This window comes from Streptomyces sp. NPDC003456 (assembly GCF_042878735.1).
Lineage (GTDB): Bacteria > Actinomycetota > Actinomycetes > Streptomycetales > Streptomycetaceae > Streptomyces.
The window spans coordinates 393,828-451,189 of sequence record NZ_JBIAOK010000006.1 but is presented as its reverse complement, the minus strand read 5'-3'; the positions used below and the strand labels follow the sequence as shown (position 1 = coordinate 451,189).

Genomic DNA, 57,362 nt, shown 5'->3' with positions numbered 1-57,362 from the left:
GTCCTCATGGGCGCCGGTGACGGCCCCTACCTGGCATGGGCCATGCTGATCACGCTGGCGGTCTTCACGCCGGCCGCCCTGCTGGTGCCGGTCCTCGGCGGTGGGCTCACCGCCCTGTGGGCCACGATGACGCTGATGATGACCGTCCGGATGCTCACTCTGTGGCTGCGGAGCCGGTCGGGCCGCTGGATCGTGACCGGCGCGACGCGCTGACGCTGCCGCAGCCGCAGCCGCAGCCGCAGGAGAGCGTTTCACGTGAAACAAACGCTGCCCTGCCGATGGTCACGTTTCACGTGAAACGTACCCGCAGCAAATACGACGAGGGGGCCGCATCCCGAAGGATGCGGCCCCCTCGCTCACTTCGTCAGTGAGGACGGCACTCAGGCCGCGACGACCTCGATGCTGACCTTGGCGTCAACCTCGGGGTGCAGGCGCACGGACGTCTCGTGGGCGCCCAGCGTCTTGATCGGCGAGCCGAGCTCGATGCGGCGCTTGTCGACCTCGGGGCCACCGGAAGCCTTGATCGCCGAAGCGATGTCGGCCGGGGTGACGGAGCCGAAGAGACGACCGGCGTCGCCGGAGCGGACGGCCAGGCGGACCTTGACACCCTCGAGCTGGGCCTTCACAGCGTTGGCCTGCTCGATGGTCTGGATCTCGTGGATCTTGCGAGCACGACGGATCTGCGCGACGTCCTTCTCGCCACCCTTGGTCCAGCGGATAGCGAACTTCCGCGGAATCAGGTAGTTGCGAGCGTAACCGTCCTTGACGTCGACGACGTCGCCGGCGGCACCGAGGCCGGACACCTCGTGGGTGAGGATGATCTTCATGTGTCGGTCACCCTTCCCTTATCGCGCGGTGGACGTGTAGGGCAGCAGCGCCATCTCACGGCTGTTCTTCACGGCCGTGGCGACGTCACGCTGGTGCTGCGTGCAGTTGCCGGTCACGCGGCGGGCACGGATCTTGCCGCGGTCGGAAATGAACTTCCGCAGCATGTTCGTGTCCTTGTAGTCCACGTACGTGACCTTGTCCTTGCAGAAAGCGCAGACCTTCTTCTTCGGCTTGCGCACAGGCGGCTTCGCCATGGTGATTCTCCTGTGTGATCAAGAAGTGTGGGTACGAGCCGACCCTCAGAAGGGAGGCTCGTCCGAGTAGCCGCCGCCACCGCCGCCGGAGTTTCCACCCCAGCCGCCGCCACCGCCCTGGTTGCCACCGGCGGGAGCACCGGTCGCCCAGGGGTCGTCGGCGGGAGCGCCGCCGCCCTGCTGACCGCCGCCGGGGCCGCCGCCCCAGCCGCCGCCACCCTGGCCGCCGCCACCGCCACCGCTGTAGCCGCCCTGGCCACCCCGGCCGCTGGTCTTGGTGACCTTGGCCGTGGCGTTGCGCAGGCTGGCGCCGACTTCCTCGACGTCCAGCTCGTAGACCGTGCGCTTGACGCCCTCACGGTCCTCGTAGGACCGCTGCTTCAGCCGGCCCTGCACGATGACGCGCATGCCTCGCTGGAGCGACTCCGCGACGTTCTCCGCCGCCTGACGCCAGACCGAGCAGGTCAGGAACAGGCTCTCGCCGTCCTTCCACTCGTTCGTCTGGCGGTCGAAGGTGCGGGGAGTGGACGCGACACGGAACTTCGCGACCGCCGCACCGGAGGGGGTGAAGCGCAGCTCGGGGTCGTCGACAAGATTGCCGACCACCGTGATGACGGTCTCGCCTGCCATGGGGGAACCTCTCGGCGGGTTTGCTCTGGCTGCTTGCTACTCGAATCCCGGGATCAGCTGAGCGGGGAAGCTCAGTGGGTCTCGGGACGGAGGACCTTGGTCCGGAGGACCGACTCGTTCAGGTTCATCTGGCGGTCGAGCTCCTTGACGACCGCAGGCTCGGCCTGCAGGTCGATGACCGAGTAGATGCCCTCGGGCTTCTTCTTGATCTCGTACGCGAGACGACGACGACCCCAGGTGTCGACCTTCTCGACCTTTCCGCCGCCGTCACGGACGACAGAGAGGAAGTTCTCGATCAGCGGAGAGACAGCGCGCTCCTCGACGTCGGGGTCGAGGATGACCATCACCTCGTAGTGACGCATGTGGAACCCACCTCCTTCGGACTCAGCGGCCACGGTCGTTCCGTGGCAGGAGGGTTGTGATGCGTAGGCAACGGTATCGGCCACCACTGACAATCAGGGGTTCTGTGGAGAAGCCCTCGCCATGGCATGGGCAGACACCGGTGCGGACGGTACACAGTACCCGCCCGGTGGCTTCCGGTTGAAATCCGGCCGCCAGGGCGGCCAATCTGTACACATCGGGTGTGTATGGCGCTACGATGCGCCGACTTTCGCAGGAGGTGCCCTATGGCACAGGCATTGCGATCCAACACCGGCGGCGGCCTCTTCGCCACGGACGGAAGACCCCATCCCCTCCAGGACGCCCTTCTCGTGGTGTCCCTGGTCCTGGGCCTCACCGCTTTCCTCACGGCGATCATCAGCGACGACCTGCACGTTCTCAGCTCCTGGGCCGGCCTGGTGGGCATCCTCACGGGTGCGTACGGCCAGTGGATCTCGGAGACGACCCGGGAACGCTTCGGCCTGATCCTGGGACTCGGCGCATCCGGCGTCGGGTTCTTCCTCGGCATGGCGCACGGCGGCCTCATCGGCTGACGCCGGACACTCCCTTCCGCACACCGGATCCCGCCCCGGCCGGCCTCGCGCCGGGGCGGAGATTCGTACGCCCAGACGAGGCGCTCCCACGGCGCAGTAGGCTTCGCGCGAGAGCCGGAGCCCCTGAACCCATGGGGACACACCAGCCCGAGGAGCGCCCCGAATGAGCCTGACCCTGAGGACCATCAGTCGAGAGCAGCATCTGGCGTACATCCAGAGCCTGCCGTCGGCGAGCCACATGCAGGTCCCGGCCTGGGCTGACGTGAAGGCCGAGTGGCGCTCGGAGAACCTCGGCTGGTTCGACGACCGCACCGGTGAACTGGTCGGTGTGGGTCTGGTCCTCTACCGCCAGCTGCCGAAGATCAAGCGCTACCTCGCCTACCTGCCCGAGGGCCCGGTCATCAACTGGTTCGCGCCGAACCTGCAGGAGTGGATCGAGCCGATGCTGGCGCACCTGAAGCAGCAGGGCGCCTTCTCGGTGAAGATGGGCCCGCCGGTGATCATCCGGCGCTGGGAGGCCGCGTCCATCAAGCAGGGCATCCAGAACCCCGACGTCAAGCGTCTGCGCGACATCGAGGCCGACCACATCGAGCCGCGGGCCTTCGAGGTGGCCGACAAGCTGCGCCGCATGGGCTGGCAGCAGGGCGAGGACGGCGGCGCCGGCTTCGGCGACGTCCAGCCGCGCTACGTCTACCAGGTGCCGCTCGCGAACCGGTCCCTGGAAGAGGTCCACAAGAACTTCAACCAGCTGTGGCGCCGCAACATCAAGAAGGCCGAGAAGGCCGGTGTCGAGGTCGTCCAGGGCGGCTACCAGGACCTCGAGGAATGGCAGCGCCTGTACGAGATCACGGCCGTGCGCGACCACTTCCGCCCGCGCCCGCTGTCGTACTTCCAGCGCATGTGGACGGCCCTCAACACCGAGGACCCCAACCGCATGCGGCTGTACTTCGCCCGCCACAACGGGGTGAACCTGTCGGCGGCGACCATGCTCATCGTCGGCGGCCACGTCTGGTACTCCTACGGCGCCTCCGACAACATCGGCCGCGAGGTCCGTCCCTCCAACGCCATGCAGTGGCGGATGCTGCGCGACGCCTACGCGCTCGGCGCCACCGTCTACGACCTGCGCGGCATCTCCGACTCGCTGGACGAGACCGACCACCTCTTCGGCCTGATCCAGTTCAAGGTGGGTACGGGCGGCCAGGCCGCCGAGTACCTCGGCGAATGGGACTTCCCGCTGAACAAGCTGCTGCACAAGGCGCTCGACATGTATATGTCCCGTCGGTGACCTCTGTTCGGTGCTTCCCCACCTGCTCCACGGCGACCGCCGTCCGACGGCACCGCTGATCCACCGCAATCGCTGATTCACGGCAACCACGAGAAAGGTTCCAGGTCCGGCCATGGCGCTCACGCTCTACGTCGACACCGCGCGCTGGCGGGCGCACCACAAGCACGTGCAGGAGCAGTTCCCCGGTCTCGTGCCGGTCTGCAAGGGCAACGGCTACGGCTTCGGGCACGAGCGGCTGGCGGAGGAGGCCACCCGCCTGGGTTCGGACGTCCTGGCCGTCGGCACGACCTACGAGGCCGCCCGGATCAAGGACTGGTTCGGCGGCGACCTGCTGGTGCTGACGCCCTACCGGCGCGGCGAGGAGCCGGTGCCGCTGCCCGACCGCGTGATCCGCTCCGTCTCCTCGATAGACGGTGTGTACGGTCTCGTCGGTGCCCGTGTGGTGATCGAGGTGATGTCCTCGATGAAGCGGCACGGCATCAGCGAGGAGGACCTCGCCCAGCTCCACGCCGCCATCGAGAACGTCCGCCTGGAGGGCTTCGCCATCCATCTGCCGCTGGACCGCACGGACGGCTCGGACGCCGTCGAGGAGGTCATCGGCTGGATGGACCGGCTGCGGGCCGCACGCCTGCCGCTGCACACCATGTTCGTCAGCCACCTCAAGGCCGAGGACCTCGCCCGGCTGCAGCAGCAGTTCCCGCAGACCCGTTTCCGGGCCCGCATCGGCACGCGGCTGTGGCTGGGGGACCACGACGCGACCGAGTACCGCGGCGCGGTGCTGGATGTCACGCGCGTCGCCAAGGGCGACCGCTTCGGCTACCGGCAGCAGAAGGCGGCCTCCGACGGCTTCCTGGTGGTCGTGGCGGGCGGAACGTCGCACGGAGTGGGTCTGGAGGCCCCGAAGGCCCTGCACGGCGTCATGCCGCGCGCCAAGGGCGTCGCCCGGGCCGGCCTGGCGACGGTGAACCGGAACCTCTCCCCGTTCGTGTGGGGCGGCAAGCAGCGGTGGTTCGCCGAACCGCCGCACATGCAGGTGTCGATCCTGTTCGTGCCCGCGGACGCGCCGGAGCCGAAGGTCGGCGAGGAGCTGGTGGCCCATCTGCGGCACACCACCACCCAGTTCGACCGGATCGTGGACCGCTGACCGAGCCGGCAGGTACGACAGAGGCCGGACACGACTCCCGTGTCCGGCCTCTCCGCTTGTCGCGCGCCCTCTGAGGGTGTTCGCTCAGAGCGAACCGCCCGTGGCTCCCTGTCGTCCCCACTCGACCGCGGGTCCGTCGAACCGGGCCGCCGCCTCCTCCCGCTCGGGCTTGGCAGCACGACCGAGGACGAAGACGTCCTTCGCCCCGTCCAGCACACCGCCCGAGGGATCGTCGTCGCCGGACCTGCGCACCGGGTCCCGGTCCGGCCGCAGGATGTCGCGCACGACCATGACGCACAGGTAGAGCGTCCCGAGCAGATGCAGGCCGATGGCCCAGTGGTACCCGTCGGTGGGCAGGCCCTTGTGGGCATCTCCGCTGGTCGTGTACGCGAGGTACAGCCAGATCCCCAGGAAGTACGCCACCTCGCAGGCCTGCCAGATCAAGAAGTCCCGCCACTTGGGCCGGGCGAGAGCAGCCAGCGGCACCAGCCACAGGACGTACTGCGGTGAGTAGACCTTGTTGGTGAGGATGAACGCCGCGACGATGAGGAACGCGAGCTGAGCGAAGCGTGGGCGGCGCCGAGCCATCAGGGCCAGGGCCGCCACGCCCGCACAGCACACCAGCATCAGCACTGTGGCGAGCGTGTTCACGGTCTCGGTGCCGAGCGGGTCGTCCGAGTTCTGCGCCATGATCAGCCAGAACGAACCGAAGTCGACGCCCCGCTCCTGGCTGAAGGTGTAGAACTTCGACCAGCCCTCGAACGCGAACAGCATGACCGGGCCGTTCACCACGACCCAGGCGGCGACCGCTCCGCCGAGGGCCGTCCCGAACTCCCGCCATCTGCCCGCGCGCCAGCACAGCACCAGCAGCGGCCCGAGGAGCAGGAACGGATAGAGCTTGGCGGCCGTCGCCAGCCCCAGCAGGACACCGAAGGCGAGCGCCCGGCCGCGGGACCACATCAGCATGGCCGCGGCCGTCAGAGCGACCGCCAGCAAGTCCCAGTTGATGGTCGCCGTGAGCGCGAAGGCGGGCGCCAGAGCGACCAGCAGACCGTCCCAGGGCCGCCGGGCGTGCGTACGGGTCACGCTTACGGCGATGACCGCCGCGCAGACCATGAGCATCCCGGCGTTGACCATCCAGTACCACTGCTCCTGGTCCTGGATCGTGCCGCTGCCGGGCGTGAGCCAGGAGGCGACCTCCATGAAGACACCGGTCAGCACCGGGTACTCCAGGTACTGCATGTCACCGGGAAGCCGATCGAAGTACGGCACCAGGCCGTCGGCGAAGCCGCGCCCCTGGTACAGGTGCGGAATGTCCGAGTAGCAGGCGTGTGTGTACTGGGAGCTGGCCCCGTAGAACCAGGCGCCGTTGTAGCAGGGTGCCTTCTGGACCAGGCCGAGGGCGAACACGCCGATCGCCACCAGGGCGATCACGCGTACCGGGGTCCACCACGACGTCCCGAGCAGGGCACGCCGCCCGAGCGGGCCACCGATCAGCTCGCTGCCGGCCGCGGCGACCGCGTCCTCCTTGGTCGGCAGCACCGGCTCCGGCTTCTGGACGCCTGCTCGCGTCGATTCTGCACTGGGCATGCCGCACATCCTGCCGTACGAGTCCGGCCATACGCCGAGGGCCGCCGCACCCAGGTGGGTGCGGCGGCCCTCGTTTCACGTGAAACACCTTCGCGTTTCACGTGAAACACCCAAGCCGGGCGGTTGGCCGGCTAGCCGTTGGGGCCTCCGAAGATGCCTCCGTTGCCGTTGCCTCTGCTGGTACCACCGTCGTCGGCCGTCTCGGTGGGTTCTGTCGGCTGAGTGGTGATGCCTCCGTCCGTGCCGCCGTTGTTCTGGCCTCCGTTGTTCTGGCCGCCGTCTTCCTGGCAGCCGAAGAAGCCGCAGGTGTCACTCGGCGTGGGCGACGGAGACGTCGGGGTCTCGCTGGGCGTGGCGCTCGGCGTCTCGCTCGGCGTCTCGGACGGCGGCGTCTCACTGGGCGTCGGCTTGGGCGTGGGTGCGCCGAGGGCGTCCTGGACGGTGCCGATCTTCTCGGGCTCCGGGAAGCCGGGGTCGGCCTCCCCCTTCAGAGCGGCCTTCATGTACTCGGTCCACACGAGAGTGGGGATGTCACCGCCGTGGATGGACTCGACACCGGCGGTGCCGTTCATGGACAGCAGCTTGGCGCTCTTGGGGTCCTCGCGGAACATCGCGACGGATGTCGACAGCTGCTTGGTGTAGCCGACGAACCAGGCGGACTTGTTCTCGTCCGTCGTACCGGTCTTGCCGGCCGCCGTGCGCCCCAGGCTCAGGGCGTTCTTGCCCGTGCCGTTCTGGATCACGTTCTCCAGAACGTCGGTGACGTTGTTGGCGACGTTCTCCGGCATGGCCTGCGTCACGCGCGGCTTGTCGAAGCCGGGGACGTCCTGTCCCTCGTACTTGACGCTGGTCACCGAGTAAGGGGCCGCCTGCTTGCCTGCGGCCGCGAACGTCGCGTAGGCGTCCGCCATGCGGATGGCGCTGGGAGTCGAGGTACCGAGGGCGAACGAGGGGTCCAGTGTCGCGAAGCTGGCGTCCAGGATGCCGGACTTCTCGGCCACGTCTCGCACGTTCTTCATCCCCACGTCCATGCCGAGCTGCACGAAGGGAGTGTTGACCGACTGCTCCATCGCCTTGCGCAGGGTGATGTAGCCCCAGGGACGGTCGCTCTCGTTCTCCTGGAAGAACGGCGTGTTGTCCTTCTTCAGGACGTAGGTGCCGTCGTTGTTCCGGACCTTGAGGTGGTCGTTGCCGTTGTACTTGCTGAGCGGCGAGAGAGGGCCGTCGCTGCGGTACGTTCCGTGCTCCATTGCGGCGGCGAGCACAAACGGCTTCCAGGTGGAGCCGACGGGAACGCCCGAGGTGTCGGCGTTGTTGTTGAAGTGACCCTTTTCGTAGCCCGCCCCGCCGTAGAGGGCGACGATCGCACCGTCCCTGGGCTTCACCGAGGCCGCACCGAACTGCACGTGCTTGTCGAGGTCGCGCTTCTTCGGATCGATGTGCTGCTTCTCGACCTTCTTCACGGCCGCGGTCAGAGCGTCGACCTTGTCCTTCTCGAAGGTCGTCTTGATCTGGTAGCCGCCCTGGTCGAACTGCTTCTCCGAGATGTTGGAGTGGTTCAGGACGTACTTCTTGGCCGTGTCTGCCAGATAGCCGATCTGGCCGCTCATGCCCTTGGTCGCCTTGCGGCCCTGGGGCTCGGGGTACTTGCTGATCGCCTTCTGGTACTGCTCGTCCGTCAGCTTGTCGTCGTTGTGCATCTGCTCGAGGATCCAGCCCCAGCGCTCCTCCGACCGCTTGCGGTTGGCCTCCTTGGTGGCGGTCGGATCGATACCGTCGTTGCCCGCGGGGTCGTAGTACGTCGGGCCCTTGAGCAGGGCGGCGAGGAAGGCGCACTGACTGTCCGAGAGCCGGTCCGCGTCCTTGCCGTAGTACGTCTGCGCGGCCGCCTGGATGCCGTAGGCGCCACGGCCGTAGTACGAGGTGTTCAGGTAGCCCTGGAGGATCTGGTCCTTGTTGAGCTTGGTGCCCACCTTGATGGAGATGAACATCTCCTTGAACTTGCGGGAGAGCGTCTGCTCCTGGCTCAGGTAGGTGTTCTTGACGAACTGCTGGGTGATCGTCGAACCACCTTGCGTGTCACCGCCGCGGGCCATGTTCGCCAGGGCGCGGGCGATACCCATGGGGTCGACGCCCGAGTCCTCGTAGAAGGTCTTGTTCTCAGCCGAGATCACCGCATCCCGCATGGCCTTCGGAATGCGCTCGATCGTGACGTTCTGCCGGTTGGTGCCACTGCCGGCCGCGACCATCTGACTGCCGTCGGCCCAGAAGTAGACGTTGTTCTGCGAAAGGGCCGCCGCGTTCTCCTCGTTGGGGACGCTCACCATGGCGTACCCGATGCCCGCCACGGCCACCAGGCTGCCCAGGAAGCCGATGCAGAGACCGGAGACGAGCTTCCAGGAGGGCATCCAGCGCTGCCAGCCGTACTTCCCCGCACGCGGGTAGTCGATCAGCCGTTTCCTGTCGGGAACGGCTGCGGCGCGGCGGCCGCCCCGGGGCGGTTCCGCACCTCGGCGGCGGCTGCCGCCGGTGCTTCTCTGCGCAGCACGCCGGGCCTCGGCACGGCCGCCGTACTGACGCTCCTCACCCCCTGAGCCGAGAGGACCCGACCCATAGGAGTCGGACGGAGACCCGGTTGCGCCTCGCGGTGCCGCGCGGCGGCCGGAGGACGAGCCGGACTGGCCGCGTCGGGCCGCGGCACGTCCGCCTCCCTGCGGCTGCGGCGGTTTGCGACGGTGCTCGCTCATCGAACGACTACTCCTCGGGCAGGCGCACCCCTGCGCGCCTGGAAACGGCGGCTTGTTTCCGGTCCCCCCGAAATACGGATGCGGTGGGCTCGGCATTCATCGGTCCCGCATGCACCCGTACTACACCGATGACCCTGACGCTCACAGGCGTCTCTTGGTTCCCGGTGTTGTGCATGGCGCACAGACTACGCACCGCCAAAACCTCCCGAGTCCCCAAGTTCACCTCAAATCAGGCAAGTAGCGTGCGACGAATCGGTGATGTGATCCCGTTCACCACACCCCCCCTTGTCGCAGCCGGAACGCCGTTCTATCGTGCTGATGTATCGAGTCGATACATCAGCACGACACATCGGCCCGAGGCATCGGACCGATACATGCGCGCCGCGGCAGAGAGGAGGCGACGATGAGCCGGCGTTCCGGGATCCTCGAGTTCGCCGTACTCGGCCTGCTCCGCGAGTCTCCGATGCACGGCTACGAGCTGCGCAAACGCCTGAACACGTCACTGGGGGTCTTCCGGGCGTTCAGCTACGGGACCCTCTACCCCTGCCTCAAGACGCTGGTCGCCAACGGCTGGTTGATCGAGGAGCCGGGCAACACCGCCGAGGACGCCCTCGCCGCACCCCTCGCCGGGCGCCGGGCCAAGATCGTCTACCGGCTGACCGCGGAGGGCAAGGAGCACTTCGAGCAGCTCCTCTCGCAGACGGGGCCCGACGCGTACGAGGACGAGACCTTCGCGGCCCGTTTCGCCTTCTTCGGGCAGACGTCACGCGACGTGCGCATGCGCGTGCTGGAGGGACGCCGCAGCCGGCTGGAGGAGCGCCTCGAGAAGATGAGCGCCTCCCTGGCCCGGACCCGGGAGCGTCTCGACGACTACACGCTCGAGCTCCAGCGCCACGGGATGGAGTCCGTGGAGCGCGAAGTGCGCTGGCTGAACGAGCTCATCGAGAGCGAGCGGGCGGGACGGGACCTGAAGGGTTCCGCCACCGGGGAGCCCGCCTCGCGCGACACCACATCTGGAGCGTCGGGCGGCCTGCCCCGGCCGGGGGACGACCCCCGTCCGGATACGCCCGGCGACACCGCCACGTGAGAGCCCGCTGATGGGCCTCACTCGTACACACAGGGAGCAACCGGAATGGGTTCGGTCCGCGTAGCCATCGTCGGTGTGGGCAACTGCGCCGCATCGCTGGTGCAGGGAGTCGAGTACTACAAGGACGCCGACCCGGCGTCCAAGGTGCCGGGCCTGATGCACGTCCAGTTCGGCGACTACCACGTCCGCGACGTCGAGTTCGTCGCCGCGTTCGACGTGGACGCCAAGAAGGTCGGTCTCGACCTGGCGGACGCCATCGGCGCCTCCGAGAACAACACCATCAAGATCTGCGACGTTCCCCACTCCGGTGTGACGGTCCAGCGCGGCCACACCCTCGACGGTCTCGGCAAGTACTACCGCGAGACGATCGAGGAGTCCGCCGAGGAGCCGGTCGACGTCGTCCAGGTCCTCAAGGACAAGCAGGTCGACGTCCTCGTCTGCTACCTGCCCGTGGGTTCCGAGGACGCGGCGAAGTTCTACGCCCAGTGCGCCATCGACGCCAAGGTCGCCTTCGTCAACGCCCTCCCGGTCTTCATCGCCGGCACCAAGGAGTGGGCCGACAAGTTCACCGAGGCGGGCGTCCCGATCGTCGGTGACGACATCAAGTCGCAGGTCGGCGCCACCATCACGCACCGCGTCATGGCGAAGCTGTTCGAGGACCGGGGCGTCGTCCTGGACCGCACGATGCAGCTGAACGTCGGCGGCAACATGGACTTCAAGAACATGCTCGAGCGCGACCGCCTCGAGTCGAAGAAGATCTCCAAGACGCAGGCCGTCACCTCCCAGATCCGCGACCGCGAGCTGGGCGAGGGCAACGTCCACATCGGCCCGTCCGACTACGTCGCCTGGCTGGACGACCGCAAGTGGGCCTACGTCCGCCTCGAGGGCCGTGCCTTCGGTGACGTCCCGCTGAACCTGGAGTACAAGCTCGAGGTCTGGGACTCCCCGAACTCGGCCGGCGTCATCATCGACGCGCTGCGCGCCGCGAAGATCGCCAAGGACCGCGGCATCGGCGGCCCGATCCTGTCGGCGTCGAGCTACTTCATGAAGTCCCCGCCGGTGCAGTACTTCGACGACGAGGCCCGCGAGAACGTCGAGAAGTTCATCAAGGGTGAGGTCGAGCGCTGAGGCGCCACAACTGATCGCTCCTGCCAGGGCTGTGAGGGTCCCCGGGTCGCATGACCCGGGGACCCTCCCCGTATGTGAGGCTGGGGCCCATGGCCGTCGTCCGTGACCTGCGCGTCCTGCTGCGCTTCCAGGGGTTCAGGCGCCTGCTCGCCGTGCGCCTGCTGTCCCAGGGGGCCGACGGTGTGTACCAGGTGGCACTCGCCGCCTATGTCGTCTTCTCCCCCGAGAAGCAGACCTCGGCTGCCGCGATCGCCTCCGCCATGGCGGTGCTGCTGCTCCCGTACTCGCTCGTCGGGCCCTTCGCCGGTGTCCTGCTGGACCGCTGGAGGCGCCGTCAGGTCCTGCTCTTCGGCAGCCTGTTGCGAGCCGTGTTGGCCATGGCGACGGCCCTGCTCATGCTCAGCCCGGCTCCCGACTGGCTCTTCTACGTCTCGGCCCTGTGCGTCACGGCCGTCAACCGCTTCGTCCTGTCCGGCCTCTCGGCCGCCCTGCCGCGCGTGGTCGACGCCGACCGGCTCGTCATCGCCAACTCCCTGTCCCCGACGGCCGGAACCCTGGCCGCGACCGCCGGCGGCGGGATCGCCTTCGTGGTCCGCCTCGCGACGGTGGACTCGGACGCCGTCGTGGTGCTCGTGGCGGCGGGGCTGTACCTGTGCGCCGCCGTCGCCTCGTTGAGCATGGCGCGCGGACTCCTCGGACCCGACCGGGGGGAGGAGCCACAGCGGATCCGGACGGCCCTCAGCGGCACCGCCCGGGAGTTGGCGGCCGGCGTGCGTCACCTGGCCGCCCCGGGCCGGAGGGAGGCCGCCTGGGCGCTGGCGGCGATGTCGCTCATACGGTTCTGCTACGGCGCCCTGCTGGTCATGCTGCTGATGCTGTGCCGGTACGCCCTGACCTCGACGACCGACGACGGACTGGCCCTGCTGGGGCTGGCGTTGGGTGTCTCCGGCGCCGGGTTCTTCGCGGCGGCCGTGCTCACGCCCTGGACCGCGGGGCGCCTCGGCCCGGGCCGCTGGATCGTGGTGTGCGCGGGGACGGCGGCGCTGCTGGAGCCCGCACTGGGACTGCCCTTCGCCACCGCTCCGCTCCTGGCGGCCGCCTTCGTGCTGGGGCTGACGACACAGGGCGCGAAGATCGCCACGGACACGATCGTCCAGTCGTCCGTCGAGGACGGGTTCCGTGGCCGGATCTTCTCCGTGTACGACGTGCTGTTCAACGTGTTCTTCGTCGGAGCAGCCGCCGTGGCCGCCCTGATGCTGCCGCCGGACGGCCGGTCCGTTCCCCTGGTGATCACGATCGCCGTTATCTACGCGGCAGTAGCTGCCGCTATGGCCCGGATTGTCCGCCGATAAGTGTCACATCAATGCCACAGAGCCATTCCTGGCTACTGCGCTGTCAGTGCGGACCGATAACTTACGTGCGTCTTATCTCGCGACATGTTCGCGTCAGTCATCGTGTTTCTAGGGGGACCCCCGTATGTCCACTCCGCCGCCCCAGGGCAACCCGTTCGCACAGGGCCAGCCGCAGGCTCCGTACCCGCCGCAGGGCGGCGTCCCTCAGCAGCCCGGCCAGCCCGGCTTCCCGCCCCCGGGCGGCGCTCCGCTTCCGCCTCAGCCGGCCGGCCGCAAGCTCAGCTTCAAGACCGTCAAGAACATCGTCCTGGTTCTCGTCGTCGCCGGTGTGGCCATCGGCGGCTACATAGCCAGCCGCGACGACGCCAACACGGCAGCCGTCGGCGACTGCATGCACCGTGGCAGCACCAACGACAACGACCCGGACCTCGAGGTTGTCGACTGCAAGGACTCGGGTGCCCAGTACAAGGTGCTGGCCAAGATCGAGGGCAAGTTCCTCACGGACACGCTGGCTTCCAGCAAGTGCGAGTCCGAGGCCAAGGACTTCCAGTACGTCTACACCCAGAGCGGTGACGGCAAGGACTTCCTGCTCTGCCTGAAGGACTACAAGAAGTAGGGCAGACATCCGGAGGGGCGGTGTTTCACGTGAAACACCGCCCCTCCGTTCGTTGCGCCCTGTCTCACCCAAGGGTCATGTTTCACGTGAAACATGGGCCCCGCGCCACGGACTCAGTCCTGCTGGTCCGCCCACCACTCCTTGAGCGCGGTCACCGCGGCATCGCTCTCCATCGGCCCGTTCTCCAGCCTGAGCTCCAGCATGTGCTGGTACGCACGACCGACGACCGGCCCCGGGCCCACACCCAGGATTTCCATGATCTGGTTGCCGTCGAGGTCCGGGCGGATGGAGTCGAGCTCCTCCTGCTCCTGAAGCTGGGCGATCCGCTCCTCCAGCCCGTCGTAGGCACGGGAGAGAGCCGCCGCCTTGCGCTTGTTGCGCGTGGTGCAGTCCGAGCGGGTCAGCTTGTGCAGGCGGTCGAGGAGCGGACCGGCGTCACGGACGTAGCGGCGCACCGCCGAGTCGGTCCACTCCCCGGTGCCGTAGCCGTGGAACCGCAGGTGCAGCTCGACCAGTCGGGAGACGTCCCGTACCAGCTCGTTGGAGTACTTGAGGGCCGTCATGCGCTTCTTGGTCATCTTCGCTCCGACCACCTCGTGGTGGTGGAACGAGACCCGGCCGTCCTTCTCGAAACGGCGCGTACGCGGCTTGCCGATGTCGTGCAGCAGGGCGGCCAGGCGCAGGATCAGGTCGGGGCCGTCGCTCTCCAGGGCCATCGCCTGCTCGAGCACGATCAGCGTGTGGTCGTAGACGTCCTTGTGGCGGTGGTGCTCGTCACGCTCCAGCCGCAGGGCCGGCAGCTCGGGCAGCACGCGATCGGCGAGGCCGGTGTCCACGAGCAGGGTGAGGCCCTTGCGGGGGTGAGCGGAGAGGATGAGCTTGTTCAGCTCGTCGCGCACGCGCTCGGCCGAGACGATCTCGATGCGTCCTGCCATGTCCGTCATGGCCGTGACGACCTCGGGAGCCACCTCGAAGTCGAGCTGCGCCGCGAACCGCGCCGCCCGCATCATCCGCAGCGGGTCGTCCGAGAAGGACTCCTCCGGAGTGCCGGGGGTCCGCAGGACGCGCGCCGCCAGGTCCTCCAGCCCGCCGTGCGGGTCGATGAACTCCTTCTCCGGCAGCGCGACAGCCATCGCGTTCACGGTGAAGTCACGGCGTACGAGGTCTTGCTCGATGGAGTCGCCGTAGGAGACCTCGGGCTTGCGCGAGGTCCGGTCGTAGGCCTCGGACCGGTAGGTCGTCACCTCGATCTGGTAGCCGCCCTTGTGCGCACCGACCGTGCCGAAGGCGATTCCGACCTCCCAGACGGCGTCCGCCCAGGGGCGCACGATCTTCAGCACGTCCTGCGGCCGGGCGTCGGTCGTGAAGTCCAGGTCGTTGCCGAGCCGGCCCAGCAGCGCGTCCCTCACCGAGCCGCCGACCAGGGCGAGCGAGAACCCTGCCTCCTGGAAGCGGCGGGCGAGGTCATCGGCGACAGGAGCGACCCGCAGCAGCTCACTCACGGCTCGCTGCTGCACCTGGCTCAGGGCACTGGAGGTGTCTTCATTGGCGTTCGGCACAACAGAAGAGGGTACGTGGCCCGGTGCTGTCGCCTCCCCCGGTTATCCCTGCGGACACGTCACGCCATACCGGCACAAGGCGGGGCTCGGGCGGGTACGCACCCGCTCGCTCCCCGGAGCGGCGCATACCGGGCCGACGGACCCGCCGTGGGCGATCTTGTGGTGCGGACCGCGGCACTTCCCCTCAGCGAGCATCGTTACCATGCGTGGACGCACATTCCGACGACCACTGACGACGACGAGGGACGGACGAGCGCGTGGCCGAGGCGGCAGACTTCCAGGGGACCAGTGCCTCACCTGCCCGCCGGTGGCTGCGGCGCACCGGGGCACTGCTCGCGGGTGCGCCCCTGCTGGCCGGCCTCCTCCAGCTGCCCGTCGCGAGCCCCGTGGCCGCGGCCGGACAGGAGTCTGCGCGCGCCACCGCCGGTTCCGGCTCGGTGGCCGTCGCCGTCGACTCGCTCACACCCAGCGCGCCCACCGAGGGCGACACGGTGACCGTGTCGGGCACCCTGACCAACAAGGGCAGGCAGGCCGTCACCGACGCCCACCTGGATCTGCAGGTCGGGCCACCGCTGGAAACCCGTTCGTCCATCGACGCCCTTGCCAGGAAGAGCGACGACGTCCAGGGACCCGCAGGTGAGACGGTCGGCGGCAAGTACGCGGAGAAGTTCCCCGAACTCACTCCGGGAGTCTCCCAGCCCTTCAGCATCTCGGTCCCGGTCGACGAACTGGACCTGGGCGGGGACGGCGTCTACCAGCTCGCCGTCGCGCTGTCCGGGGAGACCGCGGCGCAACCCTGGGACCAGGTGCTCGGCATCCAGCGGACGTTCCTGCCGTGGCAGCCGGAGGAAGCCGGCACCAAGACGAAGACGACGTTCCTGTGGCCCCTCATCTCCAGCTCCCACATGGTCGCCGAGACGGGCTCGAACGAGCAGCAGACCTCGGTCTTCCGGGACGACGAGCTGGCCGAGGAGATCGCCCCGGGCGGCCGCCTCGAGCAGATGGTGTCGCTGGGCAAGGGGCTCGACGTCACCTGGGTGATCGACCCGGACCTGCTGGCCTCCGTCGACGCGATGACCAAGAGCTACGAGGTCCGCGGCGCCGACGGCAGCACCACCGACGGCACCCACAAGGCGGACGCCAACCGCTGGCTCGCCGAGCTGCAGAAGGCGGTGGCGGGCAAGGAGGTCGTCGCCCTGCCCTACGGCGACCCCGACCTGGCGTCCATCGCCCACAAGGGCACGAGCGTCACCGGCACCCTGAACCACGTGAAGGAAGCCACCGACGCGATCGATCCCACGATCACGACGATCCTCCACATGAAACCGTCCAAGGACTTCGCCTGGCCCGTGGAGGGCGCCGTCGACCCGTCGATCGTGAAAGTCGCGACCTCCGCGGGTGCCGACAAGGTGATCGCCCGCAGCGACAGCCTGCAGGACGACCTCTCCTACACCCCCTCCGCCGCCCGCCCCATCGGCGCGGGCACCACGGCGGTCGTGACCGACGCCCGGATGTCCTCGGCGTTCCAGGGCGACCTGACGCGTGCCTCGGCGTCCACGCTCGCGGTGCAGCGGTTCCTGGCCCAGAGCCTCGCCTTCGGCCTGCAGACGGGCAAGGAGCGCAGCGTCGTCGTCGCCCCGCAGCGCATGCCGTCCGTCAGCCAGGCCCAGGCCATGGCCGAGGCCCTGGGCACCCTGCAGGACGGCACCTGGTCCGAGTCCCAGGACCTCACCGCCGCCGCCAAGGCCAAGCCCGACCCGGCGGCCAACACCCGGGTGCCGTCGGCGTCGGCGTACCCCTCCTCGCTGCGCAAGCAGGAGCTGCCGCGGGCCGCCTTCGAGCAGATCGCCCGGACCCAGGGCAAGCTCGACAAGTTCAAGGTGATCCTCACCCGCCAGGACCGCGTCGTGACGCCCTTCGGGCGCGCCATGGAGCGCGAGATGTCCACGACGTGGCGGGGCCGCGGCGTCGCGGCGGTGGGGTACCGGGACGGCATCGAGGGCTACCTCGACGGTCTCATCGACGGGGTCAAGCTGATCGAGAAGTCGGAGACGAAGCTCTCCGGCCGCAGCGCCACCATCCCGGTGACCGTCCAGAACAACCTGGTGCAGGGCGTCGAGAACCTGGAACTGCGGCTCACGTCGAAGAACCCGACGCGCCTCAAGATCGGCGGAGACGCGTACGAGGAACAGCCGGTCACCGTGAACGGCGGCCATGCCCAGTCGGTGAAGTTCACCACGTCGGCCAATGCCAACGGCCGGGCGGAGGTCGTCGCCCAGCTGTACACGCAGGACGGTCAGAAGTACGGTGCGCCGGTGACCTTCGACGTGCGCGTCACCGAGGTCACGCCCACGGTCATGCTGGTCATCGGCGGTGGCGTACTGCTCCTGGTCCTGGCCGGCTTCCGGATGTACACCCAGCGCAAGCGGGCCGCCGCCCGCGAGGCGGCCGAGGACGAGGCCGCCGAGACGGACGGCCAAGCCGGCGGCCCGGCGGACGCCAAGCGGAACCCGCAGGCCCCCGGCGATCGTCAGGAAGAGGAGTCCGGCTCGCGGGCGGACGCCCCCGGGCAGCCGAGTGACCCGGCCCCGGACACCGCAGCGGAAAGCGCCGACCCGTCCGGCACGGGTGAGAGAGTGGACCGTTGAGATGTCGTGGCCGGTGGGCCCGGGACGATGAGGTGGGGTAACCATGAACGCGCCGTACGACGGTGACCGCGGCCGTGCCGCGGGCAGCCCGGGCCGTCCCGAGACGGGAGGGCCCGAGGGCGCGCCGGACGAGCACGGCCAGGTGCCGCCCCACCCGGCGGACGCCTACCTCCAGGACGCCTACCCCCAGGACGCCTACTCCCAGGACCCGTACCGGGCACAGGACCTCACCGCCCAGGACCCCGCCGCCGACGCGTTCTACGACCACGCCGCGCACCAGCCGCCGGCCCCGGGCAGCCGCCAGGCGCAGCAGCAGCTGTACGCGCAGCCGCCGCAGTCGCCCTACGCGCCCGACCCGCGGGTCTGGGCGCAGACGCCCGCACCGGAGCCCGACGGCCCGACGCGGCACCTGCCCTACGGCGACGACCCCCGCACCACCCAGTTCGTGGGCGTGGACGATCTCGTCTCCCGGGCGGGGGAGCCGCGCCAGGAGGCCGACGCCTTCGCGCACCTCTTCCGCGACCAGCAGCAGGGCAGCGGGCACCCCTCGTACCAGTCGTCTTCGGTCCCCGGTCCGTCGCCGGCCCCCGGACAGGCCCCGCAGGGGCCGTCCGCGGCGTACGCGCAGACGGCACCGGCCCCGCCGGCGGAGGAGGCCCCCGAGCCCGAGCCCGCGCCCGCCCCCGCCGGCAAGAAGGGCGGGCGCGCCGCGGGCCTGCTGAAGTCCAGCGCCGTGATGGCGGCGGGCACGATGGTCTCCCGCCTGACCGGCTTCGTCCGCTCCGCACTGATCGTGTCGGCCCTGGGCGTCGGCCTCCTCGGCGACACCTTCCAGGTCGCCTACCAGCTGCCGACGATGATCTACATCCTCACCGTCGGCGGCGGGCTCAACTCCGTCTTCGTCCCGCAGCTCGTGCGGGCCATGAAGAACGACGAGGACGGCGGCGAGGCGTACGCGAACCGGCTGCTGACCCTGGTCATCGTGACGCTCGGCGGGCTCACCGCGCTCTCGGTCATCGGAGCGCCGCTGCTGATCCGGGTGCTGTCCAACGGGGTCGCCAGCGACCCGGCCGCGAACCAGGTCGCCATCACCTTCGCCCAGTTCTTCCTGCCCACCATCTTCTTCATGGGCATCCATGTGGTGATGGGCCAGATCCTCAACGCCCGCGGCAAGTTCGGCGCGATGATGTGGACCCCGGTCCTGAACAACATCGTCATCATCGTGACGCTGGGCATGTTCATCTACGTCTACGGCACCGCGGCCGATTCCGGGATGAAGGCCACCACCATCCCGCCGGAGGGTCAGCACCTGCTCGGCGTCGGCGTCCTGCTCGGCCTCGTGGTGCAGGCACTGGCGATGATCCCCTACCTGCGCGAGACCGGCTTCCGGCTGCGGCTGCGCTTCGACTGGAAGGGCCAGGGCCTCGGCAAGGCGATCACGCTGGCCAAGTGGACGGTCCTGTTCGTCCTCGCCAACCAGGCGGGCGCCATGATCGTCATCCAGCTGTCCACCGCGGCCGGCAAGGCCTCGCCCGTCGACGGCACCGGTTTCGCCGCCTACGCCAACGCCCAGCTGATCTGGGGCCTGCCCCAGGCGATCATCACCGTCTCCCTGATGGCCGCGCTGCTGCCGCGCCTGTCGCGCTCGGCGGCCGAGGGCGACGGCGGGGCCGTCCGCGACGACATCTCGCAGGGCCTGCGCACCACCGCCGTCGCGATCGTGCCGATCGCCTTCGGGTTCCTCTCCCTCGGCATCCCGATGTGCACGCTGATGTTCGGCTCCTCCGGCACCAGCGAGGCCACGAACATGGGCTACATGCTGATGGCGTTCGGCCTCGGCCTCATCCCGTATTCGGTGCAGTACGTCGTGCTGCGCGCCTTCTACGCCTACGAGGACACGCGCACCCCCTTCTACAACACGGTCATCGTGGCCGCGGTCAACGCGGGCGCCTCGGCGATCTGTTACTTCGTCATCCCGTCGCGCTGGGCCGTCGTCGGCATGGCCGCTTCCTACGGTCTGGCCTACGCGATCGGTGTGGGTGTGGCCTGGCGCCGGCTGCGCAAGCGGCTGGGCGGAGACCTCGACGGCGCCCGGGTGCTGCGGACTTACGCCCGGCTGTGCATCGCGTCGGTTCCCGCCGCCCTGCTCAGCGGCGCGGCCTGCTACGGCATCGGCCGCACGCTCGGCCAGGGCGTCGCCGGCTCGCTCGTCGCGGTGTTCGCGGGCGCCGCGGTGCTGCTCGCCGTCTTCTTCGTCGCCGCCCGCCGCATGCGCATCGAGGAGCTCAACTCCCTGGTGGGCATGGTCCGCGGGCGCCTGGGACGCTGAGGCGGGAGGCAGGCGCACAACCATCGTCCGCCACCGCGTGTCGTGCATAGGGGCGGACTGTGGGCACAATTGGTTTCGGCGTCGGACGGCACGCAACGGATGCCGGCCGGCGCTCAATGGATGGGGAGGCAGGAACGACGGTGGCAGAACGGAGTACGGCTGCCGTCGACGTGGCAGACAACAGCGACGAGACGTCGCTGACCGCAGAGGCGGACCAGTCCACGGCCGACGGGGTGGCCAAGAACCGGGAGCGGGACACGGACAGCGACGAGGTACAGGAGAGCCCCCGGGCCGACGGTTCCGGAAAGACCTCGCCGCCCGAACTGCACAGTGGTCACAAACTCGCCAGACGCTACCGCCTGGAGGAGTGCGTCACCCGCCTCGACGGCTTCAGCAGCTGGCGTGCCGTGGACGAGAAGCTCCGCCGTGCCGTCGGTGTGCACATCCTGCCCGCGGACCACGCGCGTGCCCGCTCCGTCCTGGCCGCCGCCCGCTCCTCCGCCCTCCTCGGCGACCCCCGCTTCGTCCAGGTCCTGGACGCGGTGGAGGAGAACGACGTCGTCTACGTCGTCCACGAGTGGCTCCCCGACGCCACCGAACTGACCACGCTGCTCGCCTCCGGACCGCTGGAGCCGTACGACGCCTACCAGCTGGTGAGCCAGGTCGCCTCCGCCATGGCCGCCGCCCACCGTGAGGGCCTGGCCCATCTGCGCCTCAACCCCAACGCCGTGCTGCGGGCCTCGACCGGTCAGTGGCGCATCCGCGGTCTCGCCGTGAACGCCGCCCTGCGCGGCGTCACCTCCGACACCCCGCAGCGCACGGACACGGAGGCCATCGGAGCCCTGCTGTACGCGGCGCTCACCCAGCGCTGGCCGTACGAGAGCGACGCCTACGGGCTGTCCGGCCTGCCGAAGGACGTCGGCCTGATCGCGCCGGACCAGGTCCGTGCCGGTGTACACCGCGGCCTGTCCGAACTCTCCATGCGCGCACTGGCCAACGACGGTGCCACCGCCTCCCGGCACGAATCGCCCTGCACCACGCCCGAGGAGCTGGTGAAGGCGATCGGCGACATGCCGCGCATCCGCCCGCCGGAGCCCGCGTTCACCGCCCCGCCCGAGTACCAGCGCACCACCTACCAGCAGGGCAGCTACGGACGGCAGGGCGCGCACGCGGGAGGTGCCCAGCCGGTGACCCCTCCGCCGCCCCCGCTGCAGAGCCGCACGGGCAAGGCCCTGAAGTGGGCCGTGTCCGCCCTGCTCATCGCCGCCCTGGGCCTCGGCAGCTGGCAGCTGGCCGACGCCCTCATGGACCACGGCGGCAAGGACGACGACCCGGGCCGGACCCAGACGAACGACGGGAACGACAAGAGCCCGAAGAAGCCCATCAGCAAGCCCCTCACGATCGAAGGCGCCAAGGATTTCGACCCGTTGGGCAGTGACGGCGTCGAGAACCCGGACGAGACCAGCCTCGTCCACGACGGCGCTCCCGGCACCTACTGGGAGACCAGCTTCTACACCAGCGCCGACTTCGGCCGGCTGAAGTCCGGCGTGGGCGTCATCCTCGACCTCGGCAAGAGCCGGGACGTCGGGCAGGTGACGGTCTCGTTCCAGGGCGCCACCGCCGTGGAACTGCGCGCCGCCGAAGACGCCGCCACCCAGCCCCAGTCCCTCAACGCCTTCGCCAAGGTCGCCCAGGGGTCCGGTACGACCGTGGCGCTCAAGCCCGGCGAGTCGGTCAAGAGCCGATACCTCCTGGTGTGGCTGACCAAGCTGCCACTGACCGCCGAAGGCAACTACCGCGGACGCGTGGTGGACATCAAGGTGACCAGCTGACGGCATCTGCCTCGAGGAAGGAGGCCGATGGCAGACGGCACCGCGTACGACGGAGTGAGCGACCAGGATCTCCTCGGCCGGCACGTCCAAGGCGACCCCGACGCCTTCGGTGAGATCGTGCGGCGGCACCGGGACCGGCTCTGGGCGGTCGCCCTGCGGACACTGGGGGACCGCGAGGAGGCCGCTGACGCGGTGCAGGACGCCCTCGTCTCCGCCTACCGGGCCGCCCATACCTTCCGGGGCCAGTCGGCCGTCACGACGTGGCTGCACCGCATCACGGTCAACGCCTGCCTGGACCGCGCCCGTAAGGCTGCCTCTCGAAAGACCTCCCCCGTCGACGACACCGAGCGGCTGGAGCAACTGCTCGAGCCGCACGAGTCGGCTTCGGCGCCGGCCGAGCGCAACGACCTGCACCGGCAGCTGATCCAGGCCCTCGGCACCCTGCCGGCGGATCAGCGCGCCGCGCTCGTCCTGGTCGACATGCAGGGCTACCCGGTCGCCGAGGCGGCCCGGATCCTGGAAGTGCCGACCGGCACGGTGAAGAGCCGCTGCGCCCGCGGCCGCGCCAGACTCCAGCCGCTGCTGACCCATCTCCGGCCCGACGCCGACGGCCGGGGCAAGAATCCAGGCGAGGAACGGAACCGGACGCAGGAGCCGACCGTCCCACCCGCAGCGGGACCGCATCGCACGGAACCGCCGGACACGGACCCGAGTGACTCAGCCGCAGTGAAGGGCGGAGGTGGACGAGCGTGACGTCGACGACAGAGATGGCCGGGCACCCGGACGTCACGGAGATCTCCGACCTTGCCGAGGGCCTTTTGCCACCGTCGCGCGCCGCCGCCGTGCGCCGTCATCTCGACGCGTGCGAGCTGTGCGCGGACGTCCATGCCTCCTTGGCGGAGATCCGCGGGCTGCTCGGCACGCTGCCGGGCCCACCGCGCATGCCCGCCGACGTCGCGCAGCGCATCGACGCCGCGCTGGCCGCCGAAGCGCTGCTGAACACCAAGGTGTCGGAATCCCCAGAGGAACCCACCGTCGGTTCCGGGCTCACGTCCGAGGGCGCTGGGTCGTCCGGGGACGCTGAGTCGTCCGAGGACGCGGAGACGGATGTTTCACGTGAAACATCGACGCCTGCCGGTCGCCCGGCGGGCCGTCCTCGCGCCGCCACCGGCCCCGGCCGCAAGGGCCGGACACGCTCCGGGCGCCGCAGGGTCGCCGTCCTCAGCGCCGCCTTCACCGTCGCCGCACTCGGTATCGGTTCGGTCATGCTGGCATCACTCGGCGATGACCAGCCGACCCGTGACACAGCGGGGGAACGGGCTGACGCCCCCGCGGACACCTTCTCCGAGGGAAAGCTGCAGAAGCAGGTCGCCGGTCTCCTCGCCGAGGAGAAGTCGGAGGGCGGAGGCGGCTCTCGCACTCCCCTCGGTGCCGCGACCGCACCCGACGGCAACAGCCCCCGGGTCCTCAAGGAGCCCGTCGTGCCGGGCTGTGTCCGCGAGGGCATCGGCCGGGAGGACATCGCCCTGGCTGTCGAGAACGGCAGGTATCAGGGGAAGAAGGCTCTGCTCGTGCTGCTCCCCGCAGCCGCCGACCCGACTCGGGTCACCGCGTACATCGTCGATGCCACGTGTGTGGATCATCGAGCGTCCGGTGGTCCCGGCAAGATCCTTCTGGAGCGTACCTACCCGTCCGTGTGACGCAGCGCTTCGTCTTCGCCCTGCGTGGTAACCGGCATGGTGGGGGCGTCGTCGTGTGCCCGGACACAGCGGGAATGCCAGCCCCTTAGGATCCGTTGGGTGGGGTGAGAGCTCCGAGACAAGCTCCCACCGGTCGAACGACGCAGTCCAGAGACGAGGAATCTAGCCGTGAGCGACGTCCGTAACGTGATCATCATCGGCTCCGGGCCCGCCGGCTACACGGCGGCGCTCTACACCGCGCGCGCGTCGCTGAAGCCGCTGGTCTTCGAGGGCGCCGTCACCGCCGGTGGCGCGCTCATGAACACCACCGACGTCGAGAACTTCCCGGGCTTCCAGGACGGCATCATGGGCCCCGAGCTCATGGACAACATGCGTGCTCAGGCCGAGCGGTTCGGCGCCGAGCTCGTCCCGGACGATGTCGTCGCCGTCGACCTCACCGGTGAGATCAAGACCGTCACGGACACGGCCGGCACCGTCCACCGGGCCAAGGCCGTCATCGTCACCACCGGTTCGCAGCACCGGAAGCTCGGCCTGCCGAACGAGGACGCTCTCTCCGGGCGCGGCGTGTCCTGGTGCGCGACCTGTGACGGGTTCTTCTTCAAGGACCAGGACATCGCCGTGATCGGTGGCGGTGACACCGCGATGGAGGAGGCGACCTTCCTCTCTCGCTTCGCCAAGTCCGTGACCGTCGTCCACCGTCGCGACACCCTGCGCGCCTCCAAGGCCATGCAGGAGCGTGCCTTCGCCGACCCGAAGATCTCGTTCGTCTGGGACAGCGAGGTCGCCGAGATTCAGGGCGACCCGAAGCTGTCCGGTCTGAAGCTGCGCAACCTCAAGACCGGCGAGCTGTCGGACCTGGCGGTGACGGGCCTGTTCATCGCGATCGGCCACGACCCGCGCACCGAGCTCTTCAAGGGCCAGCTCGACCTGGACGCTGAGGGCTACTTGAAGGTGGACGCCCCGTCGACCCGGACGAACGTGACCGGTGTCTTCGCCGCCGGTGATGTGGTGGACCACACCTACCGGCAGGCGATCACCGCGGCCGGCACCGGCTGTTCCGCCGCTCTCGACGCCGAGCGCTACCTCGCCGCCCTGGCGGACGAGGAGCAGGCCGAGCCCGAGAAGACCTCCGTCTGACTTTCCTCCCTACCCGCCCCACGCACCACACAGTTAAGGAGCCCGCCGTGGCCGGCACCCTGAAGAACGTGACCGACGACTCCTTCGAGCAGGACGTCCTCAAGAGCGACAAGCCCGTCCTGGTGGACTTCTGGGCCGCCTGGTGCGGTCCGTGCCGCCAGATCGCTCCGTCCCTCGAGGCGATCGCCTCCGAGTACGGCGACAAGATCGAGATCGTCAAGCTCAACATCGACGAGAACCCGGGCACGGCCGCCAAGTACGGCGTCATGTCCATCCCGACCCTGAACGTCTACCAGGGTGGCGAGGTCGCCAAGACCATCGTGGGTGCCAAGCCGAAGGCCGCGATCGTGCGCGACCTGGAGGAGTTCATCGCCGAGTAAGGCGATGGTGTCGCCGCGCCAGCGGTGCATGTTTCACGTGAAACACGAATGGGCCAGTCCGGGAGGGCTGGCCCATTCGTTTGCCCGCAGCGTCTACAAGGGCCTCAGCGCCGGTTCCTTCTGCACAGCGCCCAGCAGCCGGTCCAGAGCCATCTCGACGTCCTCCTTCCACGAGAGCGTCGACCGGAGTTCCAGCCGCAGTCGGGGATACGTGGGGTGCTGCCGCACGGTCTTGAAGCCGACTGCCAGCAGGTGCTCGGCGGGCAGCAGGCAGGCTGGTTCCTTCCAGCGGGCGTCACCGAACGCCTCGATCGCCTTGAACCCACGACGGAGAAGATCCTTGGCGACCGTCTGGACCATGACACGGCCCAGACCCTGCCCCTGGTATTCCGGCAGGATGAACGCCGTCATCAACTGCACGGCGTCCGGCGACACAGGGCTCGTGGGGAAGGCCGTGGAGCGGGGGACGTACGCGGGCGGGGCGTAGAGCACGAAGCCGACCGGGACGTCGTCCACGTAGACGACACGGCCACATGATCCCCAGTCCAGCAGGACGGCCGAGATCCAGGATTCCTTCTCCAGGGCCGCTGTGCCCGCCTTTATCGCGGCCTCACCACTGACCGGGTCGAGCTCCCAGAAGACACACGAGCGGCAGCGCTGGGGGAGATCCTGAAGGTTGTCCAGCGTGAGCGGTGCGAGCCGGCGCCCCATGAAGGCTGATCCTCACTTCCTTCGCCCGCCGCGTCGCGGGCTGCTGTCAGAGCGCTCCGTTCCCTGAGAAGGCTGCCGATGAACCCACCGACCGCCCCCAGCCCCAAACCGGCGCCCACCAGTCCGGTGCGGCTCAAGGTTCGCATGGGCCCCTGCCTCCCTTTCAGAGGTGCTGCCGAGTGGTCGCGCCGTACTCGATCGCATCGTATCCACCATGCCATTCCGTCGATACCGCCAAAAAGGAAAGAGCGGGCCACCTTCCGGCACACACCGGACACGGCCCGCTCTGTCACCTGCGCGGCAGAAAGCTCCTGTGAGGGGTCAGGACTCACTGTCCTCGGAGTCGCCCTCCAGAAGGCTCCTCTGCAGGACCGGTCCCTCACCAGGGGCGAGCGAGCCCAGGATCCGCTCGAGGTCCTCCATGGAGGCGAACTCGACCGTGATCTTGCCCTTCTTCTGCCCCAGGTCGACCTTCACCCGTGTCTCGAAGCGGTCCGAGAGCCGGGTGGCGAGGTCGGAGAGCGCCGGAGAGACCCGTGCACCGGCGCGCGGCCCCTTGGGCTTCTGCGCCTTCTGCGGACGCGACCCCATCAGGGTCACGATCTCTTCCACCGCGCGCACCGAGAGTCCTTCGGCCACGATGCGGTGGGCGAGCCGGTCCTGCTCCTCGGAGTCCTCCACGGAGAGCAGCGCCCGGGCGTGCCCGGCCGAGAGGACTCCGGCGGCGACCCGGCGCTGCACGGCCGGCGAGAGCTTCAGCAGACGCAGGGTGTTGGAGACCTGCGGCCGGGAGCGGCCGATGCGGTCCGCCAGCTGGTCGTGCGTGCAGTTGAAATCCCTCAACAACTGGTCGTAGGCAGCGGCCTCTTCCAGCGGGTTGAGCTGAGCTCGGTGCAGGTTCTCCAGAAGCGCGTCCAGGAGGAGCTTCTCGTCGTCCGTGGCCCGCACGATGGCCGGGATCGCCTCCAGCCCCGCCTCGCGGCAGGCACGCCAGCGGCGCTCACCCATGATGAGCTCGTAGCGCGCGGGACCGACCTGTCGCACGACGACCGGCTGAAGAAGCCCGACCTCCTTGATGGAGGTGATGAGCTCCGACAGCGCGTCCTCGTCGAAGACCTCACGGGGCTGCCGGGGGTTCGGCGTGATGGCGTCGAGGGGGATCTCCGCGAAGTGCGCACCGATGGGCGCGGCATGTGCGGGAGCACTCGGCTCCTTCGGCTCCTCTGTTTCACGTGAAACAGAAGGCAGAGTCGCCACCTTGGCCGCGGCCACGCCACGATCGTTCGGCAGCGTGGGCACTGCCGCCGGGGACGCCGAAGCAGCACTCCCCATCGCGGCCTGGGCCACCGACTTCTCTGTCGGGGCGGCAGGGATCAGTGCGCCGAGACCACGGCCCAGCCCCCTCCGTCGCTCGCTCACTGGATGCCCTCCACCATGCTCGGGTCGTTCTGCTGTGCACCGATGTGGGCGTGGGTCGCGTCATAGCTGATGCCGACGCCCTTCAGTGCGATCTCGCGTGCCGCCTCCAGGTAGGAGAGAGCACCACTCGATCCAGGATCGTAAGTCAGTACGGTCTGCCCGTAACTCGGCGCCTCGGAGATACGGACGGACCGGGGGATGCTCGTCCGCAGTACTTCGTCGCCGAAGTGGGTACGGACCTCCTCCGCCACCTGGGAGGCGAGTCGGGTCCGGCCGTCGTACATGGTGAGCAGGATGGTCGACACGTGCAGGGTGGGGTTGAGGTGCCCTCGCACCAGGTCGACATTGCGCAGGAGCTGCCCCAGGCCTTCGAGTGCGTAGTACTCGCACTGGATCGGGATCAGCACCTCCTGCCCCGCCACCAACGCGTTGACCGTCAGCAGGCCCAGCGAGGGTGGGCAGTCGATCAGGATGTAGTCCAGAGGCTGCTCGTACGCCTGGATGGCGCGCTGCAGCCGACTCTCCCGTGCTACCAGGGACACCAGCTCGATCTCCGCACCGGCGAGATCGATGGTGGCGGGTGCGCAGAAGAGTCCCTCGACGTCAGGGACCGGCTGGACCACTTCGGAGAGGGGCCTGCTGTCCACCAACACGTCGTAGATGGACGGGACTTCGGCGTGGTGGTCGATGCCCAGAGCAGTGGACGCGTTGCCCTGAGGGTCGAGGTCGACCACGAGTACCCGGCCACCGTGCAGAGCGAGGGATGCGGCAAGGTTGACGGTCGTCGTCGTCTTGCCCACACCGCCCTTCTGGTTGGCGACCACGATGATGCGGGTCTGCTCGGGCCGCGGCAGGCCCTCGCCGGCGCGGCCCAGAGCCTCCACTGCCAGTTGGGCAGCACGACCGATGGGAGTGTCGTCCATCGGAGGCGGTGTTTCACGTGAAACATCCGCCCCCATCGACTCGGTACGGGGACCGGGGACCGGATCGGTCATCGGTCCCGCGATGTTGGCGTCGGACCGCAAGGATTCACTCTCCTCGACTTCAGGCTCGCAATGAACAGAGCCTCCCATGTCTTCGGGGTCGTGAACCAGTGAGGCCTGGCGTTCTGTGGAGAAATCCACCTCTGTGGACATCTCTGGTGCCTCATCGAGTGAACCAAGGGGCTTGCGGTCGCGGGGTTCGGCCGCAGCGCGGCCACGACTGATGATGCCGTGCAGCAGTGAGCGACGTTTCACGTGAAACACGATGCACAGCAGCCGAGGCCGTTCTGCCGCGACACTCCGGCACGCGTCGGCGGGGCAGCTTGTGTGGAGTACGTCTCACCGCCAGGACGGCTCAGCCTCTTCGGTGACGGACATCACCGCGATCGCTCCACCGAACCGAGCAGTCGACGCCGGCTCAGCGCCTGCGACGCGTGCGCCCCGTGCGAGCCGCCTTGGCCCGCTTGGCCGCGAACCGGACACCGCCGGGGCTCTCCCCGACCTCGACCCGCACGACTGTGGACAAGGGATCGACCACGCCCTCACCCACATGCAGGATCGACGTCCCCACCGCGCCCAGCTTGCTCAGAGCCGTCGACGCGCTCTTCAGCTCCTCTTCGGCTGTGTCGCCCTTCAACGCGAGCATCTCCCCGTAGGGCCGCAGAAGGGGGATGCCCCAGGTGGCGAGACGGTCCAGCGGAGCGACGGCCCTGGCGGTCACCACATGGACGGGCTGGATCTTCCCCATGACCTCCTCCGCCCGCCCCCGCATGACGGTCACGTGATCAAGGCCGAGCAGCTCCACCACCTCGGTGAGGAAGTTCGTCCGCCGCAGCAGGGGCTCCAACAGCGTGATCTTCAGGTCGTCCCTCACCAGGGCCAGTGGAATGCCCGGCAGGCCGGCACCCGAGCCCACATCGCACACCGTCACGCCCTCCGGCACGACCTCGGAGAGCACGGCGCAGTTCAGCAGATGCCGCTCCCACAGGCGGGGAACCTCACGCGGGCCGATGAGACCGCGCTGCACGCCCGCCTCGGCGAGCAGCTCGGCGTACCGCACCGCATCCGCGAAGCGATCGCCGAACACCTCACGCGCCTGCTCGGGCGCGGGGGGAAGCTCCGCTGCCTCCGTCACGGGGACCGTCCTTCCGTACCGCGTCAGCGCACCCGGCGCCGACACCGAAACCACCAGAACTATCAGGCTGACAAAGTTCGGCCCCGTCTGCGCAACAGACGGGGCCGGTGAACAGGAGAAGCCGATCAGGCGGGCAGCACGACGACGAACCGCTGCGGCTCCTCGCCCTCGGACTCGCTGCGCAGCCCCGCGGCCTTGACCGCGTCGTGGACGACCTTGCGCTCGAACGGCGTCATCGGCTGGAGCTTCACGGCCTCACCGCTGCTCTTCGCCTCGGCAGCGGCCTTGGCGCCGATCTCGGACAGCTCCGAACGCTTCTGGGCCCGGTATCCCGCGATGTCGAGCATCAGCCGGCTGCGGTCACCGGTCTCCCGGTGCACGGCCAGACGGGTGAGCTCCTGGAGAGCCTCCAGCACCTCGCCGTCACGGCCGACCAGCTTCTGCAGGTCGCGGCCGCCCGCGTCGCTGATGATCGACACGGAGGCACGGTCGGCCTCGACGTCCATGTCGATGTCGCCGTCGAGGTCGGCGATGTCGAGCAGACCCTCCAGGTAGTCCGCGGCGATCTCGCCTTCCTGCTCCAGGCGGGTCAGGGTGTCTGCGCCCTCGGCAGCGGCGGAGGTGGTGCCTTCCGTCACGGGATGGACTCCTTCTTACTTCTTGGACGGGGACTTGGGCCGCTGCGGGCCCTTGCGCTGGCCGGACTGGGCCTTGCTGCGGGTGCCGCCGGCCGGCTTGGCGCCGCCCTTGGTGGCAGCGCCGGCGGGCTTGGCGTCCTCCGGGGCCTCGGACTTGGTCAGCGACGTCTTCGGCTCGTGCTCACCGGCCGCCTTGCCGCCGATGGCCGTGCCGGACTGGCGCTGGGACTTGCTCTGGCGCTTGGGCTGCTGGCGCTTCGGCGTGCCGGTTACCGCGGACGTACCGTCCTCGGCCACGGCGACAGCGGCGGCGTCGCTCTTGACCACGGTGCCGTCGGGCTGGGCCGCGAGTCCGGCCTTGCTGAGGCCGTTGATGAACTTGCGCTCGAACTCGTTGCGATCGCGGCCCTTGGCGACGATCGCCTTCACGATGGCGCGGTCGCGGCGACGGCTGACCTTGTTGCGCTGCGTGACGTGCTTGTGCAGGCGCTCGAGGTACGAGGCCTGGGCCTTGGAACCCGGGGTCGGGTTGTTGTGGATCACGTACATCTGCTGGCCCATGGTCCACACGTTGGTGGTCAGCCAGTAGACGAGGACGCCGACGGGGAAGTTGATACCGAAGACGGCGAACATGATGGGGAAGACGTACATCAGCATCTTCTGCTGCTGCATGAACGGCGTCTTCACCGTGGTGTCGATGTTCTTCGTCATCAGCTGGCGCTGGGTGAAGAACTGGGACGCCGACATCAGGACGATCATGATCGCGGTGACGACCCGGACGTCCGTGATGGACGAGCCGAGGGCCTCGACCTTCGCGGAGCTGTCGGTGAACTTCGCGGCGAGCGGCGCACCGAAGATGTGGGCCTTCTGGGCGCTCTCCAGCAGGCGTTCGTTGATCACGCCGATGGTGTCGTTCGACGCGATGCTGTTGAGCACGTGGTACAGGGCGAAGAAGAACGGGGACTGCGCCAGGATGGGAAGGCACGAGGAGAGCGGGTTGGTGCCCGTCTCCTTGTACAGCTTCATCATCTCTTCGGACTGGCGCTGCTTGTCGTTCTTGTAGCGCTCCTGGATCTTCTTCATCTCGGGCTGCAGCGTCTGCATCGCCCGGGTCGCCTTGATCTGCTTCACGAAGAGCGGGATCAGGCAGATACGGATCAGGATCACCAGGGACACGATCGACAGGCCCCAGGCCCAGCCGGTGTCAGGGCCGAAAAGGGCGCCGTACACCGAGTGGAACTGGACGATGACCCAGGAGACGGGTGTGGTGATGAAGCTGAAGAGGCTGGCAATCGTGTCCACTAATCATGCTCCTTGGGCATGGGACGGTGTCTCTGCGGCCGGGCTCGAAGGACTCGGCGGACTTGTGGGAGAAGTCTGTCCCTCGGTGGCCGGGTCGGCGGCGGAGGGCCCGCCCTTGCGTGCGCGCCACGCGTTACGCAGCATTTCGTGCCACCGCGGACGCTTGCGCGGGGGGACATGGTCCACACCGCCCAGCGACCACGGATTGCATCGCAGGATGCGCCAGGCCGTGAGCGCCGTGCCCTTGACGGCACCATGCCGGTCGATGGCCGTGTAGCCGTAGTGGGAGCACGACGGGTAGTACTTGCAGACCGGCCCGAGCAGCGGACTGATCGTCCACTGGTAGAGCTTGATCAGAGCCAGCAGCGGGTACTTCATCGCGCGCCCCCTCCCAGCAGCCGCTGGAGAGCGGCGTCCAGGTCTTGGGCCAGCTGTGCATGGTCGGCGTCGCCCGCTCCGGGCAGCGCTCGTACGACTACCAGGCTACCGGGGGGCAGCAGGGCGACTCGCTCGCGCATCAGGTGGCGAAGCCTGCGTTTGACCTTGTTGCGGACGACCGCGCCGCCCACCGCCTTGCTCACGACGAAACCCGCACGCGTCGGGGGAGCGCTCTCCCCAGGCGCATGCGGGTCCGTGGCACCGCTTCGAAGGTGGACGACGAGGTGCGGGCGTCCTGCCCTGCGGCCTCGCCGTACCGCGGTCGCGAAGTCCTCGCGCCGCCTCAGCCGGTTCTCGGTGGGCAGCACGACGTCATGACCTGATCGGGATCAGGCGGACAGGCGGGCGCGACCCTTGCTACGGCGGGACGCGAGAATCGCGCGGCCGGCACGGGTGCGCATACGCAGCCGGAAGCCGTGGGTCTTCGCGCGACGACGGTTGTTCGGCTGGAAGGTGCGCTTGCTCACTCGGGGGCTCCAGAAAGATTCGGTAGTTGCGGGGTGCCGTCCTGGCTGTCACCGTGCGCCCACGAGTAGCTCGCAGTTACGCCCGAGTGCACCGCTGACCGATCACCCAAGTGACCTGTGCCCATCGGAGGCAGGCGGCAGCAGCCATCGACAACTCGACCTGGTTACGGTACGCGCGGCTACGCCATCCGGTCAAACCGGGAGCCGCCGGGGGACACTTGTCCACAGCCTGGGGACAACAACTTGAACCGTACCGGCCGCCCTGACTACCGTGGCGGACTCCGATTCGTTCCCTTGTCCCTGCCCCGGTGGGTTTGCCCCCGTGGCACCCACCCGGATGACAATCCCGACCCGTCCCAGAACCACACGTTCGTGGGACCTGCGAGAGAGCGTGCCCTGTGGCTGACGTACCTGCCGATCTTGCCGCAGTGTGGCCACGCGTATTGGAGCAGCTCCTCGGGGAGGGCCGCGGCCAGGGCGTCGAAGCCAAGGACGAGCACTGGATCCGCCGCTGCCAGCCGCTCGCGCTGGTCGCGGACACGGCCCTGCTCGCCGTACCGAACGAGTTTGCGAAGGGCGTGCTCGAGGGCCGGCTGGCGCCGGTCGTCAGCGAGACGCTGAGCCGTGAGTGCGGCCGGCCGATCCGCATCGCGATCACCGTGGACGACTCCGCGGGCGAACCCCCCGCTCCGGCGGCGCCCCCGTCGCGTCCCCAGCCGCGCTACGAGGAGCCCGAGCTCCCGGCCGCGCGCCAGGACAGCGACCGCTACGACCGCCAGGACGCCGACCGGTACGACCGCCAGGACCGGGACGCGTACGACCGCCAGGACCGGGACGGCTACGACGCCCGCCCCGACGGTGACCGGTACGAGTCGCGGCAGGACCGCCACGACCGTCAGGAGCGCCAGGACCGGCCGGAACGAGACGGGTACGAGGGGTACGGCCGCCACCGCGCCGAGCCACTGCCCGGCACCGCCTCCGACCAGCTCCCGCCTACGCGCGGAGATCAGATCCCCAAGGCCCGCCCCGCCTACCCCTCCGAGTACCAGCGTCCGGAGCCGGGCGCCTGGCCGCGGCCGTCGCAGGACGAGTACGGCTGGCAGCAGCAGCGCCTCGGCTTCCCCGAGCGTGACCCCTACGCGTCACCGGGCCAGGACGGCTACGGCTCACAGGACCCCTACGGCTCCGGAGCCGGCGGCCAGGACACCTACGGCTCGCAGGACTCGTACGGTCCGAAGGACTCCTACGGCCCTCCCTCCCAGGACTACCGCCCGCAGTCCGTGGAGCGTCCGCCCTACGAGCAGCCGCGTTCCGACTACGACGCGTCCCACGGCCCGCGCGCTCCGCGCCCCGAGTACGACCAGCGCGACGCGGTGCGCCGGGAGCTGCCCGAGCCGCCGGCCGGTTCCGGGCACGTGCACCGGGGCGGTCCCGTCGGCCCGAACCTGCCCACGACCGGCGCGCCCGGCCCGCTGGCCGCTCAGCCCGCGCCGGCGACCGGCCCGGGCGAGCCGACCGCGCGGCTGAACCCGAAGTACCTGTTCGACACGTTCGTCATCGGTGCCTCCAACCGCTTCGCGCACGCGGCCGCGGTCGCCGTCGCCGAGGCACCGGCGAAGGCCTACAACCCCCTGTTCATCTACGGGGAGTCCGGGCTCGGCAAGACGCACCTGCTGCACGCGATCGGGCACTACGCCCGCAGCCTCTACCCGGGCACGCGCGTGCGCTACGTGAGCTCCGAGGAGTTCACCAACGAGTTCATCAACTCCATCCGGGACGGCAAGGGCGACAGCTTCCGCAAGCGGTACCGGGAGATGGACATCCTGCTCGTCGACGACATCCAGTTCCTCGCGGACAAGGAGTCGACGCAGGAGGAGTTCTTCCACACCTTCAACACCCTGCACAACGCGAACAAGCAGATCGTGCTGTCCTCGGACCGGCCGCCGAAGCAGCTGGTCACGCTGGAGGACCGGCTGCGCAACCGCTTCGAGTGGGGACTGATCACCGACGTCCAGCCCCCCGAGCTGGAGACGCGGATCGCGATCCTGCGCAAAAAGGCGGTGCAGGAGCAGCTGAACGCGCCGCCGGAGGTGCTGGAGTTCATCGCGTCCCGGATCTCTCGGAACATCCGTGAGCTGGAGGGCGCGCTGATCCGCGTCACGGCGTTCGCCTCGCTCAACCGGCAGCCCGTGGACCTGGGCCTGACGGAGATCGTCCTCAAGGACCTGATCCCCGGCGGTGAGGACTCGGCCCCCGAGATCACGTCCACCGCCATCATGGGCGCGACGGCGGACTACTTCGGGCTGACCGTCGAGGACCTGTGCGGCACCTCCCGCGGCCGCGCCCTCGTCACGGCCCGGCAGATCGCGATGTACCTGTGCCGTGAGCTGACGGACCTGTCGCTGCCCAAGATCGGAGCGCTGTTCGGCGGCCGCGACCACACCACGGTCATGCACGCCGACCGCAAGATCCGCAATCTGATGGCCGAGCGCCGGTCCATCTACAACCAGGTCACCGAGCTGACGAACCGCATCAAGAACGGCTGACGACGTCGGCCCCGGACGCCGGAGGGCGTCCCCGGAGCTCTCCGGGGACGCCCTTCTTCGTCTCCCCGCCTGCTCCACCCCCGCCTGCGGGATGTCCCGCGAGATGAGGCTCCTGTTCTCCCGTCGACCGTGGGTCAGCGAGCAGGAGACGGCCCCCGCGTCGGCGGAGAACCGGCTCCGGAGGCTCTCGGAGCGGGCTCACGAGCCTTCGCCGGCGGGCGACAGGACGCCTGACCGCCGGTCGCCGGCCCGGTCGGCAGCTACCCGATCGCAACCCTCTGTTCGAATAGCTGCCGGGTTACGGCTCCCCTCCACAGATTCGGTGACTTTCTGCCGTCCACATCCTGGGGACCGGGAAGTTGTCCAGACCGTGTCCACAGCACCCCCTGCGGATGGGCCATCAAGCCAGCTCAGCAGCTTGTGGATTCGTGGACGAACGATCTCCACAGACTGTGGACGACGGATTGATCCACAGGCTGTGCATCGAGTTGTCCACCGTCGGCCCACAGGCTGGGGGCGGTTGTCCCCAGTGTGGAGCCGCTTCTCCACATGGCTGTCCACTGTTCGGCAACGTGGCGCGGCTCCTCACCGGGTCGAGTGAAAGGCGTCACACGAAGGTGCCGGGTTGCACTGTGGGAAAGGTGGGTAAACCTGGGGACGGCGCTGGGGAGAACTCGCCCCTCCCTGTGCACGGTGTGTGCAGAACTTTCCGTTCTCCACAGAGACCCCGGGTTGTCCACCGTCGCCACCCACAGGCCCCGTGGACAAAATTCCGGCCCTGAGCAGGGAAAACGTGGTTATCCACGGTATCCACAGGCCCTACTACTACTCCCGACTAGAGAGAGCTGGGAATCCGATTCGAAGCGGGTCCTGTGCACAACTCGCTCTCCGGTGCCCGGCTGCCCCTCGTCACGACTTGACCCCGAGAGGCACCTACTGTCAGTGGGGTGCGTCAGACTGGTCCCCGGTGTCCTCCCCGTCACAGGGACCGTCGACACCGAGACAGACGACGAGGGCCAGGCAGAGCGAGAAGCGCCGGCAACAGCAGGAGGCGGCAACAGTGAAGATCCGGGTGGAACGCGACGTACTCGCGGAGGCAGTGGCCTGGGCGGCACGCAGCCTCCCGGCCCGTCCGCCGGCGCCTGTCCTCGCCGGCCTGCTGCTGAAGGCCGAGGAGGGCCAGCTGAGCCTGTCCGGCTTCGACTACGAGGTCTCCGCCCGGGTGGGCGTCGAGGCCGAGGTCGAGGAGGAGGGCACGGTCCTGGTCTCCGGCCGCCTGCTCGCGGACATCTGCCGCGCGCTGCCCAACCGTCCGGTGGAGATCTCCACAGACGGTGTACGGGCGACGGTGGTCTGCGGCTCCTCGCGGTTCACCCTCCACACCCTGCCTGTGGAGGAGTACCCGGCCCTGCCGCAGATGCCGAACGCCACGGGCACCGTCCCCGGCGAGGTCTTCGCCTCCGCGGCCGCCCAGGTCGCCATCGCGGCCGGCCGCGACGACACGCTGCCCGTCCTCACGGGCGTCCGCATCGAGATCGAGGGCGACACGGTCACCCTGGCCTCCACCGACCGCTACCGCTTCGCGGTCCGCGAGTTCCTGTGGAAGCCCGAGAACCCGGACGCCTCCGCGGTCGCCCTGGTGCCCGCCAAGACGCTCCTGGACACCGCCAAGGCCCTCACCAGCGGTGACCAGGTGACCCTGGCGCTGTCCGGCTCGGGCTCCGGCGAGGGCCTGATCGGCTTCGAGGGCGCGGGCCGCCGCACGACGACCCGCCTGCTGGAGGGCGACCTCCCGAAGTACCGCACGCTGTTCCCGACGGAGTTCAACAGCGTCGCCGTGATCGAGACCGCCCCCTTCGTGGAGGCCGTCAAGCGCGTCGCCCTGGTCGCCGAGCGCAACACCCCGGTGCGGCTGAGCTTCGAGCAGGGCGTGCTCATCCTGGAGGCCGGTTCCAGCGACGACGCACAGGCTGTGGAAAGGGTCGACGCCCAGCTGGAGGGTGACGACATCTCGATCGCCTTCAACCCGACGTTCCTGCTGGACGGCCTGAGCGCGATCGACTCCCCGGTGGCCCAGCTGTCGTTCACGACGTCCACCAAGCCGGCCCTGCTCAGCGGCAGGCCCGCGCTGGACGCCGAGGCGGACGACGCCTACAAGTACCTGATCATGCCGGTGCGCCTGAGCGGCTGAGCCGGCGCGCATCCGGCGGTCGCTGTCCACAGGCTGAGGACAAACCCGCAGGTGAGGGCGTACGAGTGAGCGCGTATGCCCACAGATGTGCGTGAGCGTCCGGGTCTAGGCTCGGACGTGGGTACTCCCGTACCGCAACGCCAGTCGGACACCTGCGAACCAAAGGAAAACAACTGATGGAGCTCGGTCTCGTCGGCCTCGGCAAGATGGGCGGCAACATGCGCGAGCGGATCCGCCGCGCCGGCCACACCGTCTACGGATACGACCGCAACGCGGACCTCGCCGATGTCCACAGCCTGCGCGAGCTTGTGGGCAAGCTCAGCGGACCGCGCGTGGTGTGGGTCATGGTCCCGGCGGGCGAGGCCACGCAGTCGACCATCGACGAGCTCGGCGAGCTGCTGGAGCCCGGCGACGTCGTCGTGGACGGCGGCAACTCCCGCTGGACGGACGACGAGAAGCACGCCGAGCAGCTGGCGGCCAAGGGCATAGGTTTCGTCGACTGCGGCGTCTCCGGCGGCGTCTGGGGCCTGGAGAACGGCTACGCGCTGATGTACGGCGGCGACCCGGAGGACGTCGCCAAGGTGCAGCCGGTCTTCGACGCCCTCAAGCCGGAGGGCGACTTCGGCTCCGTGCACGCCGGCAAGGTCGGCGCGGGCCACTTCGCGAAGATGGTCCACAACGGCATCGAGTACGCGATGATGCAGGCCTACGCCGAAGGCTGGGAGCTGCTGGAGAAGGTCGACTCCGTGACCGACGTCCGGGAGGTCTTCCGCTCCTGGCAGGAGGGCACGGTCATCCGCTCCTGGCTGCTCGACCTCGCGGTGAACGCGCTCGACGAGGACGAGCACCTGGACGGGCTCCGGGGTTATGCACAGGACTCCGGAGAGGGACGCTGGACTGTGGAAGCCGCGATCGACAACGCGGTGCCGCTGCCGGCGATCACCGCGTCGCTGTTCGCGCGGTTCGCCTCCCGCCAGGAGGACTCGCCCCAGATGAAGATGATCGCGGCGCTGCGGAACCAGTTCGGCGGCCACGCGGTCGAGAAGAAGTAACCGAGCACCGAGGGAGGTCGGCGGAACGACCATGCACGTCACGCATCTGTCGCTGGCCGACTTCCGCTCCTATCCCCGGGTCGAGGTCCCGCTCGACCCGGGGGTGACGGCCTTCGTCGGGCCGAACGGGCAGGGGAAGACCAACCTCGTCGAGGCCGTCGGCTACCTCGCCACCCTCGGCAGCCACCGGGTCTCCTCCGACGCCCCCCTGGTCCGCATGGGCGCCGAGCGCGCGATCGTCCGGGCCCAGGTGAGGCAGGGCGAGCGGCAGCAGCTCGTCGAGCTGGAGCTCAACCCCGGGCGCGCCAACCGCGCCCGCATCAACAGGTCCTCGCAGGTCAGACCACGCGACGTGCTGGGGATCGTACGGACCGTGCTGTTCGCGCCGGAGGATCTGGCCCTGGTGAAGGGCGACCCCGGGGAGCGGCGGCGCTTCCTCGACGAGCTGATCACCGCCCGCTCGCCGCGGATGGCCGGGGTCCGTTCCGACTACGACCGGGTGCTCAAGCAGCGCAACACCCTGCTGAAGTCGGCCGCCCTGGCCCGCCGGCACGGCGGCCGCTCCATGGACATGTCCACCCTGGACGTGTGGGACCAGCACCTCGCGCGCGCCGGCGCCGAGCTGCTCGCCCAGCGCCTGGACCTGATCGCCACGCTCCAGCCGCTCGCCGACAAGGCATACGAGCAGCTCGCCCCGGGCGGCGGGCCGCTCGCGCTGGAGTACAAGCCGTCGGCACCGGGCGAGGCGCACACCCGCGAGGACCTGTTCGAGCAGCTGATCGCGGCGCTCGGCGAGGCCCGCAAGCAGGAGATCGAACGGGGCGTCACCCTGGTCGGCCCGCACCGCGACGACCTCCAGCTCAAGCTGGGCCAGCTGCCCGCCAAGGGCTACGCCTCCCACGGCGAGTCCTGGTCGTACGCGCTCGCGCTGCGGCTGGCCTCCTACGACCTGCTGCGGGCCGAGGGCAACGAGCCGGTGTTGGTGCTGGACGACGTCTTCGCCGAGCTGGACACCCGCCGGCGCGAGCGCCTCGCCGAACTGGTCGCGCCCGGCGAGCAGGTGCTGGTCACCGCCGCGGTCGACGACGACGTGCCGCACGTGCTGTCCGGGACGCGGTTCGCCGTGTCCGAGGGGACGGTGGAGCGCGTATGACGGAGAACACACCCCAGGAGCCGAAGCCACCCCGGCTTCCGCAGCCGGCCGGGCAGCCCGAGCCCTCCGGCGTCGACCTCGCGCGCGTGGCGCTGCGCGCGGCCAAGGACGCCGCCCGCGCGCGGGGGGACGCGGCGCAGCAGAAGAAGCAGGCGCGCCGCGGCGGCGGGCTGCGCTCCGGCGCGCGGGCCGACGGCCGCGACCCCATGGCGCTCGGTGCCGCGATCAACCGGCTGATCACCGAGCGGGGCTGGGAGGCCCCGGCCGCGGTGGGCGGCGTGATGGGCCGCTGGCCGCAGATCGTCGGCGAGGACGTCGCCAAGCACTGCGTGCCCGAGAGGTACGACGAGGACGAACGCGTCCTGGTCGTGCGCTGCGACTCCACGGCCTGGGCGACCAACCTCAGGCTGCTCGCGCCGACCCTGGTCGCCCGTCTCAACGAGGACCTCGGGCACGGCCGGGTGCGGCAGATCAAGGTGCTCGCCCCGAGCGCTCCCACGCGCCGTTACGGCCCTCTGCGCGCCCCTGGCAGCACGGGTCCCGGCGATACCTACAGGTGACTTACATCACGTCTCACCGGCCCGGAAGTGCGGGTCCGGTCTTCTCGGCATGGCGCCGCACAAGGTTGCGAATCGGGAGCTGACTCCTAAGTAGCAACGGGTTGACGGCTGAAAGCGCTGAGTGCCGCTGTGAGCCTCTTGGAGCCCCCATCCGTATATCGGGAGTCGGACGAGACCCGTCGAGGGCGGCACATGCGGACTCAGGTACCCGCAAACCCCCATCAGTGTCAGTGCTACCGGTAGAATGGAGAGCAATCCCGCCCCCAGCGTGGGGACCGTCCGGGAAAAGCTGAGCAACGCTGATTTCAAGGCTTACCAACGCAACATGCCGCAGCCGCTCCGGCAGCCCTCCCCCGCGGAGGGGGCACCCCCAGGAGCCCGGCTCGTGCTGTGCCAGAAAGGGCGCTTCGTGGCCGATTCCGGCAACCCCAACGAGAACATCCCGTCCACCGACGCAGGCGTGACCGGCGAGGCGATCACCTCCAACGGCGAGGTCACCGCCTCGTACGACGCCAGTGCCATCACCGTCCTCGAGGGTCTGGACGCGGTCCGCAAGCGACCCGGCATGTACATCGGCTCGACCGGTGAGCGCGGTCTGCACCACCTGGTGCAGGAGGTCGTCGACAACTCCGTCGACGAGGCCCTGGCCGGCCACGCCGACACGATCGACGTCACGATCCTCGCCGACGGCGGCGTCCGCGTCGTCGACAACGGCCGCGGCATCCCGGTGGGCATCGTCCCGTCCGAGGGCAAGCCCGCCGTCGAGGTCGTGCTGACCGTGCTGCACGCGGGCGGCAAGTTCGGCGGCGGCGGGTACGCGGTCTCCGGCGGTCTGCACGGCGTGGGCGTCTCCGTCGTCAACGCCCTGTCCACGAAGGTCGCCGTGGAGGTCCGCACCGACGGCTACCGCTGGACGCAGGACTACAAGCTGGGTGTCCCCACGGCCCCGCTGGCGCGGCACGAGGCCACCGAGGAGACCGGCACGTCGGTCACCTTCTGGGCCGACGGCGACATCTTCGAGACCACCGACTACTCCTTCGAGACGCTCTCCCGGCGCTTCCAGGAGATGGCCTTCCTCAACAAGGGCCTGCGCATCAACCTCACCGACGAGCGCGAGTCGGCGAAGGCCACCGCCGGCGCGGACGAGGCGGGCGAGGACGAGAAGCACGAGGTCAAGAGCGTCTCGTACCACTACGAGGGCGGCATCGTCGACTTCGTGAAGTACCTCAACTCCCGCAAGGGAGAGCTGGTGCACCCCACCGTGATCGACCTGGAGGCCGAGGACAAGGACAAGAACCTGTCCCTCGAGGTCGCGATGCAGTGGAACGGCGGCTACACCGAGGGCGTGTACTCGTTCGCCAACATCATCCACACGCACGAGGGCGGCACCCACGAGGAGGGCTTCCGCGCGGCGCTCACCTCGCTGATCAACAAGTACGCGCGCGACAAGAAGCTGCTGCGCGAGAAGGACGACAACCTCACGGGTGACGACATCCGCGAGGGTCTGACCGCGATCATCTCGGTCAAGCTGAGCGAGCCGCAGTTCGAGGGCCAGACGAAGACGAAGCTGGGCAACACCGAGGTGAAGACCTTCGTGCAGAAGGTCGTCTACGAGCACCTCACCGACTGGCTCGACCGCAACCCCAACGAGGCCGCGGACATCATCCGCAAGGGCATCGCGGCGGCCACCGCGCGCGTGGCGGCCCGCAAGGCCCGCGACCTGACGCGCCGCAAGGGCCTGCTGGAGTCGGCGTCCCTGCCGGGCAAGCTCTCCGACTGCCAGTCGAACGACCCCGAGAAGTGCGAGATCTTCATCGTCGAGGGCGACTCCGCCGGCGGCTCGGCCAAGTCCGGCCGCAACCCGCAGTACCAGGCGATCCTCCCGATCCGCGGCAAGATCCTCAACGTCGAGAAGGCGCGCATCGACCGCATCCTGCAGAACCAGGAGATCCAGGCGATGATCTCCGCGTTCGGCACGGGCGTGCATGAGGACTTCGACATCGAGAAGCTCCGCTATCACAAGATCATCCTGATGGCGGACGCCGACGTCGACGGCCAGCACATCAACACGCTGCTGCTGACCTTCCTGTTCCGCTTCATGCGGCCCCTCGTCGAGGCCGGGCACGTGTACCTCTCGCGTCCCCCGCTGTACAAGATCAAGTGGGGCAAGGACGACTTCGAGTACGCGTACTCCGACCGCGAGCGCGACGCCCTGATCGAGATGGGCCGCAACGCCGGCAAGCGCATCCGCGAGGACTCCGTCCAGCGGTTCAAGGGCCTCGGCGAGATGAACGCCGAGGAGCTGCGCATCACGACCATGGACCAGGAGCACCGCGTCCTCGGCCAGGTCACCCTCGACGACGCCGCCCAGGCCGACGACCTGTTCTCGGTCCTCATGGGCGAGGACGTCGAGGCCCGCCGCGCGTTCATCCAGCGCAACGCCAAGGACGTCCGCTTCCTCGACATCTGAGTCGGTCTCAGCTGACCGCACCAGGAAGGACCTTCACCAGCAATGACCGACGAGAACACTCCCGTGACGGCGCCCGAGGACGACGCCCTCGCCATGCGCGTCGAGCCCGTCGGGCTCGAGACGGAGATGCAGCGCTCGTACCTCGACTACGCGATGTCCGTCATCGTGTCCCGTGCGCTGCCCGACGTCCGCGACGGCCTCAAGCCCGTCCACCGCCGCGTGCTGTACGCCATGTACGACGGCGGCTACCGCCCCGAGCGCGGCTTCTACAAGTGCGCCCGCGTCGTCGGCGACGTCATGGGCAACTACCACCCGCACGGCGACTCCTCCATCTACGACGCCCTCGTGCGCCTCGCCCAGCCCTGGTCGATGCGCATGCCGCTCGTCGACTCCAACGGCAACTTCGGCTCCCCGGGCAACGACCCGGCCGCGGCCATGCGGTACACCGAGTGCAAGATGGCGCCGCTGTCGATGGAGATGGTCCGCGACATCGACGAGGAGACCGTCGACTTCACGGACAACTACGACGGCCGCTCCCAGGAGCCGACCGTCCTGCCGGCCCGCTTCCCGAACCTGCTGATCAACGGCTCGGCCGGTATCGCGGTCGGCATGGCGACCAACATCCCGCCGCACAACCTGCGCGAGGTCGCCGCCGGCGCCCAGTGGTACCTGGAGAACCCCGAGGCCTCCCACGAGGAGCTGCTCGACGCGCTCATCGAGCGCATCAAGGGCCCGGACTTCCCGACCGGCGCGCTCGTCGTCGGCCGCCGGGGCATCGAGGAGGCCTACCGCACGGGCCGCGGCTCCATCACGATGCGCGCGGTCGTCGAGGTCGAGGAGATCCAGAACCGCCAGTGCCTGGTGGTCACCGAGCTGCCCTACCAGGTCAACCCGGACAACCTCGCGCAGAAGATCGCCGACCTGGTGAAGGACGGCAAGATCGGCGGCATCGCGGACGTCCGCGACGAGACCTCCTCGCGCACGGGCCAGCGCCTGGTCATCGTGCTCAAGCGGGACGCGGTCGCCAAGGTCGTGCTGAACAACCTGTACAAGCACACCGACCTGCAGACCAACTTCGGCGCCAACATGCTGGCACTGGTCGACGGCGTGCCGCGCACGCTTTCCCTGGACGCGTTCATCCGGCACTGGGTGACGCACCAGATCGAGGTCATCGTCCGCCGTACGCGCTTCCGGCTGCGCAAGGCCGAGGAGCGGGCGCACATCCTGCGCGGTCTGCTGAAGGCCCTGGACGCCATCGACGAGGTCATCGCGCTGATCCGGCGCAGTGACACGGTCGAGATCGCCCGCGGCGGCCTGATGAGCCTGCTGGAGATCGACGAGATCCAGGCCAACGCCATCCTCGAGATGCAGCTGCGCCGACTGGCCGCCCTGGAGCGCCAGAAGATCGTCCAGGAGCACGACGAGCTCCAGGCGAAGATCAACGAGTACAACGAGATCCTGGCCTCCCCGGTCCGCCAGCGCGGCATCGTCAGCGCGGAGCTGGCCGCGATCGTCGAGAAGTACGGCGACGACCGCAAGACGAAGCTGATCCCCTACGAGGGCGACATGTCCATCGAGGACCTGATCGCCGAGGAGGACATCGTCGTCACGGTCACCCGGGGCGGCTACATCAAGCGCACCAAGACCGACGACTACCGCGCCCAGAAGCGCGGCGGCAAGGGCGTGCGCGGCGCGAAGCTCAAGGAAGACGACATCGTCGACCACTTCTTCGTGTCCACCACGCACCACTGGCTGCTGTTCTTCACGAACAAGGGCCGGGTCTACCGCGTCAAGGGCTACGAGCTGCCCGACGCCGGCCGGGACGCCCGCGGCCAGCACGTGGCGAACCTGCTCGCCTTCCAGCCGGACGAGGCGATCGCCGAGATCCTCGCGATCCGCGACTACGAGGCGGTCCCCTACCTCGTCCTGGCCACCAAGGCCGGCCTGGTGAAGAAGACGCCTCTGAAGGATTACGATTCGCCGCGCTCCGGCGGTGTCATCGCGATCAACCTCCGGTCGATGGACGACGGTTCCGACGACGAACTGATCGGTGCCGAGCTGGTCTCGGCCGACGACGATCTGCTGCTGATCAGCAAGAAGGCGCAGTCGATCAGGTTCACCGCGTCGGATGAAACTCTTCGCCCCATGGGCCGTGCCACCTCGGGTGTCAAGGGCATGAGCTTCCGCGAAGGGGACGAGCTCCTCTCGATGAATGTTGTTCGACCCGGTACGTTCGTGTTCACTGCCACAGACGGCGGGTACGCGAAGCGGACCGCCGTCGACGAGTACCGCGTCCAGGGTCGCGGCGGCCTCGGCATCAAGGCTGCCAAGATCGTGGAGGACCGCGGCTCGCTCGTCGGCGCGCTGGTGGTCGAGGAGACCGACGAGATCCTCGCCATCACGCTGTCGGGCGGTGTGATTCGTACGCGAGTCAACGAGATCAGGGAAACCGGCCGTGACACCATGGGCGTCCAACTGATCAATCTGGGCAAGCGCGATGCCGTCGTGGGCATCGCTCGCAACGCCGAGGCGGGGCGCGAGGCGGAAGAGGTCGACGGCGACGTGGTCGTCGACGAAACCGCCGAGGAAGCCGCCGCCACCGGCACGGACGAGGGTGAGGCGCCCTCGGCCGAGTAGGCACGAGGAGTGAGTCAGCGTGAGCGGAGCCACGGGCGCCGGACCGAGCGGTACCTCGACGGGTACGGACACGGGCGACGGCGGCCGTGGCTCCGCCGCGCGGGCGGCGGACCCGCAGACGACCAACCTGAAGCCGATCAGGTCCACGGACAAGGACACGCCCGCGCACGGGGCGCGTGACGGCAAGGGCGCGGCGGGCACGGACGGCCGCGGTGCGCAGGCGCGGCCGAAGGGCGGCGCGGACGCGGCCGCCCAGGACCAGGGCGCCGCCTCCCCGCTCCCGGGCGAACGGCAGACGCAGCAGCAGGCGGGCCCGTACCACCCGCCGCAGGCCTACCCGGCGCAGCAGGGCGCCGCCGCCGGCGCTGCCGCGGCCGTACGGCGGCCTCGCACCGGTGCCGGGGCGCGGACCGTGCCGCGGGTGCGCAAGGCGCGGCTGCGGGTGGCGAAGGCCGACCCGTGGTCGGTGATGAAGGTGAGCTTCCTGCTCTCCATCGCCCTCGGCATCTGCACGATCGTCGCGGCGGCCGTGCTGTGGATGGTCATGGACGCGATGGGCGTCTTCTCGACGGTCGGCGGCACGATCTCCGAGGCGACCGGCTCGAACGAGTCGAACGGCTTCGACCTGCAGGCCTTCCTGTCGCTGCCCAACGTGCTGCTGTTCACCTCGGTCATCGCGGTCATCGACGTCGTCCTGGCGACAGCCCTCGCGACGCTGGGCGCGTTCATCTACAACCTCTCCGCCGGCTTCGTCGGCGGCGTGGAGCTGACGCTCGCCGAGGACGAGTGAGCACCCCTCCTCCGCGCGTCTGACCTCCTGCGGAAGGGGCTCATGACCGTCCGGTACCGGTGTCCCGGCAACCGATTTTGGGACTGCCCGTGTCGTGCGCTAATCTTCAGGAGTCAGCGCGCGGGACACACACCGCAGAGCGCGGCGGGGCTATAGCTCAGTTGGTTAGAGCGCATCCCTGATAAGGATGAGGCCACAGGTTCAAATCCTGTTAGCCCCACATGGTGGAAGACCCTCAGTCGCCAGCGACTGGGGGTCTTCGGCGTTCACGGCGTACGTCGGCCGATGAGTGGATCTTCCAGCATCCCGGCAGGGCTCAGAGCGGTAAGGGGGAGGAGCCGTGCAGCTCACGGTGCACTGGTCGGACCTGTGGGTGCCCGCTTCGATGATCGTCCTGAGCGTCATCCTCAGCTCGGTGACGCGGCGGAGGCGGCACAGGCGGCAGACAGCGGTCCGGCAGGGCTCACGGACTCACTGGGAATGGCTGCCGTTCGTGTTCGGGCTGGCTACGGCGCTCGGAGAGCTCTCGCTCCTTCTCGACCTACCGGATCCCTGGACCACGGTCATTGACGTGATGGCCCGTGCGCTCGCCCTCACGACTGTCTTCATGGTCTTCCGGACGGTTTTCATCCTTGTCGTGCGCGGCACTCGGCGGGTGTTCCGGCGCCGAGGAGCGGACACCAGCGGCTGACAGCAACTGCCGTGCCGGGGGACATGCGTGAGCCCGGCGGCTCTGTCGAGCTGCCGGGCTCTGTACGCAGGATCGCCGGGATGGGATCAGGGGGTCAGCGCTGGAGCGGTGTGAGGTGGTCGCTCTCGGAGTCGCTGTCGTCGTCGGCGCAGTCGGTGGTGGCCGGGGCCGCCTGGTCCGCGACCGGGCGGTGGCGGCAGCGGGGCGTCTTCCCGTGGGCCTCGGCGCGGATGCGCTGCTTCATCGTGGGGGGCAGGGCCCTGGCTTGCGTCCAGGGGAACGTGGCCGGTGCCGTCCGCTGCTGCGGGATGCTGCCGCCGGTGCTCGTGCTGTTGCGCTCCTGCTCGGCCTGCGGTACCGCCGCGGCGGCGGTGGTCGTGGTGACGAGTCCGAGCGTCGTGCACAGCGCCAGGAAGGCGGTGACGATCGCGGTCCACAGCTTCATGACCTTGTTCCGGGCCATGGCCCCTCACTTTCGGGTCGGGCGATTTGCGTACTTTCCTCATGATGTGTATGTGGGCCGGGAAGTGGTGGATCTCCGACCGTGGCGCCGCGATGTTCAGATGAACACCACTCGGATGGCCCTATGAGGGTCGAAAAGGTGAGGAGGACGGCGAAAAGCGGCCAAAAGTCACCGACGGTCAGGGTGTGATCACCCTCCGATCCGATCGGCCGCTCTGGCTTCGATCCCGCTGTACGGGAGGTGAGTTGAGGGCCGACTCAGGTCACCGATCGGTCTCGGTCGGTGTGTATAGTCGGGCGCCAGAGGTCCCCTACGTCAAGGAAAGACGAGGTCGCGCGGTGAAGAAGCTTCTCCTGGTCGCACTGGCCGCCATCGGCGGGCTCCTCGTGTACCGCCAGATCCAGGCGGATCGCGCCGAGCAGGATCTGTGGACGGAGGCGACCGACTCCGTGCCCACGGGTTCGTGAGTCACGACCACCCCTAACGAGCAGACCCCGGCCGCCTCGCGGTCGGGGTTTTGTGTGCCGAGGGGCGGCCGCGAAGCCGGTCGGCGGGGCAGGATGGGCCACGGTTTCACGGTCCGTGGTCCGGCGACGGTGAGGGGTGGCGCGTGAGGGGACGGTGCCGTACGGCCCGGGAGTGGCCTGCGAGCGCGGGGCGCGGGCGTCACGCGCGGGTGGTGCGCCGGGGAGCCGCCGCGGTGGCGCTGGTGCTGTCGGCCGCCGTCGCGCCAGTTCAGGCGGTGGCTCTGCCGGCGGTGTCCGGGACGGCCACGGCACCGGGTTCCTACGGTTTCGCCGAGGACGCCACTCGCATCGAGGGAGCCCGCACCACCGCCGACGCCGACCCCCTGACGCCCGGCCGGTCCTATCGGAGCTCTCTCCCGAGCCGCGACAAGGTCAGCTACCGGCTCGATCTCGACGCCACGACGAACGCCTACGTCTCGGTCACCGCCGTTCCTCCCCCGGGCAGTTCCGTCTCCGTCGTCGACGGTCTGAAGGTGTCCGTGCAGGACGCCGAGGGCAATTCCTGCTCCGTCGACACCACGACGTTCGGCACCGCCCGCAGCCCCCACCCGATCGCCGCCTGGGGCATGCGCGAGATCTCCCCCGGCAAGCCCCTGTGCCGCGCGGACGGCGCCTACCACGTGACTGTCGAGCGCGCCGACCCCGAAGGGGAGGGCTCCTCGCCGGACACCTGGGAGCTGGAGATCCTCGCCGTGACGGAGCCGCAGACGGCGAAGGCCGGTGCCACCGGTGCCCCCCAGACATGGGACTCCGCCACCCCCCAGCCGCTGCAGGGGGACGCCGAGCAGCGCAAGGGCGCTGCCGGGTTCGCCGGGGCGACTCCCCTGGACCGGGGTGTCTGGCGGGACGAACTGCGCCCCGGGCAGACGGTCTTCTACACGGTGCCGGTCGACTGGGGTCAGCAGCTCGCGGTCACCGCCGACCTCGGCAGCTCGGACTCGGGAGGCACGGGGTATGTCTCGGACGCCTTGGAGGTGACCCTCTACAACCCCGCCCGCGGCCATGTCGCCCGCCTCGGCGTCGGCTACGACGGCGACCAGAAGTCCGGAAGCCTGCCGCCCTTGCCGCCCGTGGACCACGCCAACCGCAACGCTCCCCTCGCCCAGACCGGTGCCCTGCGCTTCGCGGGCTCCTACTACCTGGTCGCCCATCTGTCGGAGAGCGTCGCCGACAGCTTCGGGGACGGGCCCTTCGCGACGACTCTGCGGGTCGACGTGCGCGGAACGGCCGAGGCGGGACCGGACTACGCGGGGGAGTCCGACCCCGAGGGCTTGTTCGACGTCTCGGAGGAGGACAGGGAGGCGGCGGCCGCCGGAGTGCCGGGCGGCGACGACACCGCGCTGCGCGTGGTCGCCGTGAGCGGCATCGGCACCGGGAGCGCGCTGCTGGTGGGGCTCGGTGTCTGGACCCTCCTGGTGCGTCGGCGGAGCCCCGTGCGGAGCTGACCCGGGCAAGGCCCCGGGCCGCGTCAGAGCTGGGCCAGGGCCCAGAAGCCGACGGCGTAGCAGGCGAGCGCGAGGATCAGCAGAGGGACGACCGCCTTGGCCGGGGGGCCGGGGCGGGCCGCACGCCGGGCGCGGTGCCGTGCCGGCAGCTGACCCGCGGGTGGCGCGGTCTGCGGACTCTGCGCCGTGTACGAGGCCGTGACGGGCTCGGCGCGGTAGTGCTGCGCGGGCGGCAGCGGCTGGGCCGTGTACGTCGGCGGGAAGGGCTGCGCCGGGGGCAGCGGAAGCGTGGGGTCGTGCGGGGAGACGGGGCGCTGCGGGGGAAGTGCTTCGGCGTGCGGGCGCGGGGAGGAGGTGACCGTGCCCTGCGGGGGCGGCAGGGGGAAGCTGTCGGTGTCCGACATGGAGGACTGAGAGGGCTGCGGGGCCGGGGCGGCCGCCTCGCCTGTGGCAGCGAACTGGCCCTGGGATGAGGGCGGCTGGCCGGTCGCTGTGGGCCAGGGGGTGCTCGGGGGGTGCGAGGCATGGGAGGGGTCGCTGAGACCGGAGTGCTGTGCGGGGGCGCCGGGATTCGAGGGATCGGCGGGGGCGAGGGAAGGACGGTGACCGGCGGGCTGTGCCGGATCGGACAGCTCGGATGTTCCGTCGGCTGCGGCTGCGGCTGCGGCTGCGGCTGCGGCTGCCGCGGGTACGGCCGGCCGGGGGGAGCTGTGGTCCGTTACGTGCTCGCTCGGCGGGCGTGAGCTGTGGTCCGTCGCGGAAGCAGTCGACGGACCTGAGCTGTGGCCCGGTGCGGGGCCGGTCGGCAGGCCCGGACTGTCGCCCGATGCCGGGCCCGTCGATAGGCCCGGGCTGTCGCCTGCTGCGGGTCCGGTCGGCAGGCCCACGCTGCCGCCCTTCGCGGGATCGGTCGGTCGACGCGGGTCGTGGCCCGACGCGGGGCCGGTCGCTAGGCCCGGGTTCTGGCCCGACGCGGGATCGGTCGGTAGGCCCCTGTTCCGGCCTGTCGCGGGGTCGGTCGGTGCGCCTGGTGCTGGGGCTGCCTGGGGTCGGGGCCTCTGCCCGGTCGTCGAGTCGGTCGCCGGTGCCGCAGGAGGCCCGTCCGTCGAACCTGAGCCGGTGGGGGAGCCCGGCGTCTCGTCGTCCGGTCCCGGCCCTCGGCCGGGCGCCTCCCCGTCCGGCTCGGCCCGGCCGGTCGGCGCCTCCGCGGGCGCCAGCCCTCTCGCCCGGCGCAGCGGCCCTTCAGGGGCGAACCCCTGGGGCAAAGGGCCGAGTTGGTCGAAGATCTCGATCAGTTCGTCGTCCGGACCCGGCTCGGGGAGCAGCTCCGCCGCGGCCGCGAGGGCCTTGCGCGCACCCGTGGCGCTGCGGAACCGTGCCTCGGGGTCCGGCTGGAGCAGGCCGGCCACCACCTGCCACAGCGGCTCGGGGATGCCCTTGGGCGCACCGGGCGTACCGTGCTCGGCGAAGTACTGGATCAGTGCCTTGCTGTCCGGCTTGGCGCCCTCCAGCAGGTACAGGGCGACCAGCCCCACGGCGAACAGGTCGGCCGGGAAGTCCGGCTCGGCCCCCATCAGCTGCTCCGGCGCCAGGTAACCCGGCGTGCCCACCACGAGGTTGGTCTCCGTCAGGCGGGGCTCGCCCAGGCGCATGGCGATCCCGAAGTCGGACAGGCGCAGGCGCGGCCGTCCCGTGCCGGTGGCCTCCAGGAGCACGTTGGCGGGCTTGACGTCACGGTGCACGACACCCTCCGCGTGCACGGCGGCCAGGCCCGCGAGCAGCTGGTCGAGCAGGGTGCAGACGAAGGCCGGCGGCAGCGGGCCGTAGTCCCCGACCAGGTGGACCAGGGAGCCGCCCGCGACCAGGTCCATGGTGAACAGGACCTTGTCGTCGTCGGCTGCCCAGCTGGTGGGCGCGAGCACATGGGGGTGGTCGATCCGCAGGGCCTGTTCGCGGACGAACCGGAGCAGGGAGTGGGCGTCGCTCTGCAGCAGGACCTTGGCGGCGACGTAGCGGCGGCGGCGGTGGTCCCAGGCGCGCCAGACGGCGCCGACCCCGCCGCGTCCGATCGGGTCGACCAGTTCGTACCGGCCGGCGAAGACCTCACCCATGGCTGTCCGTCGCTCCTCCCCCAGTGGCTACCCCCGTTGCCTCCCCCGTGGCGGGCACCGCGACTCCCCCGGACTCCCTCCGAGCGGTCCCCGTGGCGCATCCCCCGTCACTTCACGCGCAGCCCGCTGCCGAACCCCCTTCGGCGGCGGGCGTGGGTTCAGTTCTGGTGGGACTGGTAGTGCGCGACGGCGTCCGAGGTGCGGCCGGCGCCGTAGACCCGGAGGAACTCTGCCAGTTCCGGATGGGTGGGGGCGAGGGTCTCGGCGGCGTCGATGATGTCGCCGGCGGCCGCGACGGAGCGCAGCAGCGACTGGATCTCACGGACGACCCGCTTGACCGTGGGGGCACCCGAACTGCTCGTCGTCTGCGTGGTGTTGCTGAGCACCGAGCCCCCCTGAGACTTCTTGATCTCCTCCATGCGCTCGGTGGCCTCGGCGGCGCTGACGCTGCCGTCCGCGACCTGCCCCGCCAGGTCCTGCAGCAGCTGCACCCGCTGCACCACGGCGGGGTTTCCGATCTTCGCCCGCTGACCGCTCATCAGCTGGGACAGCATGGGGGCGGACAGTCCCAGCACCCCGGCGAGACGAGCCTGGTTGAGCCCAAGATCGTCGATGAGCTTACGGAAGAGCGCCCCCAGCGGCTCCCCATACCAGTTCCGCTGCAGTTCCCGCGCTCTTGCGGTGGCTTCCTGCTGTGCGGCGTCCATTGCGTCTCCCCATCGCTTCCCCAAGTACGGCGGTTCGCGGTAGCGAACCACGCCGAGCATCTTACGGAGCGTGGTCGTCGACGGGGACCCCCAATCTTTTTGCGGAACCACGGGGGTGACCCGGTACTCTGGTCTCCGACGCCCGCCGGGACGCGGTTTCCCCGTCGGACGTCTCCTTCCGGGGCCTTAGCTCAGTTGGTAGAGCGCTGTCTTTGCATGGCAGATGTCAGGGGTTCGACTCCCCTAGGCTCCACGCCCGAGAGGCCCTCCGAGCTGCGGAAACGTAGATTCGGAGGGCCTTTCTCCTGTCCGCCGCCGGCGCGTCCGGGCAGGTGTTTCACGTGAAACAGCGCGGCGGGGCCGGAGACCTCAAGTCTCCGGCCCCGCCGCGCTGTTGGATCCGGTGGCGGTCAGGAACGGTCGTCGCGCCGGGCGGCCTCTTCCTCCGCCTGCTTGGCTTCGACCTCCGGGTCCAGGACGGACTCGCCCGTGCCGTCCACGGAGGACAGGCGCCCCGACTCGGGGACCTCCGTCGCCGCGGGCGGCTCGACCAGCCAGTCCGGGTTGGCCTGCTTGTCCCACCACTTCCACACGGCGAAGGCACCGCCCGCGACGGCGCCCACGATCACGAGCGTCTTCATGGCCTTGCCGGCCCTGGCCCGCCGCTGCTGCTTGCGGATGAGCTTCTGGATCTCCTTCGACGAGACCTGGCCGCGCAGTGCGGCCATGACCGCCGCACTCCGGGCCGCTGCCTCGGTCGTGACGGGTCCGGCCGCGGCCATCGCCTGCTCGATCCGCGGTCGGGAGTACTCCGCCGCCTGACGGGCGGCCTGGCGGGTGCGGGCGGCGGCCTCATGGGCGGCCTGGTCGACCTTCGGCGGCACATGCGTGCGGGCCTGCTCCAGATACGGCTGTACATGCGTGCCGTACTGAGCGCGAGCCTGCCCGGCTGCCTGCGTCACCTTGGGCGCCAGCCGTACGCGTGCCTCGTGTGCGTAGTGCGCGGCCCTGTCCTTGGCCGTGTCGGCGTAGGGCGCCACCACTTCCGCGGCGTGCAGCACGCTCTCCTTCGCCGAACCGGTCGCGGCGCGCACGCTGTCGATGCGGGTCACGGGTTCCTCCTCCTCGGTGGCGTACGGTAATTCGACTTTCCACCCTTTTACGGATCATGCCTCTCGGTGCACGACCGGGCATGCGCGGACGGGCATCCGGGTCACGGGAACAGTGACCAAGCGCCGATCACGTGCAATAGCGGATGAATAAGGGGCAACAGGAGCTTGTCGTCGACAATGCCACGGATCGGCGCCGTGCGCCCCCGACCCGGAAGGACTCGGCCGGATTTCTGCGAGCTGCCCGCCGAGGGTTTCCCCCCGCTGCACCGAGGCCGGGCGACGCGGAGGCCCGTCCATGCGAGGATCAGGGAGTCACAGAAAGACAACGGAAGGCAGATCGTGGCTGAGCAGCTCTACGCCACCCTGAAGACCAACCACGGCGACATCGAGGTCCGGCTGCTGCCGAACCACGCCCCCAAGACGGTCAAGAACTTCGTCGAGCTCGCCCAGGGCGAGCGGGAGTGGACGAACCCGGAGACGGGTCAGAAGACCACGGACAAGCTCTACGACGGCACGGTCTTCCACCGGGTGATCAGCGGTTTCATGATCCAGGGCGGTGACCCGCTGGGCAACGGCACCGGCGGTCCCGGCTACCAGTTCGAGGACGAGTTCCACCCGGACCTGCGCTTCGACAAGCCCTACCTGCTGGCGATGGCCAACGCCGGCCCGGGCACCAACGGCTCGCAGTTCTTCATCACCGTCTCCCCGACGGCGTGGCTGACCCGCAAGCACACCATCTTCGGCGAGGTCACGGACGCGGCCAGCCAGAAGGTCGTGGACACCATCGCCACGACCCAGACGAACCCGCGCACCGACCGCCCGCTGAACGACGTGGTCATCGAGTCGGTCGTCATCGAGACCCGCTGAGCCGGGTACCGAGGCCTCCACGGGGAACCAATCGCCCTGCTCGTCCGTAAGGATGGGCAGGGCGGGCCTTTTTCACCACGACCGAGGGGATCCCATGGACGACCAGGCTGCGGGCAGCCCGCAGGACGCCCACAGCGTCCCCCTGTGCTACCGCCACCCGGACCGCGAGACCGGCATCCGCTGCACCCGCTGCGAGCGTCCGATCTGCCCCGAGTGCATGGTCGACGCCTCGGTCGGTTTCCACTGCCCCGAATGCGTGCGCACCGGCGCCGGCACCGGGCACGCGCCCTCGGCCGCTCTGCCCCGGACGATCGCCGGCGGCGCCGTCACCTCCGACCCCCGGCTGATCACCAAGATCCTCCTCGGGATCAACCTGGCCGTCTTCCTCGCCGTCCAGATCCACGAGTCGCTGCTCAGCGACCTGGTCCTGCTCGGCGCCTGGCCCCCGGCTCCCTTCACGCCCACGGAGGGCGTCGCGGGAGGCGAGTGGTACCGCATGGTGACCTCGGTCTTCACCCACCAGGAGATCTGGCACATCGCGTTCAACATGCTCAGCCTGTGGTGGCTCGGCGGCCCGCTCGAAGCGGCCCTCGGCCGGGTGCGCTACCTCGCCCTGTATCTCGTCTCGGGACTCGCGGGCAGTGCCCTGGCCTATCTGCTGGCCTCGCCCACCACCGCGACGCTCGGCGCCTCCGGCGCGATCTTCGGGCTGTTCGGTGCCACGGCCGTGCTGATGCGCCGGCTGAACTACGACATGCGGCCCATCATCGCGCTGCTGGCGATCAACCTGATCTTCACCTTCAGCCCGGGCTTCAACATCTCCTGGCAGGCCCACATCGGAGGCCTCGTGGCGGGTGTCGTCGTGGGATACGGCATGGTCCACGCCCCGCGCGAGCACCGCGCGCTCGTGCAGTACGGCACCTGCGCACTGGTGCTCGGCGTCGTCGTCCTGCTGACCGTGCTGAGGACCGCGCAGCTCGTCTGAGCAGGCGTTGTCCACAGCGGGTGGCGGATCTTGTGCATAGTGTGCGGGAACAGACGTGCCCCCTGTCACCTACCTGCGTTCTCGCAGGTCAGACAGGGGGCGAACGTACTTTCGACTCGTGGTACTTCCGTCATACCGGCGTCAACACTCAGCGAGTTATCCACAGATCGTCGTTTCTTTTCCACCTGTGGAAAACCGCTGTGGATAACTCAGTGAACACCCCTGGGCAGAGCTGTGTTCACCGGCCGGTGACCGCTACTTCCACTGCGTCGAGACGCCGAATCCGGCGGCGATGAAACCGAAGCCCACGACGATGTTCCAGTTGCCGAGGGAGTCGATGGGCAGCGAACCGTCGGTGACGTAGAAGACGACGATCCAGGCCAGGCCGATGAGGAACATGGCCAGCATGACGGGTGCGACCCAGGAACGGTTCGTCAGCTTGATCGCGGTCGTCTGCTTCGCAGGCGGCGGCGTGTAGTCGGCCTTCTTGCGGATACGTGACTTCGGCACGAGGGTCTCTCCTGTCGATGCGCTGCGTGGCCGCGCAGGTAACTGGGTCGGTCTCGGGGCAGCGGGAGGGGACTCCGATGGCTCCCCCGGGGCGTCCGTTAGCGTAGTGCTTCCGCCGCGCCGAAGGAGATAAGGGTACGTTGAGCAATTCTGCCGACTCCCCCGGGACGGGATCCACCCCTGCGCGCGTGCGCCGTTTCCGGCCGGTACGGATCCTCACCGCGGCCGTCTTCGCTCTCGCCGGACTCATCTTCTTCACCAGCTTCGACACCGCCAAGGGCACCAACATCCGCACGGACAGCTCGCTGCTGAAGCTGTCCGACCTCATCCACGAGCGCAGCCGGGAGAACGGCGAGCTGGACGAGAGCAACGGAGCCCTGCGCAAGGACATAGAGGCGCTCGCCGAGCGGGACGACGGCAGCACGCGCGCGGAGGACGCCAAGCTCGCGGCCCTGGAGAAGCGGGCCGGGACGCAGAAGCTCGCCGGCGAAGGACTCACGGTCACGCTCGACGACGCCCCGCCGGACGCCACCGCCAAGCTCCCCGGCTACCCCGAGCCGCAGCCCGACTACCTGGTCATCCACCAGCAGGACCTCCAGGCCGTGGTGAACGCGCTGTGGCAGGGCGGCGCCAAGGGCATCAAGGTCATGGACCAGCGGCTCATCTCCACCAGCGCCGTCCGCTGCGTCGGCAACACCCTGATCCTCCAGGGCCGCGTCTACTCGCCGCCCTACAAGATCACGGCCGTGGGGGAGACCGAGCGGCTGAAGAAGGCGCTGGCCCAGGCGCCCGCCATCCAGAACTACATGGTCTACGTCAACGTCTACGGCCTCGGCTGGAAAGTCGAGGAGGACGGCCCGGTGACGCTGCCCGGCTACGCGGGCACAGTGGACCTGCACTACGCGAAGCCTGTGGAGCGGTAAGCGAGGCCGGGGGAGCCGCCGGTGCGTGTGATCGTCAGAACCGTCAGCGAACTGTCCCTCACCGTCGGCAGCCTGATCGTGCTGTTCGTCGTCTACGTGCTGTTCTGGAGCGGCGTGCGGGCCGACAGCGTCATGGACCAGCAGATCGACCTGCTGCAGAGGCAGTGGTCGACGGCCCCTCCGGCGGCGGGCGCCGCCGCCGGCCGGTCCCGGCCCGCCTCCTACGCGGCCGGCCGGCCTTTCGCGATCATGTACATCCCGCGGCTCGGTTTCACGTGGAACAAGCCGGTGCTGGAGGGCACCTCCACCGCGACGCTGAAGAAGGGGCTCGGCCACTACGCCGGAACCGCCCGGCTCGGGCAGAGGGGCAACTTCGCGGTCGCCGGCCACCGCCGCACCCACGGCGACCCCTTCAAGGACTTCCCCCGGCTGCGGCGCGGTGACGCCGTGGTGCTGACCGACGGCACGCGCTGGTTCACGTACCGGATCGACAAAGGCCCGCACAAAACAGTGCCCTCGGACATCGAGGTGATCGACCCTGTCCCACGTACATCCGGGTACACGCGTCCGGGGCGGTACCTCACGCTGACCACCTGCGAGCCGGAGTGGGGGCACAGCCACCGGCTGATCGTCTGGGCGCACCTGGACTCCACCCGCCCTGTGGAGGCCGGGAAACCGGAGGCGCTGCGCCGTTAGTCTGGTGGCGGTACGGCGTGGGTCTGGTGCCGTGGTACGACGGAAGGGACGGCATGTACGGCTGGATCTGGCGGCATCTGCCGGGAAGCGCGTGGGTGAAGGCGTTGATCTCACTCGTCCTGGTCGTGGCCGTGGTCTACGTCCTCTTCCAGTACGTCTTCCCGTGGGCGGAGCCGCTGCTTCCCTTCAACGATGTGACGGTGGACAACCAGTGAGCGCGCGCATTCTGGTCGTGGACAACTACGACAGCTTCGTCTTCAACCTGGTCCAGTACCTGTACCAGCTGGGTGCCGAGTGCGAGGTCCTGCGCAACGACGAGGTCTCCACGGCCCATGCCCAGGACGGCTTCGACGGTGTGCTGCTCTCCCCCGGGCCCGGCACCCCGGAGCAGGCCGGCGTCTGCGTGGACATGGTCCGGCACTGCGCCGCGACGGGCGTGCCGGTCTTCGGTGTCTGCCTCGGCATGCAGTCCATGCAGGTGGCCTACGGCGGTGTCGTCGATCGGGCGCCCGAGCTGCTGCACGGCAAGACCTCCCTGGTCGAGCACGCGGGCGGCGGTGTCTTCGCCGGCCTGCCGACTCCCTTCACGGCGACGCGCTACCACTCGCTGGCCGCCGAACCGGCGACCGTGCCGGACGAACTGGAGGTCACCGCC

53 protein-coding genes and 2 tRNA genes (2 of these 55 cut by a window edge) are annotated in these 57,362 nt (G+C 69.4%); 34 read left to right on the top strand and 21 right to left on the bottom strand.

All coding sequences use genetic code 11. The annotated features are described in order from the left end of the window. A protein-coding gene (locus ACFYWG_RS26395) for an MATE family efflux transporter (RefSeq protein ID WP_383498899.1) crosses the window boundary here: on the top strand, positions 1-213 show its 3' portion. It extends 1,125 nt beyond the left edge of the window; the window shows 213 of its 1,338 coding nt (coding positions 1,126-1,338); its start codon lies beyond the left edge, outside the window; it ends in the stop codon at positions 211-213. A gap of 167 nt (positions 214-380) precedes the next feature. On the opposite strand, the gene rplI is transcribed toward ACFYWG_RS26395, so the two are convergent. From rplI to rpsF, 4 genes are all read right to left on the bottom strand, one after another. Further along, positions 381-827, bottom strand: a complete 447-nt coding sequence (gene rplI / locus ACFYWG_RS26390; protein ID WP_376325715.1) for a 50S ribosomal protein L9 — start codon at positions 825-827, stop codon at positions 381-383. A gap of 18 nt (positions 828-845) precedes the next feature. Then, positions 846-1,082 carry a 30S ribosomal protein S18 gene (gene rpsR, locus ACFYWG_RS26385; RefSeq protein ID WP_003949403.1) on the bottom strand — a complete coding sequence of 79 codons (237 nt, stop codon included), beginning with the start codon at positions 1,080-1,082 and terminating at the stop codon, positions 846-848. A 45-nt stretch (positions 1,083-1,127) separates the two neighbouring features. Further along, entirely contained in the window at positions 1,128-1,712 is a 585-nt protein-coding gene (locus ACFYWG_RS26380) for a single-stranded DNA-binding protein (RefSeq protein WP_383511666.1), read from the bottom strand. A 71-nt stretch (positions 1,713-1,783) separates the two neighbouring features. After that, the gene (rpsF, locus tag ACFYWG_RS26375; RefSeq protein ID WP_003991486.1) at positions 1,784-2,074 is read right to left on the bottom strand and encodes a 30S ribosomal protein S6; all 291 of its coding nucleotides are present in this window, start codon (positions 2,072-2,074) and stop codon (positions 1,784-1,786) included. A gap of 264 nt (positions 2,075-2,338) precedes the next feature. Here rpsF and ACFYWG_RS26370 point away from each other — a divergent pair, with 264 nt between their 5' ends. The 3 genes from ACFYWG_RS26370 to ACFYWG_RS26360 all read left to right on the top strand — a co-directional run bounded on the left by ACFYWG_RS26370 (position 2,339) and on the right by ACFYWG_RS26360 (position 5,073). Further along, positions 2,339-2,644, top strand: a complete 306-nt coding sequence (locus ACFYWG_RS26370; RefSeq protein ID WP_385411593.1) for a hypothetical protein — start codon at positions 2,339-2,341, stop codon at positions 2,642-2,644. A 163-nt stretch (positions 2,645-2,807) separates the two neighbouring features. Then, positions 2,808-3,929, top strand: a complete 1,122-nt coding sequence (gene femX, locus ACFYWG_RS26365) for a peptidoglycan bridge formation glycyltransferase FemX (protein WP_333931786.1) — start codon at positions 2,808-2,810, stop codon at positions 3,927-3,929. Between the two features lie 112 nt (positions 3,930-4,041). After that, the gene (locus tag ACFYWG_RS26360; protein WP_376325710.1) at positions 4,042-5,073 is read left to right on the top strand and encodes an alanine racemase; all 1,032 of its coding nucleotides are present in this window, start codon (positions 4,042-4,044) and stop codon (positions 5,071-5,073) included. A gap of 84 nt (positions 5,074-5,157) precedes the next feature. Here the strand turns inward: ACFYWG_RS26360 and ACFYWG_RS26355 are convergent, their stop codons facing one another. Beyond that, complete coding sequence (locus ACFYWG_RS26355) at positions 5,158-6,672, bottom strand: glycosyltransferase family 87 protein (protein WP_389203905.1); 1,515 nt, start codon at positions 6,670-6,672, stop codon at positions 5,158-5,160. A 122-nt stretch (positions 6,673-6,794) separates the two neighbouring features. After that, the gene (locus tag ACFYWG_RS26350; RefSeq protein WP_389203904.1) at positions 6,795-9,071 is read right to left on the bottom strand and encodes a transglycosylase domain-containing protein; all 2,277 of its coding nucleotides are present in this window, start codon (positions 9,069-9,071) and stop codon (positions 6,795-6,797) included. A gap of 742 nt (positions 9,072-9,813) precedes the next feature. Here ACFYWG_RS26350 and ACFYWG_RS26345 point away from each other — a divergent pair. The 4 genes from ACFYWG_RS26345 to ACFYWG_RS26330 all read left to right on the top strand — a co-directional run bounded on the left by ACFYWG_RS26345 (position 9,814) and on the right by ACFYWG_RS26330 (position 13,593). Beyond that, positions 9,814-10,497, top strand: coding sequence for a PadR family transcriptional regulator (locus ACFYWG_RS26345; RefSeq protein ID WP_376325704.1), 684 nt, complete (start codon positions 9,814-9,816; stop codon positions 10,495-10,497). Positions 10,498-10,542: 45 nt separating this feature from the next. Next, entirely contained in the window at positions 10,543-11,625 is a 1,083-nt protein-coding gene (locus ACFYWG_RS26340) for an inositol-3-phosphate synthase (protein WP_376325702.1), read from the top strand. An 89-nt stretch (positions 11,626-11,714) separates the two neighbouring features. Continuing rightward, complete coding sequence (locus ACFYWG_RS26335; protein ID WP_389203903.1) at positions 11,715-12,977, top strand: MFS transporter; 1,263 nt, start codon at positions 11,715-11,717, stop codon at positions 12,975-12,977. 124 nt (positions 12,978-13,101) lie between these two features. Continuing rightward, on the top strand, positions 13,102-13,593 hold the full coding sequence (locus tag ACFYWG_RS26330) for a hypothetical protein (protein ID WP_383504213.1): 492 nt from the start codon (positions 13,102-13,104) through the stop codon (positions 13,591-13,593). Positions 13,594-13,706: 113 nt separating this feature from the next. On the opposite strand, the gene ACFYWG_RS26325 is transcribed toward ACFYWG_RS26330, so the two are convergent. Beyond that, entirely contained in the window at positions 13,707-15,152 is a 1,446-nt protein-coding gene (locus tag ACFYWG_RS26325; protein ID WP_389203902.1) for a CCA tRNA nucleotidyltransferase, read from the bottom strand. Positions 15,153-15,409: 257 nt separating this feature from the next. Here ACFYWG_RS26325 and ACFYWG_RS26320 point away from each other — a divergent pair, with 257 nt between their 5' ends. From ACFYWG_RS26320 to trxA, 7 genes are all read left to right on the top strand, one after another. Continuing rightward, positions 15,410-17,800 carry a DUF6049 family protein gene (locus ACFYWG_RS26320; RefSeq protein ID WP_389203901.1) on the top strand — a complete coding sequence of 797 codons (2,391 nt, stop codon included), beginning with the start codon at positions 15,410-15,412 and terminating at the stop codon, positions 17,798-17,800. A 43-nt stretch (positions 17,801-17,843) separates the two neighbouring features. Continuing rightward, positions 17,844-20,129, top strand: coding sequence for a murein biosynthesis integral membrane protein MurJ (gene murJ / locus ACFYWG_RS26315; protein ID WP_389203900.1), 2,286 nt, complete (start codon positions 17,844-17,846; stop codon positions 20,127-20,129). A 140-nt stretch (positions 20,130-20,269) separates the two neighbouring features. Beyond that, entirely contained in the window at positions 20,270-21,961 is a 1,692-nt protein-coding gene (locus ACFYWG_RS26310) for a protein kinase family protein (RefSeq protein WP_389203899.1), read from the top strand. Between the two features lie 27 nt (positions 21,962-21,988). Continuing rightward, positions 21,989-22,714 (top strand): RNA polymerase sigma factor SigM, encoded by a 726-nt coding sequence (gene sigM, locus ACFYWG_RS26305; protein WP_383504203.1) that lies wholly within the window; start codon positions 21,989-21,991, stop codon positions 22,712-22,714. After that, positions 22,711-23,661, top strand: coding sequence for an anti-sigma factor family protein (locus ACFYWG_RS26300; RefSeq protein WP_383504201.1), 951 nt, complete (start codon positions 22,711-22,713; stop codon positions 23,659-23,661). Before sigM ends, ACFYWG_RS26300 begins: the two co-directional genes overlap by 4 nt. A gap of 168 nt (positions 23,662-23,829) precedes the next feature. Beyond that, on the top strand, positions 23,830-24,798 hold the full coding sequence (trxB, locus tag ACFYWG_RS26295; protein WP_383504199.1) for a thioredoxin-disulfide reductase: 969 nt from the start codon (positions 23,830-23,832) through the stop codon (positions 24,796-24,798). Between the two features lie 47 nt (positions 24,799-24,845). Then, on the top strand, positions 24,846-25,178 hold the full coding sequence (trxA, locus tag ACFYWG_RS26290) for a thioredoxin (protein ID WP_030847066.1): 333 nt from the start codon (positions 24,846-24,848) through the stop codon (positions 25,176-25,178). 93 nt (positions 25,179-25,271) lie between these two features. On the opposite strand, the gene ACFYWG_RS26285 is transcribed toward trxA, so the two are convergent. The 9 genes from ACFYWG_RS26285 to rpmH form a co-directional block, all read right to left on the bottom strand. Beyond that, positions 25,272-25,889: a GNAT family N-acetyltransferase gene (locus ACFYWG_RS26285; protein WP_376325684.1), complete on the bottom strand. Its 618-nt coding sequence runs from the start codon at positions 25,887-25,889 to the stop codon at positions 25,272-25,274. A 321-nt stretch (positions 25,890-26,210) separates the two neighbouring features. Next, complete coding sequence (locus ACFYWG_RS26280; RefSeq protein ID WP_383504196.1) at positions 26,211-27,308, bottom strand: ParB/RepB/Spo0J family partition protein; 1,098 nt, start codon at positions 27,306-27,308, stop codon at positions 26,211-26,213. Further along, the gene (locus tag ACFYWG_RS26275) at positions 27,305-28,381 is read right to left on the bottom strand and encodes a ParA family protein (RefSeq protein WP_376325994.1); all 1,077 of its coding nucleotides are present in this window, start codon (positions 28,379-28,381) and stop codon (positions 27,305-27,307) included. Before ACFYWG_RS26275 ends, ACFYWG_RS26280 begins: the two co-directional genes overlap by 4 nt. Positions 28,382-28,709: 328 nt before the next feature. Continuing rightward, positions 28,710-29,426, bottom strand: a complete 717-nt coding sequence (rsmG, locus tag ACFYWG_RS26270) for a 16S rRNA (guanine(527)-N(7))-methyltransferase RsmG (protein ID WP_376325680.1) — start codon at positions 29,424-29,426, stop codon at positions 28,710-28,712. 125 nt (positions 29,427-29,551) lie between these two features. Next, positions 29,552-30,064, bottom strand: a complete 513-nt coding sequence (locus ACFYWG_RS26265; protein WP_376325679.1) for a protein jag — start codon at positions 30,062-30,064, stop codon at positions 29,552-29,554. Between the two features lie 15 nt (positions 30,065-30,079). Beyond that, complete coding sequence (gene yidC, locus ACFYWG_RS26260) at positions 30,080-31,366, bottom strand: membrane protein insertase YidC (protein ID WP_389203898.1); 1,287 nt, start codon at positions 31,364-31,366, stop codon at positions 30,080-30,082. A gap of 3 nt (positions 31,367-31,369) precedes the next feature. Further along, positions 31,370-31,744 carry a membrane protein insertion efficiency factor YidD gene (yidD, locus tag ACFYWG_RS26255; RefSeq protein ID WP_369196887.1) on the bottom strand — a complete coding sequence of 125 codons (375 nt, stop codon included), beginning with the start codon at positions 31,742-31,744 and terminating at the stop codon, positions 31,370-31,372. After that, complete coding sequence (rnpA, locus tag ACFYWG_RS26250) at positions 31,741-32,112, bottom strand: ribonuclease P protein component (protein ID WP_383504190.1); 372 nt, start codon at positions 32,110-32,112, stop codon at positions 31,741-31,743. The genes yidD and rnpA overlap by 4 nt, the downstream gene beginning before the upstream one ends. A 21-nt stretch (positions 32,113-32,133) precedes the next feature. Continuing rightward, positions 32,134-32,271, bottom strand: a complete 138-nt coding sequence (gene rpmH / locus ACFYWG_RS26245; protein WP_003956500.1) for a 50S ribosomal protein L34 — start codon at positions 32,269-32,271, stop codon at positions 32,134-32,136. A gap of 398 nt (positions 32,272-32,669) precedes the next feature. Here rpmH and dnaA point away from each other — a divergent pair, with 398 nt between their 5' ends. The 10 genes from dnaA (at position 32,670) to ACFYWG_RS26195 (ending at position 46,361) form a co-directional block, all read left to right on the top strand. Then, positions 32,670-34,817, top strand: a complete 2,148-nt coding sequence (gene dnaA / locus ACFYWG_RS26240; protein ID WP_385411629.1) for a chromosomal replication initiator protein DnaA — start codon at positions 32,670-32,672, stop codon at positions 34,815-34,817. 1,060 nt (positions 34,818-35,877) lie between these two features. Further along, positions 35,878-37,008 (top strand): DNA polymerase III subunit beta, encoded by a 1,131-nt coding sequence (gene dnaN, locus ACFYWG_RS26235; protein WP_376325671.1) that lies wholly within the window; start codon positions 35,878-35,880, stop codon positions 37,006-37,008. A gap of 176 nt (positions 37,009-37,184) precedes the next feature. Continuing rightward, a complete protein-coding gene (gene gnd, locus ACFYWG_RS26230; protein ID WP_376325669.1) occupies positions 37,185-38,060 on the top strand; it encodes a phosphogluconate dehydrogenase (NAD(+)-dependent, decarboxylating) in 876 nt (291 codons plus the stop codon). Positions 38,061-38,091: 31 nt separating this feature from the next. Beyond that, on the top strand, positions 38,092-39,213 hold the full coding sequence (gene recF / locus ACFYWG_RS26225) for a DNA replication/repair protein RecF (RefSeq protein ID WP_376325667.1): 1,122 nt from the start codon (positions 38,092-38,094) through the stop codon (positions 39,211-39,213). After that, entirely contained in the window at positions 39,210-39,773 is a 564-nt protein-coding gene (locus ACFYWG_RS26220) for a DUF721 domain-containing protein (RefSeq protein ID WP_389203897.1), read from the top strand. Before recF ends, ACFYWG_RS26220 begins: the two co-directional genes overlap by 4 nt. A gap of 409 nt (positions 39,774-40,182) precedes the next feature. Then, on the top strand, positions 40,183-42,243 hold the full coding sequence (gene gyrB / locus ACFYWG_RS26215) for a DNA topoisomerase (ATP-hydrolyzing) subunit B (RefSeq protein WP_376325991.1): 2,061 nt from the start codon (positions 40,183-40,185) through the stop codon (positions 42,241-42,243). Positions 42,244-42,285: 42 nt separating this feature from the next. Beyond that, on the top strand, positions 42,286-44,880 hold the full coding sequence (gyrA, locus tag ACFYWG_RS26210; RefSeq protein ID WP_376325664.1) for a DNA gyrase subunit A: 2,595 nt from the start codon (positions 42,286-42,288) through the stop codon (positions 44,878-44,880). 19 nt (positions 44,881-44,899) lie between these two features. After that, a complete protein-coding gene (locus tag ACFYWG_RS26205; protein WP_383504182.1) occupies positions 44,900-45,670 on the top strand; it encodes a DUF3566 domain-containing protein in 771 nt (256 codons plus the stop codon). A gap of 146 nt (positions 45,671-45,816) precedes the next feature. After that, positions 45,817-45,890: transfer RNA gene (locus ACFYWG_RS26200), tRNA-Ile, on the top strand. 120 nt (positions 45,891-46,010) lie between these two features. After that, positions 46,011-46,361 (top strand): hypothetical protein, encoded by a 351-nt coding sequence (locus ACFYWG_RS26195; RefSeq protein WP_389203896.1) that lies wholly within the window; start codon positions 46,011-46,013, stop codon positions 46,359-46,361. A 94-nt stretch (positions 46,362-46,455) separates the two neighbouring features. Here ACFYWG_RS26195 and ACFYWG_RS26190 read toward each other — a convergent pair whose 3' ends face one another. Next, positions 46,456-46,824, bottom strand: coding sequence for a DUF6344 domain-containing protein (locus ACFYWG_RS26190; RefSeq protein WP_389203895.1), 369 nt, complete (start codon positions 46,822-46,824; stop codon positions 46,456-46,458). A 338-nt stretch (positions 46,825-47,162) separates the two neighbouring features. Between ACFYWG_RS26190 and ACFYWG_RS26185 the strand changes: the two genes are divergently transcribed. Together ACFYWG_RS26185 and ACFYWG_RS26180 are read left to right on the top strand one after the other, a co-directional pair. After that, positions 47,163-47,291: a DLW-39 family protein gene (locus ACFYWG_RS26185; RefSeq protein WP_003999697.1), complete on the top strand. Its 129-nt coding sequence runs from the start codon at positions 47,163-47,165 to the stop codon at positions 47,289-47,291. 233 nt (positions 47,292-47,524) lie between these two features. Next, a complete protein-coding gene (locus tag ACFYWG_RS26180) occupies positions 47,525-48,796 on the top strand; it encodes a hypothetical protein (protein WP_389203894.1) in 1,272 nt (423 codons plus the stop codon). 23 nt (positions 48,797-48,819) lie between these two features. On the opposite strand, the gene ACFYWG_RS26175 is transcribed toward ACFYWG_RS26180, so the two are convergent. Both ACFYWG_RS26175 and ACFYWG_RS26170 read right to left on the bottom strand, forming a co-directional pair. Beyond that, positions 48,820-50,907: a protein kinase gene (locus ACFYWG_RS26175; RefSeq protein ID WP_389203893.1), complete on the bottom strand. Its 2,088-nt coding sequence runs from the start codon at positions 50,905-50,907 to the stop codon at positions 48,820-48,822. Positions 50,908-51,065: 158 nt separating this feature from the next. Further along, positions 51,066-51,614: a DNA-binding protein gene (locus ACFYWG_RS26170; RefSeq protein WP_086560503.1), complete on the bottom strand. Its 549-nt coding sequence runs from the start codon at positions 51,612-51,614 to the stop codon at positions 51,066-51,068. 180 nt (positions 51,615-51,794) lie between these two features. Between ACFYWG_RS26170 and ACFYWG_RS26165 the strand changes: the two genes are divergently transcribed. Further along, positions 51,795-51,867, top strand: a tRNA-Ala gene (locus ACFYWG_RS26165). 157 nt (positions 51,868-52,024) lie between these two features. Here the strand turns inward: ACFYWG_RS26165 and ACFYWG_RS26160 are convergent. Then, on the bottom strand, positions 52,025-52,726 hold the full coding sequence (locus tag ACFYWG_RS26160) for a DUF5324 family protein (RefSeq protein WP_376325655.1): 702 nt from the start codon (positions 52,724-52,726) through the stop codon (positions 52,025-52,027). A 339-nt stretch (positions 52,727-53,065) separates the two neighbouring features. Between ACFYWG_RS26160 and ACFYWG_RS26155 the strand changes: the two genes are divergently transcribed. Continuing rightward, positions 53,066-53,593, top strand: a complete 528-nt coding sequence (locus ACFYWG_RS26155; protein WP_383511506.1) for a peptidylprolyl isomerase — start codon at positions 53,066-53,068, stop codon at positions 53,591-53,593. A 94-nt stretch (positions 53,594-53,687) separates the two neighbouring features. After that, a complete protein-coding gene (locus ACFYWG_RS26150) occupies positions 53,688-54,578 on the top strand; it encodes a rhomboid family intramembrane serine protease (RefSeq protein ID WP_389203892.1) in 891 nt (296 codons plus the stop codon). Positions 54,579-54,833: 255 nt separating this feature from the next. Here ACFYWG_RS26150 and crgA read toward each other — a convergent pair whose 3' ends face one another. Next, complete coding sequence (gene crgA, locus ACFYWG_RS26145; protein ID WP_376325651.1) at positions 54,834-55,088, bottom strand: cell division protein CrgA; 255 nt, start codon at positions 55,086-55,088, stop codon at positions 54,834-54,836. Positions 55,089-55,228: 140 nt separating this feature from the next. Between crgA and ACFYWG_RS26140 the strand changes: the two genes are divergently transcribed. The 4 genes in view from ACFYWG_RS26140 to ACFYWG_RS26125 are tightly spaced (at most 21 nt apart) and all read left to right on the top strand, a layout consistent with a single transcriptional unit that may run on beyond the window. Continuing rightward, positions 55,229-56,011, top strand: coding sequence for a DUF881 domain-containing protein (locus ACFYWG_RS26140; protein WP_383511511.1), 783 nt, complete (start codon positions 55,229-55,231; stop codon positions 56,009-56,011). Between the two features lie 21 nt (positions 56,012-56,032). Continuing rightward, positions 56,033-56,707: a class E sortase gene (locus tag ACFYWG_RS26135; RefSeq protein WP_376325647.1), complete on the top strand. Its 675-nt coding sequence runs from the start codon at positions 56,033-56,035 to the stop codon at positions 56,705-56,707. A gap of 17 nt (positions 56,708-56,724) precedes the next feature. Further along, entirely contained in the window at positions 56,725-56,922 is a 198-nt protein-coding gene (locus ACFYWG_RS26130; protein WP_376326013.1) for a hypothetical protein, read from the top strand. Beyond that, positions 56,919-57,362, top strand: partial view of an aminodeoxychorismate/anthranilate synthase component II gene (locus ACFYWG_RS26125; protein WP_376325646.1) — the 5' portion only. It continues 195 nt past the right edge of the window; the window shows 444 of its 639 coding nt (coding positions 1-444); the start codon lies at positions 56,919-56,921; its stop codon lies off the right edge, out of view. The genes ACFYWG_RS26130 and ACFYWG_RS26125 overlap by 4 nt, the downstream gene beginning before the upstream one ends.

Bases quoted from the DNA above. Each gene is read 5' to 3' on its own strand.
- ACFYWG_RS26345 (WP_376325704.1), top strand. From the start codon at position 9,814: ATGAGCCGGCGTTCCGGGATCCTCGAGTTCGCCGTACTCGGCCTGCTC.
- sigM (WP_383504203.1), top strand. From the start codon at position 21,989: ATGGCAGACGGCACCGCGTACGACGGAGTGAGCGACCAGGATCTCCTC.
- ACFYWG_RS26360 (WP_376325710.1), top strand. From the start codon at position 4,042: ATGGCGCTCACGCTCTACGTCGACACCGCGCGCTGGCGGGCGCACCAC.
- murJ (WP_389203900.1), top strand. From the start codon at position 17,844: ATGAACGCGCCGTACGACGGTGACCGCGGCCGTGCCGCGGGCAGCCCG.
- yidD (WP_369196887.1), bottom strand. From the start codon at position 31,744: ATGAAGTACCCGCTGCTGGCTCTGATCAAGCTCTACCAGTGGACGATC.
- ACFYWG_RS26175 (WP_389203893.1), bottom strand. From the start codon at position 50,907: ATGGGTGAGGTCTTCGCCGGCCGGTACGAACTGGTCGACCCGATCGGA.
- gnd (WP_376325669.1), top strand. From the start codon at position 37,185: ATGGAGCTCGGTCTCGTCGGCCTCGGCAAGATGGGCGGCAACATGCGC.
- rpsF (WP_003991486.1), bottom strand. From the start codon at position 2,074: ATGCGTCACTACGAGGTGATGGTCATCCTCGACCCCGACGTCGAGGAG.
- ACFYWG_RS26220 (WP_389203897.1), top strand. From the start codon at position 39,210: ATGACGGAGAACACACCCCAGGAGCCGAAGCCACCCCGGCTTCCGCAG.
- ACFYWG_RS26355 (WP_389203905.1), bottom strand. From the start codon at position 6,672: ATGTGCGGCATGCCCAGTGCAGAATCGACGCGAGCAGGCGTCCAGAAG.
- ACFYWG_RS26285 (WP_376325684.1), bottom strand. From the start codon at position 25,889: ATGGGGCGCCGGCTCGCACCGCTCACGCTGGACAACCTTCAGGATCTC.
- rpsR (WP_003949403.1), bottom strand. From the start codon at position 1,082: ATGGCGAAGCCGCCTGTGCGCAAGCCGAAGAAGAAGGTCTGCGCTTTC.
- ACFYWG_RS26335 (WP_389203903.1), top strand. From the start codon at position 11,715: ATGGCCGTCGTCCGTGACCTGCGCGTCCTGCTGCGCTTCCAGGGGTTC.
- ACFYWG_RS26150 (WP_389203892.1), top strand. From the start codon at position 53,688: ATGGACGACCAGGCTGCGGGCAGCCCGCAGGACGCCCACAGCGTCCCC.
- ACFYWG_RS26350 (WP_389203904.1), bottom strand. From the start codon at position 9,071: ATGCCCTCCTGGAAGCTCGTCTCCGGTCTCTGCATCGGCTTCCTGGGC.
- ACFYWG_RS26275 (WP_376325994.1), bottom strand. From the start codon at position 28,381: ATGGGAGGCTCTGTTCATTGCGAGCCTGAAGTCGAGGAGAGTGAATCC.
- rplI (WP_376325715.1), bottom strand. From the start codon at position 827: ATGAAGATCATCCTCACCCACGAGGTGTCCGGCCTCGGTGCCGCCGGC.
- gyrA (WP_376325664.1), top strand. From the start codon at position 42,286: ATGACCGACGAGAACACTCCCGTGACGGCGCCCGAGGACGACGCCCTC.
- ACFYWG_RS26190 (WP_389203895.1), bottom strand. From the start codon at position 46,824: ATGGCCCGGAACAAGGTCATGAAGCTGTGGACCGCGATCGTCACCGCC.
- ACFYWG_RS26340 (WP_376325702.1), top strand. From the start codon at position 10,543: ATGGGTTCGGTCCGCGTAGCCATCGTCGGTGTGGGCAACTGCGCCGCA.
- ACFYWG_RS26370 (WP_385411593.1), top strand. From the start codon at position 2,339: ATGGCACAGGCATTGCGATCCAACACCGGCGGCGGCCTCTTCGCCACG.
- recF (WP_376325667.1), top strand. From the start codon at position 38,092: ATGCACGTCACGCATCTGTCGCTGGCCGACTTCCGCTCCTATCCCCGG.
- ACFYWG_RS26170 (WP_086560503.1), bottom strand. From the start codon at position 51,614: ATGGACGCCGCACAGCAGGAAGCCACCGCAAGAGCGCGGGAACTGCAG.
- ACFYWG_RS26380 (WP_383511666.1), bottom strand. From the start codon at position 1,712: ATGGCAGGCGAGACCGTCATCACGGTGGTCGGCAATCTTGTCGACGAC.
- femX (WP_333931786.1), top strand. From the start codon at position 2,808: ATGAGCCTGACCCTGAGGACCATCAGTCGAGAGCAGCATCTGGCGTAC.
- ACFYWG_RS26330 (WP_383504213.1), top strand. From the start codon at position 13,102: ATGTCCACTCCGCCGCCCCAGGGCAACCCGTTCGCACAGGGCCAGCCG.